Here is a 57,671-nt window from a genome sequence, read left to right on the forward strand (position 1 = left end):
GCGCGCCCGGCGGCAGAATAGTCACGAAGGTTAGGTGAATAAAATGAAAGCAAAGGATTTTGTTGAACAGTTTGCGGTTGACCGTAAAAATACGCATGCCGTTAAGTGGGATGGAATGACAGAAAAGTTCGGGAACAATGATCTCCTGCCGATGTGGGTTGCTGATACCGAATTTAAGGTGCCAACCGCGGCCACATCCGCGCTTGAACAGCGGATTCAGCACGGGGCGTACGGCTATTCCATTCCGGACGACGGTTACTTTAAGGCGTACGCCGACTGGCAACGGGAGCGGTACGGAACGGAGCTGCACCAAGAATGGTTCCGCTTTGGGGGAAGTGTGGTCGAGTCCATCAGTACCCTCGTTCAAACGCTCACGATGCCGGGTGACGCCGTAATGGTGATGGAGCCGGTATATTACCCGTTCATGGACGTGGTTGAAAAGAATAACCGGCAACTGGTAGTGAGTGAACTCCAGCGGAACGGGATGCACTATACGATGGACCCGATTGCGATGCAGCACGAGATGAATATTCGCAACGTTAAGGTCCTCCTACTGTGCAGCCCGCACAACCCCGTTGGCCGGGTGTGGAGTGAAGAAGAGCTCGCCCAGCTCCTTGATATTTGCCGGATGCAAAACGTCATTGTGATTGCTGATGAAATCCACCATGATTTACTGGTCGAAGCGGACAAGTTTACGTCCGTTTTGAGTGTTCAGGACGGGTTTTACCGGGATAACGTCATCATGTTGGACTCGCCATCGAAGACGTTTAACATGGCGGCACTCCAGAATAGCCACGTGATTATTCCAAACCCGCAGCTCCGCGAACGGTATGATGCATACGTTGCCCAGCTTCATGCAAGTAAGGGCAGCCTTCTTGGCCAAGTTGCTGCCCAGGCAGCGTATGAGGACGGCGCTGATTGGCTTGACGGCTTGTTAAACATAATCCGGGAAAACTATGCAACCGTGAAGGATGAGCTTGCGGATTATCGGGTCAAAGTTGGTGAACTTGAGGGAACATACCTTCTATGGATTGATATGCGGCCGACCGTGGATCCCGCAAACCTTGAACGCTTCATGATTCGGCAGGCACAAATTGCCGTTGATTTTGGCAAGTGGTTTGGCGCAAGTGGTGACGGTTTTATTCGGATGAACCTGGCAACTACGCCGGCAAACGTTAAGCAGGCCATGAAGCAGTTGACGGCGGCATTGGATACTTACGAAGAATAATTGAATGATTGACTTGCAAGAACGTTTTTTTTCAGTGTAAAATGAAACCGTAATTTCATTAAGAAAGAGGTCATTATTAATGGCAAAGTTAGTCTTTATCCGTCACGGACAGAGTGAATGGAACTTAAAGAACCTGTTCACCGGCTGGACGGACGTTCAGTTAAGTGACAAGGGTGTTGAAGAGGCCAAGGAAGCCGGCCGGAAGATTAAGAAGGCGGGCATCGAATTTGACCAGGCCTACACGTCAGTTCTGACGCGGGCCATCAAGACGTTGCACTACGCCCTGGAAGAATCAGACCAGCTCTGGGTTCCAGAAATGAAGTCATGGCGCTTAAACGAACGTCATTACGGCGACCTGCAGGGTCAGAACAAGGCGGAAGCTGCTGAAAAGTTTGGTGCTGATCAGGTCCACATTTGGCGGCGGTCATACGATGTTCTGCCACCGCTTTTGGACGAAAACGACGAGCGGTCAGCGGCACAGGATCGGCGGTACGCTAACCTTGATCCGCACATCATTCCTGGTGGGGAAAACTTAAAGGTTACCCTCGAACGGGTTATGCCATTCTGGGAAGACCACATTGCTCCGGACCTGATTGCCGGCAAGAACGTTATCGTTGCCGCACACGGGAACTCACTCCGGGCTTTAACAAAGTACATCGAAGGAATTTCTGACGAAGACATCATTAACCTGGAAATTGCTACGGGTCAGCCGATTGTTTACGAAATGGACAAGAAGCTGAACATCGTTTCCAAGGAAAAGCTTTAATCCATAGATTAAGGAACGGGGAGCCGGCTTGTAAGCCGGCTTCTTTTTTATGGTACGATATGAGTGATTAATTGCGATGGGAGGGGACGACAGTGCGGTTTCTGCATACAGCCGATTGGCATCTTGGGAAGCAACTTCATGGGTACTCGCTTGTTGAGGAGCAGGAAGATGCGTTTAACCAAATTGAACAGCTTGCCCTACAGCACCACGTCGACGCGGTGGTCGTTGCGGGTGATATTTATGACCGCGGCATTGCAAGTGAAAAGAGCGTGCAGCTTGGTAATCAGATGTTTGCCCGGTTAAACCGTGATGACCACCTGCCGTTGTTGGTGGTCAGTGGAAACCATGATTCGGCCCCCCGGCTTGCGACGGGAGCACCGTGGTATGCCGATCAGGGCTTTGTCTTACGCACGACGCTTGATGACTGTCTGACTCCCGTGACTCTGGGGGATACGCAGTTTTTTCTGATCCCGTTCTTTGGCCTGCAGGCGGCCCGCAACTTTTTAGGGCAACCGGTCAAAACAATGGATGAAGCGGTTGGTCAGTTAATCGCGCGGATGCGGGGTAACTTTGATTCAACCATGCACCACGTGTTAGTGGCCCACTTTTTTGCAAGTGGAAGTCTGCGGACCAAATCAGAAACACCCCTGGAAGTGGGTGGTCTGGGACCGGTTAGCTTGCCACAGTTGGGATGCTTTGACTACGTAGCGCTGGGACACCTGCACACGCACACCGCCCTGCGGCATCCCAAGATCAAGTATAGCGGAACGCCGGTTAAGTTTTCGGTGGGTGAAGCCCGCGACCAGAAGGGGTGTTGGCTGGTGGATACCACCGCAGGAACGCGGGAATTTCTCCCGCTGACTCCCCTCCATGACGTGGTGGTGTTACGGGATAAGTTTGCGGCGCTGGTTGGCCCCGGCCACCCGCACCTTGATCCGGAAACGTTTGTGGCGGTCCAGCTGACGGATAAGGGAATTATTCCGGATGCAATGAACCAGTTGCGGCAGTTTTACCCCCGGGTTATCGAAATGACCAGGGTAAACGGGGTAACGCCCGCTCCCCGAAAGATAAAGGAAGTTCAGCGGACAGCACCACTGGATGTTTTGACTGCCTATTATGAAGATGTTGCCGGTGAGCCGTTAAGTTCCGTTCAGCAGGAAATTGCGGCAGCGGTTCTTGGCAAAGTGGAGGCGATGCACGATGCGCCCTGAGCGATTGGTTCTTGATAACTTTGGCCCGTATTCCCACGAAGAGATCGACTTTACGGCGTTTAGCGGGCAGGACCTCTTTTTGATTACCGGAAAGACGGGCAGCGGGAAAACGACCCTCTTCGATGCGCTTGTGTACGCGTTATACGGGGAAGTACCGGGAGAGCGGAAGCCCAAACAAATGATGGCGGCGTTCGCGCCGGATGGCCCGATGAAGGTGCACCTCACCTTTAGTGAAAAGGGGACGCAGTACAATATTTCCCGGGAAATTCACCGCACGAAGTCGGGGAACTGGGGCGGCCACCAGTCGCTTAGTTACCACGATCAAAACGGGGTCAAGCAAGCCCTAGAAAAAATTACCCCGATTAAACAGTTTATTCAGGAGTTACTGCACCTCACTGCGGTCCAGTTTACCCAGATTGTATTGCTTCCACAGGGGGAGTTTCGGCGTTTTTTACTTGCTTCAAGCGATGAAAAGGGCCAGATCCTGCAGTCGTTGTTTCAAACGGAGATGTACGCTCAGTGGAGTACGGCAATCAACGACCAGTACCGGCAGGAGCGGCTTGCTAACCAGCAGCTGCAAGAAGAACGGGAACGGTTATTTGCGGGTGTTCCGTGGCCAAAAGAGGCTCCCGTTACTGGTGAAGCGGAGGCACACCTGGAAGCCCTCGTTGCTGCGGGTGACAAAGAGGTTGCGGCTCTTCAGCAGCAGTATAAGCAGGCTAATGCTCAGGCGACAAAACTGGCGGAACAGCTCGGGCAGGAACAGGAATTGGCTCGCCGGTTTGACCGGTTGGCGAAACTGCAGCAGCAGGTTGTTGCGGATGAAGCCGTTCAACCGGTAATTCAGCGGTGGCAGAAACAGCTTCAAGTATGGGAATGGTTGCTTAGTAAACAGCCGGCGGTCACCCAGTTGAATACCCTAATTACGCAAGAAATCGATACTGGCGAACGGGTTCAGCGTTTAACGACGGAGCAAGCAGCCATTAAGCGCCAGATGGAAGAGGCGATTGCTCAGGCGAAAAAACTAACCGCCCGGCAGGATGAAATGACTGACCGGGCGACCCGGCTTGCCCAGCTAACGCCCCAGCTCGCTTTATACGATCAGGCTGCCCAAGCTGACCGGGAATGGCAAGCGGCTAAGCAGGTGCAGGTTCAGGCTGAAGGGCAATTAGCTGAGCAGAAGACGCACCTGAAACAGTTGACGGTCACCCAGCAGGAAATTGATAACCAACTTCAATCCCTTGGGAACCCCGCAGCCCGGCTGGCAACGGCCGAGCGGGATTATGCGGAAGCCCAGCATTTGAGCAATCAGGTTGCGGATGCGCGCCAACAGGAAAATGACATCGCAGCAATGCAGCGTCAAATTGAGCAGTTAACGGCGCAGGTTAGCGCCCAGCAGGAGGTTGACCAGGCTGCCCAGCAAGCTGCTAAGCAAGCCCACGACCAGTTGATTAGCAATCAAATCGCGGCCCTTGCCCAGCAACTCAGCCCAGGAACGCCGTGTCCGGTGTGCGGGGGAACAACGCACCCACACCCGGCAACGAATGCAGCCCCAGTGGTTACGCAGGATGAAGCTGATCAGCTGCAAGAGCAGGCCCAGCAGGCTGCTCAACAGCTCCGGGGGTTTCAAGAGCAACTGGCTGCCCAACAACAGCAGGTGAATGAAGCCCGGGCAAAGGTTGCCTCCCGGTGGACGGCACTCCAACAAACGGTTGGTCAGCAGACACCGGCAGCGGTTGTTGAGAAGGTTAAGGCTAAGATAACTGCGACCCAAGCCGCAAAGGAGCAAGCCCGCCGTGATCAGGAGAAGAGCCAGCAGCTCGAACAACGCCAGACTGCTCTTGCTGAGCAGGTTGGAATGGCCCAACGCGCCGTTGATAACCAGCGCCAGGCGGTTACGGACGCACACCAGCGGGTTAGTGCGGCTGAGGTGAAGGCGACAACGACCCGGCAGGCTCTTCCCCAACAATACCCGACGAAGCAGGACTTACAGCAGTTCCTAGCGGAAGAAGAGCGGGCGGTGCAAGGGTACCGCCAGGCCGTTTCGGATAACCAGGAGTATCAAAAGGCGCTTGCCCAGCACCAGGCCCAGGTTGTGGCGGATCTTCAGGCGGCGGTGCGGGAACAACACCGGTTAGAGCAGCGGCGGCGGGAGCAAATGGAACAACTTCAGCGGGAAGCAGCTCAGGTTGTGCCGGCGCTTAGCATGGCGGAGGTGTTAGCGCTGCGCGTCAATGCCCCCCGGGTAGCTCAGGTTAAACAGCGGCTCGCAGCGGCGCTTGAAACACACCGGGCCACCCGCGCAAAGCTGCAAGAGTTACAGGAGCAGTTAGCTAACCAGAAACAGCCAGATCTTGTAACAACCCAGCGCCGTTTTGAGGACGAACAGGCCCGGGCAGGACAAATTAATCACGCCCTAAACGATGCGGTTTTTCAGGTAAAGCGGTTGAAGGAGACCTTGTACCAGGTGAAGACCATTGATAAGAAAATGACTGCTGGGGCGGCCCACCTGGGTGAACTGGAAAAACTAGCCCAGGTCATGGCGGGGACGTCTGATAATTCCCGGGTTAGCCTGGAAAAGTACGTGCAACGCCACCTGTTCCAAACCGTGCTCACGAATGCTAATCAGCGGCTGGAAGTTCTCTCACGGGGACGGTATCAGCTAACGCTTGCTGATGCGGAAGGTTCGTACCGGAAGGATAGCGGGCTGGAACTAAACGTCTACGATGATCACCTGGGGCGGGAGCGCAGTGTGCAGACCCTTTCTGGCGGGGAAAGCTTCATCACCGCGTTAGCCCTTGCCCTTGGGCTAGGAGAAACCGTTCAGGAACAGAGCGGTGGGGTGACGATGGAAACCCTGTTCATTGATGAAGGCTTTGGCTCGCTCGACCAGGATGCCCTCGCAACCGCAATTGCGACCCTCCGGCAGGTCGAGGGGCAGCACCGGATGATTGGGATTATTAGTCACGTAACCGAATTACGGGCGACGATTCCAGCCCAGCTCCGGGTGGTAAGCCAGGCCGGCAGGAGTCACGTTGAAGTCCGCCAAGTTCTTTAGGAGGTGAACCATATGCAGTACCGGACGCACCTAGTAACAACTGCGGCGCTTGGGGTGCCGTTAATGGCAGTTGATCACCAATTGACCCTCATTAATCTGGGGGCCTTAGCGGTGGGGACATTACTTCCCGATATTGACCAGCCCACTTCACATCTTGGCCGCCGGCACCGGGTAGTGAGTAAGGTGACGCACGGTGCGTTTGGTCACCGGGGGATGACCCATTCGCTGGTTGCACTGATTGGGGTTTACCTGATTGCTGTCCTGTTGCAGCGCCACTACCTAACGGCTGCCGCGGGGGTGTTGCCGTTTTGGTTGGCGTTTGGCTACCTGGCGCACCTGGTTGAGGACGCCGGTTCAAAGGACGGGGTGCCGTGGTTATGGCCGCTTGGTCACCGGGGAATGCGTCTTTTTGGCGGGTTAGTCTATTATTCAACCGGGAAGATTAGCGAGTACCTGATTTTAGGCTTTATGGGGTGCTTGCTCCTGATTGAACTGCGATTGATATGGCTGGGGACCCTGACACACTTGATTCCTGGAGGGTGGTTAGTAACGGTTGGTCACTGGATTCGGGAATGTCAGAGTTTTTTGCCCCGATGAAGGTGGTTTTCAGTATAATGAAAGTAGAAAAAGGAAGCGGGGAGTGAATGAAAATGATGCATGATCAGGAAGTGATGGTGCGCGCCGCTCACATTCTTAAGGAGCATGGGATTAAGAGTACGCCTCAGCGGCAGGCGATTTTAAGCTGTTTGCTCACGTCCACGGCGCACCCCACGATCGATATGATTTACGATTACGTGAAGAAAAACGGGCTCGGAGTGAGTTTAGCAACGGTCTATAACACCCTGGAGTTGCTGTTAAAGACGGGAATCGTAATTGAAGTTGAAAATGATAATAACGGCCACGTACGGTATGACTACTACGGTAAACCGCACTACCACGTTATTTGTACGCGGTGTAACCGCATTGTCGATGTTTTTGATGATTCGTTCCGGCAGTTTGAGAGTGCGGCCAAGCAGGCGACGGGCTTTAAGGTTGAGAGTAGTCAGTACGAGGTGTACGGCCTGTGTCCGGACTGTCAACGCACGTTAGGGGCGGATAATTAGTGGCGTTGCAAGCACAGGCCCCATTGTCAGCGTACACCGCGGCATTGGCGCGAGCACGCGTGACTGCGCGGATGGTTCCAGCGGCGTGTCAGCAAATTGACCAGGTGCAAGCGGCCATTCAGGCAGTGGCCCAAAAGCAATTACCGCACCGCCTTCCCCGGTTGGGGTTCAGTGATGAGTTAATCTGGCAACACCTTGATGACTGCCCCCAATTGAGTGAGGTGGGGGATTTATTAGCTGATTTTCGGCAAGTGATGGTGACCTCCTTTGGGTTGTGGCACCTTTTTACGATGCGGTGGGTTCGCGACTTGGATAAATATCTCGGGCCGGGGAACCGGTTGGAATTGATGGCCGGAAATGCTGCGCTTGCCCGGTATTTACCCCGGACGATTGCGACCGATAACCTTGACTGGCACGGGCAGGATAATGAACACCCCACACCGTGGACGCCGGTTGAACCCCTGGATGCGGTTGCTGCCGTGGAGCGGTATGCGCCGGAGGTGAACGCAATTATTATGGCATGGGCGCCGGACCAAGCCGCCCGTGATGTTGCGGTGGTTCAGCGCCTAGCGACCCTTGGGTGGCGCGGACGGTTGATTGTGGTTGGTGAAAAGAACGGTGCAACCAATAGTGCCCAGTTCTGGCACCGGGTTCCCGTGCGGTTGGTTTACGCACTTAACCGCCACCATCAGCCCTTTGATTTTATCCGTGATCGTGTTTATCAGGTTGGTTATTTTAGCAATCGTTAATCGTTGGGAGAACAGGCTGGTATGTTATAATCGCCTTGTGAGGGCAAAAAAGCATTACTTGGAGGTTTTTTTGTGGAAAAAAGGGAACCACGGTGGCTTGAGGTCCTGAAGGTCTCACTGCCACTCTGCTTGAGCTACATTGCGATTGGGTTGGCGTGCGGAATCCTGCTAAATAAGGCGGGGTTTGTGCCACTCCTAGCTTTGTTAGTGTCGTTGACGGTTTTTTCAGGTGGGGCGCAGTTTTTGATTGCTTCAATGGTGTTGGCGCATTCACCGTTGCACACGATTTTGATCATGCTGTTTTTCCTGGAATTACGGTATGCGTTGCTTGGTTCAAGTTTGTCACAGTATGTTCGTGGAAAGAGCAAGCGGTTCGTTTGGGCTTTCGCGATTTCCATGAACGACGAAAACTATGCGGTTAATTACCTGAAGTTCATGACCGATAAGAAGTGGACCCCAAGTGATGCGCTGATGGTTGAGCATTATTCGCTTCTGTTTTGGTCGGTTTCTAACCTCGTTGGGTGTATCATCGGTGGGGTAATCCACATTAACCTGGCAATCGTTGATTTTGCGTTGACATCACTGTTTATCTACATGATTGTGATGCAGATGCGGAGTCGGCTAACCATTGTGATTAGCGTGTTATCAGGAGTGATTGCGGCCATTGCGATGGTTGCCCTTAAGAGTACGATGGGGTTAGTCGTTGCGACGATTATCGCTTCACTGACAGGCTTCTTTATTGAAGACCGGCTCCGGAAGGCCGGCAAGGCAAAGGGTTTCTGGTTGAAGCATATTATTAGTCCTGGAAGTGATCAGGAAGAGATTGCGAAGGAAGAGTAAGTGAGAGGAGCGCGTGATGACATCAACGGATCACCTGATTTTAATTTTGTTGGCGGCGGTCGTGACGTTTTGTCCCCGCTTTTTCCCGCTTCGGATTTTTACCCAACACCACATCCCACAGTGGTTTAATGAGTGGATGAAGTACGTGCCGGTGTCGTTGTTTACGGCACTTGTGGTAAAGGATCTATTTTTAGATTCAAGCTATGCCTTTATCGGGCTTCACAGCGGTGCGAAGTTGATTGCAGCACTGTTGGTTGTCCTTGTAGCGTACCGAAGCCGGTCCATGGGGTTATCAGTTGTTTGTGGACTGGTAGCGGTGGCGCTATTAACCTGGGCATTTGGAATGGCGTAGGTTATTTAGAGAAAAGCAATATTCAGTTTAAAGAATCCACGGTAAGGTTGCCGTGGATTTTTATTTTGTTTAAGAAGGGTAAATGTACCAGTATGATTTTAAGAAGCGGTATAATAAACGGGAACGTTAAGTAAAGGGGAGATAATGATGCAAATTATTACACAGACACTAACAACGCCGCTCACCAAAACGGCGAAGTTGACGGGTTACGTTTTGGATAACACTGCAGAAATTGATGAAAACCGGGTCCGGCCGGCCGTTGTAATTTGTCCGGGGGGCGGGTACGCCTTTGTTTCTCAGCGGGAAGGACAGGCGATTGCTAACCAGATGAACGCGATTGGGTTACAGGCATTTGTCCTTGATTACAGCTGCACCCCAACCCATTTTCCGGCCCAGCTGGCTGAATTAGCAACGGCCGTTAAGGTGATTCGGGAGCACGCTAACGAATGGCACGTTGACCCTAATAAGATTATTGCAATGGGCTTCTCCGCTGGTGGTCACCTGGCAGGATCATTGGCGACGATGTGGAACCAGCCGGTGCTCAAGGACCTTGGGTTTAATCCGGAGGAGATTCGGCCAAACGCTTTGGCAATCGGGTATCCGGTAATTACGAGTGGTGAAAAGGCCCACCGGGGGTCATTCGACCACTTGCTCGGTGAGAACCCATCCGCTGAGTTATTGGAACAGGTTTCACTTGAAAAGCAGGTTTCAGCGGACACCCCGCAAACATTTATGTGGCAGACATACGAGGATCAGGCGGTTCCAGTTGATAACACCATTATGTTTGCCCAAGCACTGCGGGACCACGGGGTTAACTGTGAGTACCACATGTTTCCGCATGGTCCCCATGGGTTAGCCTTAGCCAGTGCAGAAACGGCGGCCAATGAAGACCAGATCGTTCCGGCCGTTCAGCAGTGGGTTGGCCTGTTTAAGACGTGGGTAACGACTAACGTGATGGATTAGCTTATCCGGTTAGTTCATAATGAGAATGAAGGTTGGGACATATAGGAGCCCAACTTTTTTGTAAACTGATTTTATCCAAACGAGTTCTACGGAAGTTTAGGGCCGCTAAACCTATGCAGTTTAAGGTGGCGGTTTTTAACGACCGGCGAACTCGTTTTTTTGCTGGTGAATTTTCCAAGTGGACGGGCCAGAAAGATGTTTAATTTAAATGAATGTATGTTAATTCATATATTCGCTTTCTGCTGAAGAGGAAGATAATCGAAAATATTTAATGGCGTAAACGCCGGCCGGGGTGGTTTTGTGAAAGCGAATTATTTTAATTTGAGTAAAACGCTTGCATCCGTATATATATATATATATATATACTTGGAACTGTAGGTACGTAAATACTTTTGGATCCAATTATGTTTGCGGCCGGGAAATAACTATAGGAAGTGTTATTATGGCTAGCAAGTTAAAAATTGCTGTCACGGAAAAATCAGCCAGTTTGTTTAACACTGAGCGTGAAACGGTTTTAGCAGACCACACTGATTTTGTTGATGTTGCCGCGGTAGTAATTACCGATAACGACATGGCAGTTGCTGAAAAGGTAAGCGCAACGGAGTTCGACATTCCTGTCTTTGTTTTTACGACGGATGCTGACAAGGTGATTGATGATGCCAAGGATGTTTACCACATCTTAAACATCAACACACAGTATGACAACGTTCTTTACGACCGGGAAATCGAAACCGCCGCTGCTAAGTACGAAAGGAACGTGTTGCCACCGTTCTTCGGGGAACTGAAGTCGTACGTTGAGCGGGGGAACCTGCAGTTTGACTGCCCAGGACACCAGGGTGGTGGCTACTACCGGAAGCACCCGGCAGGAAACCAGTTCTACAAGTTCTTCGGGGAAAACCTGTTCCGGTCAGACATCTGTAATGCCGATGTTGACTTAGGGGACTTATTGATTCACGAAGGACCAGCGATGGAAGCGGAAAAGCACGCCGCTCAAGTCTTTAACGCTGATAAGACGTATTTCGTGATGAACGGATCAACGACCTCCAATAACATTGCGATTACCGCTGCCGTTGCCCCGGATGATCTGGTCTTGTTCGACCGGAACAACCATAAGTCCGCCTACAACTCAGCACTGGTAATGAACGGTGGTCGGCCGGTTTACATGCAGACATCCCGGGATCCGTACGGCTTTATCGGGGGTATCTACAACGATGACTTTGATGAAGAATTCCTGCGGGCTCAGGCAGCTAAGGTTGACCCGGAAAAGGCTAAGCAGGAGCGGCCGTTCCGGTTAGCTGTTATCCAGCTAGGAACATACGACGGGACGATTGCCAATGCCAAGAAGATCATTGAAAAGATCGGGCACCTGTGTGATTACATTCTCTTTGACTCTGCGTGGGTTGGATACGAGCAATTTATTCCGATGATGAAGAACTCATCACCATTAATTCCTGAATTGGGACCGGATGACCCAGGGATTCTGGTTGTTCAGTCAGTGCACAAGCAGCAGGCTGGCTTCTCACAGGCATCATACATTCATAAGAAGGACTCCCACATTAAGGGGCAGAAGCGTTACATCAACCACAAGCGGTTCAACAATGCTTACATGAAGTACGCATCAACGTCACCGTTCTACCCGCTGTTTGCATCACTTGACGTAAACGCCAAGATGCAGGAAGGGGAAGCTGGGAAGCGGTTATGGCATGACTGCTTAGTAACGTCAATCAACGCCCGGAAGGAACTCCTGAAGCACAATTCCAAGATTCGGCCGTTTGTCCCACCAGTGGTTCACGGTAAGAAGTGGGAAGATGCTGATACGGAAGAAATTGCCAATAACATTGATTACTGGCGGTTTGAACCGAGTGACAAGTGGCACGGCTTTGACGGCTACGGCAAGGACCAGTACTACGTTGATCCAAACAAGTTCATGCTAACGACGCCGGGGATTAACGCGGAAACCGGGGAATACGAAGACTTCGGGATTCCGGCCGTTATTTTAGCCAACTACCTACGGGAGCACGGAATTATCCCAGAAAAGAACGACTTAAACTCCATTCTCTTCTTGATGACGCCGGCTGAAACAAAGACGAAGATGGACAACCTGGTAACGCACATCCTCAAGTTCCAGCAGTACGTTGAGGAAGACGCCCCGTTGAAGGACGTTCTGCCACGGCTGTACGCTGAAAACAAGGAACGGTATGCAGGTTACAGTATCCGGCAGCTATGTCAGGAACTGCACAACTTCTACAAGGAAAACAACGCCAAGTTATACCAGAAGCGGATGTTCTTACGGGACTACTTCCCAGAACAGGCCATGACGGCATACGATGCCAACGTTGAGTTGCTGCACAACAATGCTAAGTTAGTTAAGTTATCAGACATCGTTGGCGAAGTTGCCCTTGAAGGGGCGCTGCCGTATCCTCCGGGAGTCTTCTGTGTTGTGCCGGGTGAAAAGTGGTCCGAAACGGCACAAAAGTACTTCACAATCCTTGAAGAAGGAATCAACAAGTTCCCAGGATTCTCACCAGAAATTCAGGGGGTTTACTTCAAGGAAGAAGACGGGCGGATTAACGCCTACGGTTACGTATGGGATAAGTCAGATAAATAATATTGGAGTGATTTGTTGTGGCTCAGAAAAAGAAAATGAACGTGGTTCAGCTGACGGTGATTACCGCCATCAACATGATGGGTTCTGGGATTATCATGCTGCCAACCAACCTGGCGCAGGTTGGGACCATGTCCATTCTGTCATGGTTAGTAACGGCCGTTGGGGCGATGCTGTTAGCGTACGCCTTTGCTCAGGCCGGAATGTACACCAAGCACGAAGGTGGAATGGGGGGCTATGCCGAGTATTCGTACGGTAAGGCGGGGTCGTTCATGGCCAACTACACGTACGGGGTGTCACTGTTAATTGCGAACGTGGCGATTGCCATTTCAGCGGTTGGGTATGCTGCTGACCTGTTTGGCATTCACCAGTCACCGTTACAGGTGGCAATCTGGACGGCCATTACGATTTGGCTGGCAACCGTCTTGAACTTTGGTGGCCCGGAAAAGACCGGGAAGCTCGGGACGATTACCGTATGGGGGGTTATCATCCCCGTCGTTGCGGTTTGTCTGTTAGGGTGGTTCTTCTTTAGTGGTCACCGGTACGTCACGTCCTGGAACCCGCACCACTACACCTTCTTCAACGGATTGAGTAAGTCAATTTCAATCACGTTGTGGTCGTTCCTGGGATTGGAATCAGCGTCAGCTAACATGGACGCTGTCGAAAACCCGAAGAAGAACGTGCCGATTGCCGTTCTTGGGGGAACGATTGGGGCCGGTGTAATGTACATCGTTTCCACCAACGTTATCCAGGGAATTGTGCCAAACGCTAAGTTAGCAGCATCTAACGCACCGTTTGGGTTAGCATTTGCACACATGTTTAACCCGATGGTCGGCAAGATTGTCATCGCCCTGATGATTATTTCCTGCTTCGGTTCGCTGTTAGCATGGCAGTTCACGATTTCAGAAGTGTTCCGTTCTTCAGCGGTTGAAGGGTACTTCCCGAAGGTCTTTAAGAAGACGATTAGCAACGGGACCCCGCTTGCAGGAATGATTATCATCACCGTTATCCAGACGCTCTTAACGATGATGACGATTAGCCCAACGCTGTCGAAGCAGTTCACCATCCTGGTTAACCTCGCCGTGGTAACGAACGCCATCCCGTACTTGTTATCAATGGGTTCATTGATGACCCTGCAGCGGGCAAACGGGACGATTGCCAAGCGGAAGCGGCTGCTGACAAACATTATTGCGGTACTTGCTGGGTTGTACACGTTATACGCAATCTATGCATGCGGCGCAACCTCCGTATTATACGGAAGTATCGTAACGTTTGCCGGATGGACGATTTACGGGCTGTTATCCCCGAAATTTGACCTGCAGCAGAATAAGCTAGGCTAAACCAAAGAAGTAATAATATTATGTTGCTACCAAGCCGTGGATTGTTTTGGATTGTCCAGAATGATTCACGGTTTTACGTTAAGGAGGATTATCATGAGAACAAAATTAACGGCTGCGTACCACATTGCAATTCCAACTGCATTTAAGCGGGAGACCGAGGAAGTTGATCCTGTCAATACGGTTAAGTACCTTCTTTACCTGAGAAAGTTGGGCGTTCACTCAGCGATGATTTCAGGAACAACGGGGGAACAGCACAGCATGACAGCGGATGAGAAGATTGCCCTTGTTGATGAGGTTGACCGGCATCCTGAACTTGCGGATGAGTTTGAGGTGATTTTTGGGGTGGCTGGTATTCGGGAGCGTGAAGCAGGACGCCTTGCACGTCGGGTAAATGAGAGTCCGGTGATTAAGGGCGCACTAATTGGTTTCCCGCCGTATATTCAACCCACTCAAGCTGAAGGGTATGCGTACGCGCAGCACCTAACGGAACTGTGTAGTGATAAGGACGTAATTATTTACAATAACCCGGAACAAACGGGCTTTGACATTTCCGTTGAGTCGTTTGTACGGTTGGTTGCGGCCGAACCAAATATCATCGGGATTAAGGAAACGGGGGACTGGACCCGCGTTCCCGAAATGTTGCAGCGGTGTTCACGACCGGTTTTCGTGTACGCGGGGGGTGAACACCAGCTTGCAGCCAAGGTGCGGGTTGGGTATATGCGGATTTCATCGATTGGCGGGAATCTTTTCCCGGTTGAGATGCAGGAGTGGTTTGAACAACTGTTAACCGATCCAACCCTTCCGTTCCCCCACCAGCAGGCGGTTGATGAGATTGACAAGCATAGTTTCTATTCCTATTTGAAGGACCAAATTAGTGCTGCGACGGGCATTGATATGGGTGTTGGTCGGGCGCCGATTGGGGACTAATATGGCTCGGATTACTAGGAAACAGGTGACGGTTTTTCTTAGCGTCATCGGGGTCGGGATGGTTGCCTTTGCGGGAACGCTCCTTGAAACAGCTCTCAACGTCACCTTTCCAACGTTAATGACAACGTTTGGGGTGCCGTTAAGGGCAATCCAGTGGGTGACAACGGGTTACCTGTTAACGTCATCCTGGATGATGATGTTAACGGCGCCCCTTGAACGCAGAGTGGCGGTTCGGCGGTTATTCGGTTGGGGCGCAGGGCTGTTCCTCGCTAGCCTCGTGGGGTGCGCCGTTGCCCCAACGTTTGGCGTGCTGCTTATCGGGCGGCTGGCGTGTGGCGTTGCAACCGGAATATGCATTCCGCTGTTGTTTTTGGTGATTGAAACAACCTGTCCGCCCGCCCAACTGGGATTCTTTATGGCGGGTGGAACCGTGATTACCGCGCTTGCCCCTACCTTTGGCCCCATATACGGGGGACTTGTGCTTCAAACAGGAAATTGGCGGTGCGTCTTTTGGCTTCTCATCCCCATAGTAATCCTAGGAATGATCCTGGCATTTCCGTGGTTAAGCCAGCGAATTCAGCAGGGATGCACACCCTTTGATTGGTGGTCATTTGTGTTAGCGATGCTTCTTTGTGGTCTGGGGTTATTACTGGCGAATAATCTTTTCCGGCTGAAGTGGTTCGTCGGAAGCAGTTGTGGTTGTGGCCTGGTAATTATTTTGGGATGGCAGTGGGCCCGGCACCACCGCCTGTTCATCGACAACCAGTTATTTCGGGTAACCCACTTTAGCCGGGAGTTTAGTTTATTTTTTGCGGTTCAAATGGTAAATGTTGCCCTGGGTGGGTTTGTTTTACCCAACTACTTACAGCTGAGTGCCGGCCAGTCGGCGTTTACCGTTGGGTTATTACTTTTGCCGGGATTGCTGTGCCGGGTAAGCTTAATGCCCCTGGCTGGACGGTACTACGATCGGCACAAACCCGCACCAGTTAAGGAGGGACTAGTGATTTTTGCCAGTACCTTGGTCCTATTAGCAGGTTGCATTTATTGGCGGGAACCGCGCGGAATAATTGCAGCGGTATATTGCTGTTACAACGCGGGGCTGGCGTTAGTTCTCGGCAACCTGATGACCCATGCTTACCAGTTGGTTCCAGTGGAGATGGGTCCGGATGTCAATGCCGTGTTAAACACCGCACAGCAGTATTCCGGTGCCGTGGGGATTGCGGCCGTGAGCTCCTGGTTAACCGGCGCGGCCCATTGCGCCGGCCAGTACGGCAACGTCGTCGGGATAATGGCAATTGTTGGCCTATTAATCTGGGCTAACTGGACCAGGCTAGTGTCCCGAAAATGATAATGTGCACCAAAAAACGGGTGGGACTTTAATCCCACCCGTTTGGTATTAATTATGATTTGAAGTACTTCGACGTTCCGACAAACTTGGTGTAGCATAGCAGCGACACTTCCCATAAGCCGCCAGCAAGGAGCGCACTCCCAATTGTGTCGGTGGCGAAGTGGTCCCGCAGGTAAATCCGCGTGAAGGCGATGAAGATCACCCAGCAGATTAGCGCAACCCGCAGCATTTGCCGCCGGTCCTGGTTTTCCATGCGGGGCAAAATAAACGTGAGTACAACCAGCACAAGTAGCATAGTAGTAAAGACGTGTCCGCTTGGGAAGCTGAATCCGTCTGCCGGTGCCAGCTTATTGAGCGGCCGCGGCCGGGCAACAACGTGTTTCATGATGAAGGCAACGCCCATGCATACAATGGTCGTCCCAAAGGCCCATATTCCATCAATGTGATCGTACTTGAAGAAGATCCATGCGCTTGCCCCGATGGTAAGCAGAAAGGCAAATGGGGGACATCCCAAGTACGTGACAAGGTGGATGAGACCGATTAAAGCGGGGAAAGTAATGGGTTGCAGAATTCGCTGGATGGCGAAATCAAACCCGTAAACCAGGCCGTTTCCGGTCTTAACTAAAAATGCTAGAATTAAAAATAAAATGATGAACACCAGCGCGCGTGCTGAGCGGCGGGAATCATCTTGAATATCAATCATGAGAATCCTCCTATGTCGGATAGTAATTCACCGCTAATTCTATCAAGCTTCTATGGAGGGTGCAAACAACCACTAGTTGGTAGGGAGGAATGACCGTGAAGTTTTCGTGGCAAAAAGGAACAACCCAGGGGATTACAATCCGCCGGTTTTTGAGCGACCGGGGATTAAGCCATCGGGTCCTGAGCAGGATTAACCACCACGAGGGTCAGGTGCGGGTTGATGACCGGAAAGTACAGCTGCAGGCGGTGGTTGACGAACCGGCGACGGTAACGGTGATGCTTCCGCCTGAACATCCCGATGAGAACGTGCCTCCAAGTACGGGTCCATTGGCCATTCTTGCTGTCGACGAGAATTGGCTGGTGGTTGACAAGCCCGCAGGGATGACGAGTGTGCCTGGGCCGCGTGACCGGAAGGATACGCTGGTAAACCGGGTGAAGGGATACCTGATGCAGCAGGGCGCGCGCGACCTTGTCCCCCACGTGATTACCCGCCTTGACCGGTTTACGAGTGGCGTAACGCTGGTTGCCCGTCACCGGGTTGCGCAGGGATTGATTAATCCGCAAGTTGAACAGCACACGCTACGGAAGGAATACTTAGCGGTGGTTCGGGGCGCTTTGGCGGAGGACCATGGTTTTTTCACTGGCCCGCTTGAACGGCAGCCGGGGACAAACCGGCAGTGGGTGAGTGCCACCGGGAAACCGGCCCGGACGGAGTACTGGGTAACGGCCCGGTATGCGGCGGCAACGCAGGTGCGTGTGCGGTTGCATACCGGCCGCACCCACCAGATTCGGGCCCACTTTGCGGCAGCGGGCCACCCGCTCTTAGGCGATGAGTTATATGGTGGCCCAACCACCTTAATTGAGCGGCAGGCCCTCCACGCCCGCGCCTTAGGCTTTACTGATCCGTTTACCGACCGGGCGGTGACTTATTGTGCGCCTATTCCGCCGGATCTCCAGCAACTACTTGCTACTTTGCAATAAAAATTATTTTTGGGATGCCCAAAAAAGCGTTTCCCTGAAATGGTAAAGATTGCTATAATGAAGGCGACAGTTAAAGCGGAATACTGGGGGATCGAGCATGACGCCAAAGAAACAGGACTATTTAAAAATTATCTTTGAGCTGGGCGGAACCAAAAAGGAAATCACGAATAAACAAATTGCGATGGGCTTAAACGTTGTTGCGGGTTCCGTGACCGAGATGGTGAATAAACTCGCCGCGGAAGGATTGGTGCACCACATTCCGTATGCGGGGGTGCGCCTGACGGAAACGGGGGAACGGCTTGCGGCGGCGTTAATTCGGCGCCACCGGTTATGGGAGACGTTTTTAGTCGACAAGCTGCATTACAAGCTAGAGGATATTCACGCTGATGCGGAGGTTCTCGAGCATGATATGAGTGAAAACCTGATGAACCACCTTGATGAGTACCTCGGCCACCCCACGCATTGTCCGCACGGCGGCGTAATTCCTGATAAGGATGGCCATTATGCCGAGGAGAGTCACCGGACGCTGGCAAGTGTCGCGGACGGGGTAAGCGTAACGGTGGAACGGTTTACGGACAATCACGAACTCCTAACATACCTGGACGGGAGTGGGCTTGATATTGGTGATCAGCTGACAGTTGAGCAGCATACGCCGTTTGAAGGCCCCATTGTGGTCCGTCTGGATAACGGGAAGCAGTTTGATGTTGGTTATAAGGCAGCAAACTACATCTTCGTGCGGGAATAATGCGTAAATATTAAATAAAAACGGGCTGAATGGAAGCAGTAGGCCGCCAAAACGTAAGTGCGGCGGGGCTTCCGTTCAGCCCGTTTTAAATTAGTGTGAGAGCAGTAAAGAGGGGTGGTCTTATGCCACGCCCTCTTTACCTCGTTAATTATTATTTAATTCTTCCGTGACGGGGACGCCCGCGTTAACGCGGTGCCGTTGCCGGTAACCAGCCAGTGAGTAGAAGCACCAGCCCGCAATCCCAAAGAAGGCTGGCCCAAAGACCGTCCAGAAGGCGGTGTAGAAATCGTGCTGGAGGAGGGGTTGAACAACCGTGAAGACAATCCCCATGAAAATGGTAATCCAGCTAATGAACGAAACCGCTACGGTGAGTGACCGGTTGGTGTAAATTTCAAACGGCCGCTCTAAATCCTGCCGCTTCTTGAAGAACGGGAAGGCCGCAATTAAGAAGAGGTACGGCACGGAGGTTGTAACGTTGTTCATGTCCTGCAGGACCGTGTAGAACGCCTGGGCGGATTTACCCCCAAAGGAAACCCCGAGGATAATTAGCACAACCATGACGGTTTGACACCACATGGCGGTGGCCGGCATCCCGTGCTCGTTCAGCTTGGTCAGTTTGTTTGGCCATAACCGCTGAGGAGTCCCGATAATCATTGTCTTTAACGGCGAGTAAATGAGGATGAAGATGGCTCCAAAAATTGAAAAGATTTCCTCAATCCCGATAATCCGGTCGGCCCAGAGCCCCCAGATCTTGGCAGTGGCAACGGACGTGTGGAGAAGGGTGTGGGCGATTGAATACCCGAGGTTACTCATTAATACCAGGGTGATGTTCCCGAGGTCAACGTTGCTTCCGCTTAAAACCCGGTGCCAGTTGGCGGTTACCCCCCAAGCAAGCACCCCAACACAGTAGATTACGATCATACCGATGGCAGCAATAACAATCCCCCGCGGGAAGTTTTTATCCGGATCCTTGACCTTATCGATGGTGCTTCCCATCGTTTCCATGCCCCCGTACGCAAAAACCGCGTAAACGAAGAACGACATCAAGGCAATGGGGGAACCGAATGCAGGATTCGGGGACTTTACCATGCTTTGGGTGGTCAGGGGCTGAGCGAGGTGGCCGTGGACAACCATCAGGTAGATGGCACTAACAATAAGAAAGAAGATGGCTACCCCGATAATAAACGTCCCACAGAAACTGGCGATTTTTTCAATCTTATCAAACCCGCGGGTTGATACGAACGTTGCAAAGACCAGCAGGGCAATTCCAATTAACCCAAGGGTTTGGTTGGAGGTTAGCCCGAAGAGGTGCCATGCCTGGGTGGTGTCCTTTCCGAAAATGGCCCCGGAAATTGAAACTGAAATGGTTGAGAAGTTTGTTACCAGCCAAATGACCCACGCTGCATACCAGATAAAGGTACCGATAAACGCGGGCTTTTCGCCGATACTAGCTTGAAGCCAGGAGTAAATCCCTCCCTGGCTGTCCTTGAGGGCGGAACCGTATTCCGCGAACATAAGTGAACTAGGGATGAAGAAGAGTAAAGCTCCTAAAACATACCAGAGCATTGCTCCGTATCCCATCTGGTAGAAGCCGACGGTCGTATTACCAAGCCCATAAATGGCGGCAAAAATCATTAAGACCAGACCCCACATTGACATTTTGCGTTGACTGTTTTCCATCAGTAACCGCTCCTTAATTAATTGGATTAAATAATTAATAAAGGTTGGCTAACACTACTGGTGAAGAAAAACCCCTTCCGGGCACCACATGCACCGGGAGGGGTTTATCCGTTCCGTGTGAATAGCGCTCCGCATTGCTGCGACAGTCCGTAGTTTGTTCAACTACGTCCCAGCACCAGCCCGTCCCGGGGACTGACACTTCGGCAACCGCTCCTTTTGCTTTTCATCATCGACTTGGGAAGTCTCCGAAAAGGTACTCTTATTGGTCGCGACCTCTATTACTTTATTTACTAACTTTATACTACGCTTGTGCGGGAGCGTCAAGGGAAATACGAACACTTTTTGCGATTACTTTGATAATTATTAGAATTGTCCCCAGCAACCATGGAGCTAAAATTGCGTCTCCCCGGGACATGGGGTAAGATTAAGGGGATTGAAATTAGCTAGTTTTAATAAAGGATTTGAAAAAGAATGACAGAAAAATATGCGGTAATTTTAGCGGCGGGTCAGGGGACCCGGATGAAGTCAAAGTTATATAAAGTTCTCCACCCGGTTTGCGGGAAGGCAATGGTTGATCATGTCTTGACCCAGCTGGAACGGGTCGGGATTGACCAGATTGTGACGGTTGTCGGCCACGGCGCGGACCAGGTTAAGCAGCTTCTTGGTGACCGGACAATCTATGCTTTGCAGGCGGAGCAGCTCGGAACGGGGCATGCCGTGATGCAAGCGGAGGACGTGTTGGGTCAAAAAGACGGGATTACCCTCGTAACGTGCGGTGACACCCCGCTCTTTACTGCTGAAACGTTTAAGCAACTGTTCGCCTACCACGAGCAACAGGGCGCAGCCGCAACGGTGCTGACGGCCCATACTGACCAGCCGTTTGGCTACGGCCGGATTATTCGGGACGCCGCCGGAACGGTTGCGAAGATTGTTGAACAAAAGGATGCAACGCCAGAAGAAGCAGCTGTCCAGGAAATTAACACGGGCGTGTACTGCTTTAACAATCAGGAATTGTTTGCTGCCCTTCACCAGCTGTCGAACGACAATGCACAAGGAGAGTACTACCTGACAGATGTTATCGGGATCCTCAAGCAGGCCGGTAAGCAGGTTGGTGCCTTTCAGATGGATGATTTCACGGAATCAATGGGGGTAAACGACCGGGTTGCCCTGGCAAACGCAACGCGGGTTATGCAGCAGCGAATTAATACCCGGCACATGCAAAACGGGGTTACCATGATTGATCCGGCTACCACGTACATTGATGCGGATGTTCAGATTGGCAATGACACCGTAATTGAACCGGGAGTTGTGCTTAAGGGTAAGACGTCAATTGGGAGTGACTGTGTGATTGGGGCCCACTCCGAGATTCGGGATAGTGTCATTGAGGACGGTGTCACGGTCACGGCTTCGTTCCTTGAAAATGCGGTAATGCACAAGGACAGTAACATTGGACCGTACAGTCACCTGCGGCCAAAGGCAGAGATTGGTGTGGGCGTCCACATCGGGAACTTCTGTGAGGTTAAGAACGCCCAGATTGGGCAAAACACCAAGGTCGGGCACCTGACCTACGTTGGGGATGCAACCTTAGGGAAGGAAATTAACATTGGCTGCGGGACCGTCTTTGTCAACTACGATGGAATGAATAAACACCACACAAATGTTGGGGACTACTCGTTCATCGGCAGCGGCTCAAACATCATTGCCCCGGTTGAAATTGGGGACCATGCATACGTTGCGGCGGGCTCAACGATCACGGATGACGTTGCACCGCACGACATGGGGATTGCCCGTGGTCGGCAGGTTAACAAAAAAGGTTACTACGACCGCTACCCTGTTGCGGAGGCTGCAAAGAAAAATGCCGAAAAGTACGGCGAAAAGTAGGAATCTGCTTGCCTGAATGGCGGTGCATGAATTAGAATTAACCGTAGAATTAAACATATGGAGGCTACCATGTCGGGACATAATTCAGACTCAAAGATTAAGTTGTTTGCATTGAATTCCAACAAACCGTTAGCACAGAAGATTGCCGACGCGATGGGAATTCCGCTGGGCAAGACGTCGGTTGACCGGTTTAGCGACGGCGAAATTCGGATTAACATTGAGGAAAGTGTTCGGGGGGACGAGATTTTCATCGTCCAGTCAACGTCGGCCCCGGTGAACGATAACCTGATGGAACTGTTGATCATGATTGACGCTTTGCGGCGGGCCAGTGCGGCAACGATTAACGTCGTGATCCCGTACTACGGCTACGCCCGGCAGGACCGGAAAGTGCGCTCCCGGGAACCAATTACCGCCAAGCTGGTAGCCGATATGATTGAAAAGGCGGGAGCCAACCGGGTAATCGCCCTTGACCTCCACGCTGCCCAGATTCAAGGGTTCTTTGATATTCCGGTTGACCACCTGATGGGGGCACCGCTATTAGCCGATTACTTCCTGACGAATAAGCTGGATAAGGATGCGGTGGTTGTTTCCCCTGATCATGGTGGGGTTTCTCGGGCGCGGAAGCTTGCCGAGTTCCTCAAGGCACCGATCGCAATTATTGACAAGCGGCGGCCGCGGGCCAACGTGGCGGAAGTGATGAACATCATTGGTTCCGTTAAGGGCAAGCGGTGCATCCTAATCGATGACATGATCGATACGGCAGGGACCATCACGCTTGCATCGCAGGCACTGATGGATGCGGGGGCTACTGACGTATACGCTTGCGCTACGCATCCGGTCTTATCCGGTCCAGCAATTGAGCGAATTGAAAACTCGCCGATTAAGCAGCTGGTTGTGACGGATTCCATTCAGTTACCAGAAGAAAAGCAGATTGATAAGTTAATTCAGGTTTCGGTTGGCCCGCTCATTGGGGACGCCATTAACCGGATCCACGAAAACGAATCAGTTAGCCCGCTGTTTAACACCCGGTTTGAGAGTGCTAAGCACTAAGGAGGAGCTAACCACAGGAGTAAAGAGGTTGAGACAGCAGGGTCCCAACCTCTTTTTTGGAGGGATGAAGTGAAAACACCGGTCACAATTAGGTTAGTTCACCCCTGCGATGCGGGAAGCTTGTACCGGTTAATTGAACAAAGCCGGGGGCAACTGGAACGGTGGCTTCCTTCGTTGCGAGCAATCACAACGCTTAATGCGACCCGGCAGTTTATTAACCGGTACGTTACCGCATGGCGGTGCGGAAATGGTGCGGGATACGTTATTCAGGTTAACGGGCAAGTTGTGGGGATGCTCACCCTGGAAAACATGACCGCAACGGCGGCGGACGTGGGGTACTGGTTAGAGAATACAGCGTGGGGGAACGGTTACGTTATTGCGGCTCTCCAGCAACTTTTTCCCCGGGTCCGGCAAGCAGGCTTAACCCGGTTACAGTTAATCACAGCGGCCGATAATCTGCGGAGCCAACGCGTTGCCCAGCATACGGGCTTTACCCTGCGTCAGCAATTGGTTGGTGGTGTCCGCGGAAAAACGAAAATGCTGCTTTATGAGCGCCGGTTAAGGTAAAGAAGGAGGTTGGAATTGATGGCCCAACCTCCTTCTATTAGTAATCCGTAATTATTCGCCGTGGTAGGATGCGCTTGAAACCCCATCAACGTCCCCGACAACCGTATCGGTAATTCCGTCGGTATGGCTAAACGTGAACTTGGGGCCGTCGTATTCCGCATCAAGGTCGATGCTGAGGTCAAGCCCGTCGAAGAACCATGCGTCAAAGGCCTCAACGTAGTAGTGAATGCCATCAATGACCTGGTCAAACACCGGATCAACGGGCTCATCGCAGCGTTGGAAGGCCTGTGAGAAGCCCTGATGAACGTTGGTGTTGCCGTAAACCTTACCGAACAGTTTAACGCCACCGCCAGCGGGAACGTGGAGTTCGGTGCGGAACCATTCGCTGGCTGCAGGAGTAATTGTAAGTTTCATCCGTCTTTCCTCCGTGTAGTTAATCATCTAGTCCTACTATATTACGTTTTAGCGCGAACTGCCAAGCGAAAGATGAAACCGGTTTAATTTCGGCGATAAAGTGGTTGCATTTAACCGGATGGCTGGTTATAATTGGACTATACCAAAAAGGACTATACCAATTTGAAAGGAGCGGAACCATGAAGGTTATTCGGGTTGCAAATGAAAACGACGGGGGCAAGGAAGCCCTGAAGGTCTTTGAAGCGGCACTGGCAAACGGTGCGCGGACGTTCGGGTTAGCGACGGGTGGCACCCCTGAGACAACGTACAAGGAACTGGTTGCCAGTGACTTGGACTTTAGCCAGTGCACATCAGTTAACCTGGACGAATACGTGGGGTTGGGACCAGACGACCCGCAAAGCTACAACTACTACATGCGGACGCACTTGTTTGACGCTAAGCCGTTTAAGGCCAACTACCTTCCTGATGGGTTGGCGGCAGATCCAGACGCTGAGGTTGCGCGGTATAACGAAGTGATTGCTGCTCATCCGGTTGATTTACAGTTGTTAGGAATCGGCCGAAACGGCCACATCGGTTTTAACGAACCAGGATCCCCGGTTGACGGGAAGGTCCGGAAGATTAAACTGACGGAATCAACAATCGAAGCGAACGCCCGCTACTTTGATAACGAGGCGGACGTGCCGCAGTACGCTTACTCAATGGGAATCGGACAGATCATGGCAGCAAAGCAGATTCTGCTGGAGGCATTTGGTGATAAGAAGGCAGATGCTATCGCAGCGATGGTTGACGGCCCGGTAACGCCGGAGGTTCCGGCAAGTATTTTGCAGCGGCACCCAAACGTCACGGTAATTGTGGATGAAGCAGCTGCAGCTAAGTTAAGGTAAGTTATTTACAGGAAACGGGGCATTCTCCAAATCCATAACTAACAAAGTTTTCCGTTGACTGTTTAACTAAAAGCAATAGCGGGTAGTTCCCAGGAGGAATTACCCGCTATTAATTATGCTTATTTTTTTGATTATTGTGCCCGCACCTTGGTGACTTCACCCGCGCTAAACGTTTGACCGGTTGTTAGCACTAATTGCCCGGTATCGTTGATGGTTTGGACGGTTCCGGTGGTTTTAGTTGCTCCTTGCTGGATGGTAACGGCTTTCCCGATTAAATCGCACCGCTTGCGGTATTCGTCCATGTACTGGCCGGTGGTGTAACTTTTTAGCATTTCTAACAAGCCGTCAAGGTAGGCGCCAACAAAGGCGTTTCGGGAAATGCCCGCCTTTTTCGCGGCGGGTTCCAGGGTGCCAACGCCCCGAGCAGCTACTTCCGGGGGAAAGGCGGCCGCGGGGGTGAGGTAGTTAATTCCCGTTCCGATAATCACCGCCCCCAGACCGTGGGTTTCAAGGTCAGCGATCCCCTCCGTTAAGATTCCGGCAATTTTTTGCCCGTTAACGTTGACGTCGTTGACCCACTTGATTGTCGGTTCTACGTGAAGAAGCCGACTGATTGTTTGGCTTAGGACGACTGCCGTACTGGTCGTGAGGAGTCCCGGGTTAAGGGGATTTGTTAGATGCGGCAAAAGAAGCGTAACGTAGATTCCCGTTCCTGCGGGGGAAAAGAACGTGCGTCCCTGCCGGCCGTACCCCGCTGTTTGGGTGTCCGCGATAATGGCAATGGGAGTCGTGGGGTGTTGGGTGCTAAGCTCCTTGGCCTTTGCGTTCGTTGACGGAAGGGTGGCGGCAACCTTAATTTCTAAGGGAGTGGTGGAACGCATTGCCCGCTGGATTAGGGGCGCAGCGAGCTTGCCGTTGTCAGCTAGGTGGTACCCGCGTTTGCCGCCACTTTCAATGGTGTACCCTTCATCGCGAAGGGCGTTAATTCCCTTCCATACGGCGGTGCGGGAGCACCCTAACTGGTCAGCGATGGCTTGTCCCGAAATAAACCCGGCCGTGGTTGCTAGCAATTCAAGAATTTGACGATCACTTTTCATCCGAAACCCCTCCCTGTTACGAACATTATAAGAAAGGTAAGAATTAAGTTCAATCCGGTACTAAACCTTTCCAAGTTAACCGGATAATGTTATTTTGTGAGGGTAACGGTGTCGTCGGCAAATGACCGGACGGGCCCGAAAATCTAAGGGAAACCTTCTCAGAGTGTTCGGTGCCCCAGCAAACGCCCGGGAATGACGAACCGGAACACTTTATGAAAGCTGGGATTTGATGAAGTTAAAACGACGGACATTGATTGAAATTGCGGTGATTCTCCTGAGCGGGGTAGCCCTATTTCTTTTTAGTACACACGATGATTTCATGTATCACCAAGCAATTGGGGAAGTCGTTGCGGTAAAGGACGGGAAGGCAGTCCGGCAGACCGATCAGTACAAGAATGTCGATTACCAAACCCGGCAACGGCTCACGGTGGTGCAAACAAACGGCCGTCACCGAGGACGGCGGATTATCATCCATAACACGTTCTCGCGGTCAGGTGCGCTCGACCAGGATTTCCACCGCGGGCAACATATTTTTCTGACAAATATTCGGCGGGTTCACGGAACGTATTACGCGACTGCTTCGCGGTTTAAACGGGATACGACGCTGTTAATGCTAGCGTGGTTGGTCGTCGTTCTTTTGTACCTGGTGATGCACGCGCACGGGTTGCGGACGTTATTAAGTGTGGCAATTAACTTTATTTTGTTCTTGTTCTTTGTTCAGTTGGACGTCACCCTAAACCTCACCCACTTCTTCTGGTTGTTTGCGTTGAGCGCGGTGCTTTTTACGGGATTAACGTTGTGCCTGGTCATTGGGGTGAATCGCCAGTGTCTGGTGACGTTTTTGGCGATTGTGACCGGGACCACGTTGGCGTTTGTAATTGGGATTGGAACACTTCAACTTACGCATAATGCGGGGGTGCATTACGAAGCGTTAGGGTATGCTACCCAGGCGCCACAGGAGCTATTTTTATCGGCGACCGTAATTGGCCTTTTAGGAGCGGTTATGGATGCCGCGACCGACATTGTTTCGACCCTGTTTGAAATGCACCGGGCGGACCCGGATGTTTCCCGGCTGCAGCTGTTTAAGTCGGGACAGGAAGTCGGCCGGTCAATTTTAGGACCGCTGATTAACGTCTTACTCCTGATCTTTTTTGCGGAAACGATTGCGATAGCCGTTCTTTACTTCAGAACGGGGAACCCAATTGGATACACGTTCCAGTGGACGATGGAACTGGGAATTATCCAGGCCCTCATCAGTGGCATTGGAATTGCGCTGGTGATTCCGTCGGCAAGTTGCCTGGCAGCGGTCGTATTAGGAAAGAAGGAACGGTCAAATGGCATCAATTAGTGCGTTAACGATTGTGATGGCGGTACTGATGTGCCTTGTCGGTGGCAAACGGGGGATTGCTGCCTTTGGAAGTGTCGCCCTCAACTTTATTTTGATGTTTATTGCGATTATTTTAATCTCCGCGGGTTTTGCCCCAATCTGGGTGGCCCTGTTTGTTGGAATTGCAATCCTTGCGATTACGATTTATTTGGGAAACGACGACGAGCAAACGGCACGGATTGCCTTTATTGCAACCCTCATTGTGCTGTGCGTGATGATTGTCCTCATTGTTCCGCTGGACCACTTTGCCCAGATTAAGGGCTTCAGTAACGAACAAACGGATGAAATTGAGCAGTTTACTCTCCTTGTGGGAGTCAACTTCGAATCAATCACGATTGCCACGACGCTGCTGAGCACCCTTGGAGCGATTTCGGAGGCCGCAATTGCCATTGCGAGTGGGTTGCGGGAAGTGATTGAGCAGAATCCGGGAATTAGCGTGGCGGCCGTCCGCCGGAGTGGGCGCAACATTGGTTTTCAAATTATGGGAATGACGTTTAACACGTTGTTCTTTGGAATGTTTGGGGGCGACCTGGCCCTATTTGTCCTGCTGTATAAACTAAAGGCGACGTTTGGCTACTACCTGAATTCGAAGATTTTTGTTTCGGAATGTATGATGGTGCTGTATTCGGCCATTGCGGTTATCCTGGTAATCTGGATTACGACGCAGATGATGGCCAGGAAGGTGAAGCGGGCGGCCCATCAGGAAAAACCGGGCGAACAACAGGGGTCAAATGTTCACCCGGACTAGGGCAAAATGTACGGGTTTACCTTGAGTCTGGATGGCAGCAAGGTCGCTGCTGAACTGCAGACGATTGCCAAATTAAATAACCAGGATGGTTCCTTAACCAACGGGAACTTCGAAACGATTGCGTACACGATTACGTACCAGACGAAGTTACCAACGGATAATTCAAAGGTTAATAATTGGACCAACACTGCTAACCAGAAAAACCCGAACGGAACTCAGACTGGCCAGGTTGAAGGAATTGTTGCCAACTCGTGGCACAACGATATCTGGGGGACTCAGCCAAAGGACGGGGTTGTATTTGATAAGCAGGATAACGACGGGAACGCCCTTCCTGGGGCAACCTTCGAGTTAACCGGAAACGGTCAGGACCAGAAGGTAACGTCAAACGCTGCCGGAGAAGTTGAGTTTACCGGGTTAACCAACAACGACACGTACACCGTTAAGGAAATCAAGGCGCCAAACGGCTACAAGATTAACAACGAGTCGATCCAGGTTAAGATCGTCAATGATGAACCGGTTATTCTCATTAACGGGAACCAAACGGATAGTAACGTTATTGTTGATCAGGGAACTGCGACGGCAAGCTCGAGTTCATCGAGTTCTAGCTCGTCAAGCAGCCGTTCATCGAGTTCTAGTTCAAGCTCCAGCAGCTCGTCAAGCTCCAGCTCATCAAAGAGTTTGCCAAGCAGCAGTAGTTCGATGATTACGCCGTCATCATCAAGCAGTGTGCCAGCACTTGTCCCGAGTTCAAGCTCGAGTTCATCAAGCAGCAGCGCATCACAGTCTAGCCACCGGCAGGTTGTTCCGGTAACGAGTTCAACCTCAAGCACGCCGGTTACACCGACAACGACGACGTCAACCAGCACGCCGGCACCGGCAGCGACAACAACGCAGCCGCGCCCGACAACGCCGGTTTCAAGTGTTGTTAACACGCCGGTTACACCATCAACGGTTAACACGACACCGTCAGTGGTAAGCTCATCGAGCAGCGCAAGTTCTCGGAGTAAGGTTGCCGCTCCTCGCGTTCAAAACGGCGGCGGGAAGCAGCAGTTAAACAAGCGGAGCGGAAACAACGGATTACCAGACACGGGTGATATGATCGCCGGTGGACTGGTAGTTGTTGGGGTCGTTGTGCTTGCAGTTGCCGGGGTAATTGCGTTCCGAAAACGGCACGAATAATAGAATAAGCAAGTGGTGGGAAACTACCATTTACTAAGCCCTAAGGAGGGGACTGTGACGGAGGTCGCAGCCTCCTCTTTTTTAGTAGCTAGTTGCTTCTTTTCAACCGCCTGAAAATCATCTATAATTTAGTCAAAGATAGTCAGACAAGGAGGTGGCTTCGGTGCAGAGTAGAAACGTTTCTGACATTATCGAGCGGTACCTAAAGGAAATTTTGGCAGAAAGCCGGCAGGTTGAAATTAAACGCTCGGAAGTCGCTGAACGCTTTGATGTCGTCCCGTCGCAGATTAACTACGTAATTAAAACTCGGTTTACCGTGCAGGACGGTTACCTGGTTGAGAGTAAACGGGGTGGGGGCGGCTACATTCGGATTGAAAAGGTCGACCTGGTAAGCGATGCCCGGATCCTTGACCAACTAATTGATATGGTGGGCGATCAGCTGAGTGCAGCGGACGCCCTCCATATCGTTCAGACGTTGTACGAAAACAAATTGCTGTCCCGGAAGGAAGGAAGCCTTCTGTTAACGGTGATGGGACACGATGCGTTAAATGTTGGTGACCGGATGGTTGAAGCCACGATGCGAGCGCGGATGATGGTGGCCCTGCTTAACCGGTTACGGTGTGCAGATTAACGGTGAGGTGGTAATTGAATGGCAGTTAAGTATACAGAGAGTGCCCGGCACGCCCTGAAAATGGCGGCGGATCAAACCCGGCGGTGTCACCACGATACCGTATCAACGCCCCACCTGTTATTGGGGTTATTAACCGAAGAAGACGGGGTCGCCGGGCTTGTTTTACGCCAGGAGATCATCACCCCCGCTGACGTGATTGATCAGCTTGGCGGAATGATTCGTCCCGGCCAACACTGGCGGCGCACCCAGCACGCAGAATCGCCTCGGGTCCAGGCGATTAGGGACCGGGCGCAAACAATGGCGCGGTTATTGGACCGGGAAGAGGTTGATACTGGCCTGCTCTTGTTAGCATTATTGCAAAACGAACAGACGCTCGGCGTTCAGGTTCTGGTGAACCTGGGAGTTAATGTGCGGCAGTTACGGCAACGGGTTCTCAAACAGCTCGGAATGACGGGCGCGGATTACCGTAAACTGCAAAAAGAACTTCGGCGGGAGGATAAGGCGACGCAGCAATCCGCCACCCCGACACTGGATAAGCTTGCCACCGACATGACGGCCCAGGCCCGGGCGGGGAAGCTAGACCCCGTTTTGGGCCGGGAGACGGAAATTGACCGGTTGATTCAGGTCTTGAGCCGGCGGACAAAGAACAATCCGGTTCTTCTGGGAGATGCCGGCGTTGGAAAGACCGCAGTTGTTGAGGGCCTTGCCCAGCAGATTGTTGCCGGGAAGGTTCCGGCATCCTTGCGCTCAGTGCGGTTAATGGCCCTTGAGATGGGTGCACTTGTTGCGGGAACAAAGTACCGCGGTGAATTTGAGGACCGGTTGAAAGCGGTGCTGGCCGAAGTTCGGCGGGACGGACACGTTATTCTTTTCGTCGACGAGCTCCATACCCTCGTTGGTGCGGGGGGCGCAGAGGGAGCCATTGATGCGGCCAACATCATGAAGCCTGCGCTGGCCCGGGGAACGGTTCAGGTAATTGGGGCTACTACCCAGACGGAGTTTCAAAAGTACGTGGCGGCGGACCCGGCGCTTGAACGCCGGTTTGCCCGGGTGCCGGTAGCAGCACCGACCGCCCAGCAAACCGGGATGATTTTACGGGGATTGCGTTCCCGGTACGAACAGCACCACGGGGTAAGGATTAGCGATGATGCCCTGGATGCGGCGGTGCGCCTTAGCGTGCGCTACCTTCCTGCGCGGCAATTACCGGACAAGGCGATTGATTTGATGGACGAGGCGGCCGCTCACGTTCAGCTGCGGGTTGCCCAGCGAAAGAACCGGGACGCCGTTCGGGATGACACCACCCAGCAGTTCCAGAAAGCCCTTGAACAGGGGGATTTCTCCCGGGCGGTTAAATTAAGAAACACCACTCCCCGGAAGGAACAGCGCCGGGCGCAGGGGACCGTCACGGCAGAGGATGTTGCGGCGGTGGTCGCCGCGTGGACGGGAGTTCCGGTTACGCAGATTACCCGGAGCGAACAGCAGCACCTCGTACACCTTGAACGGGAGCTTCACCGGCAGGTAATTGGTCAGGACGAAGCGGTTAGTGCGGTTGCCCGGGCAATTCGCCGGGCCCGGAGTGGGATTAGTTCCTCCAAGCGGCCCCTTGGCTCGTTTATGTTCCTGGGACCAACCGGCGTGGGGAAAACGGAACTGGCGAAGGCGTTGGCAGCCAGCGTTTTCGGTGATGTAGACAACCTGATCCGGATCGATATGAGTGAATACATGGAACGCTTTAATGCCAGTCGGTTGGTCGGATCTCCGCCCGGATATGTGGGGTTTGACGAGGGCGGTCAGCTGACCGAGCAAGTGCGGCAACACCCGTACTCGGTGGTGCTGTTTGATGAGGTGGAAAAGGCCCACCCGGACGTGTTCAACCTCCTGTTGCAGGTGTTGGATGACGGCTTTTTGACCGATTCGAAGGGCCGGAAGGTTGATTTTCGGAATACGATCATTATCATGACGTCCAACCTCGGGGCAACCACGCTGCGGGACGAGAAGAGTGTTGGGTTTGGCGCGGTGAACGCCGCCGACGATTATGATGCAATGGCGGCGGCAGTGCATGCGGCGGTGAAGCGGCATTTTCGGCCCGAATTCATTAACCGGATTGACGACGTGCTCGTCTTCCGTGCGTTGACCAAACCACAACTACGGCAGATTGTCCGGCTGATGGTGCAACCGTTGGCAGCGCGCCTTGAGCACCGGGGAATCCAGTTGCGGGTTACTCCGGCAGCCGTTGATGCGGTTGTGGCTGCGGGTTACAAGCCGGAGTATGGTGCCCGGCCGCTGCGGCGGGCCTTGCAGCGGCTAGTTGGGGACCGGTTAAGTACCGCAATTTTAGCGGGAACGGTGACTGCGGGAATGACGGTAACCGTTGGTGCCCGGCAAGGACGGATTACGGTGACGCCTAAGTGAGAAGGCCGTTGACTTATTAGTAGGTTCAAGGTAGAATATGTGATTGAAAAAACTGTGAATTTAGCAATCTAGTGTGATCTATTGTCCATACTAGGTTATGAAGAAGCAAAAATAGTGATGGCGGGACAGCCCGTTTGAAACTGTTTTTGGTTTTTTTTTGCTAAAAAAGCCGTGCGAAGGGTGATTTTAGTAATTTGTAACAAAAATGTAACATTGCTGAATTCACAGAATCTTAATGAGGGGTGAACAGCTTGGCAGGACACTTGGTAAAATACGGCAAGCACCGTGTACGGAGAAGTTACTCCCGGATCAAGGAGGTTTTGGATCTCCCGAATCTGATTGAAATTCAGACGAATTCGTACAACTGGTTCCTTGATGAAGGGTTACGCGAAATGTTCGAAGACATTATGCCAATTGAAGATTTCGCTGGCAACCTGTCGCTTGAATTTGTTGATTACCAGTTATTAGAACCAAAGTATACGGTGGAGGAAGCACGGCAGCACGATGCCAACTACTCAGCACCGTTACACGTGACCTTACGTTTAATTAATAAGGAAACCGGTGAAATCAAGTCCCAGGACGTTTTCTTCGGGGACTTCCCGCTGATGACCAAGCAGGGAACGTTTATTATCAACGGGGCTGAACGGGTGATTGTTTCCCAGCTGGTCCGTTCTCCGGGGGTGTACTACAACTCTGAAGTTGATAAGAATGGCCGGACGAGTTACGGAACAACCGTAATCCCGAACCGGGGTGCTTGGCTCGAATATGAAACGGACACCAAGGATATCGGGTACGTACGGATTGACCGGACGCGGAAACTCCCGATTACCGAGCTGATTCGGGCCCTGGGATACGGTTCTGACAGTGAAATCATTGAGATGCTCGGGGAAACTGACAGCCTGATGCTGACACTGGAAAAGGATATCCACAAGAATACGGAAGATTCCCGGGTAGAGGAATCACTGAAAGACATTTACGAACGGTTGCGGCCAGGTGAACCAAAGACGGCTGATTCAGCCCGGAGTTTACTGACAGCCCGGTTCTTTGACCCGAAGCGGTACGACCTGGCAGCTGTTGGCCGCTACAAGATGAACATGAAGCTTGACCTCAAGCGGCGGCTGTTAAACAAGCGGATTGCTGAAACTCTGGCAGACCCGGATACGGGAGAAATCCTTGTTAAGAAGGGTGACCTGCTGGACAAGCGGGTAATGGACAAATTGGCCCCGTACCTGAAGCGGGATGACTTTAAGATGGTGACCTTCCATCCGGCCGAAGATGGGGTTGTTCAGGAGCCAATGAAGCTGCAGATCATCAAGGTTTACTCCGAACAAAACCCGGAGCAGGAACTCAACATGATCGGGAACGGCAACGTCGACTTGAACTACAAGCACATTACGCCAGCCGACATCGTGGCTTCCATTAACTACTTCTTCAACTTACAGGAAGGCATTGGAACAACGGACGACATCGACCACTTAGGGAACCGGCGGATTCGTTCCGTGGGTGAACTGCTGCAAAACCAGTTCCGGATTGGGCTTTCCCGGATGGAGCGGGTTGTGCGTGAGCGGATGTCCATCCAGGATACCGCAACGGTCACTCCGCAACAGTTAATTAACATTCGGCCGGTCGTTGCCTCAATCAAGGAATTCTTCGGTAGTTCCCAGTTATCCCAGTTCATGGACCAGACGAACCCGCTGGGCGAATTGACGCATAAGCGGCGGTTATCAGCCCTTGGACCGGGTGGATTGACGCGTGACCGGGCCGGCTACGAAGTCCGGGACGTGCACTACACGCACTACGGCCGGATGTGCCCGATTGAAACGCCTGAAGGACCGAACATCGGGTTGATTAACAGTCTGTCAACCTACGCCCGGGTTAACAAGTACGGGTTCATTGAAACGCCGTACCGCCGGGTTTCATGGGATACCCACAAGGTAACGGACAAGATTGATTACCTGACGGCTGACGAGGAAGATAACTACGTTGTTGCGCAGGCTAACTCACCGTTAAACGATGACGGATCCTTCAAGGATAAGGTGGTTATGGCCCGGCACAAGGATGACAACATCGAAATCTCCGTGGACAAGGTCGACTACATGGACGTGTCCCCGAAGCAGGTTGTTGCCGTCGCTACGGCATGTATCCCGTTCCTTGAAAACGATGACTCCAACCGGGCCCTGATGGGGGCTAACATGCAGCGGCAGGCTGTGCCGTTGATTGATCCGCACGCTCCGCTTGTCGGAACGGGGATTGAATACAAGGCGGCCCACGACTCAGGGGTTGCTTTGCTATGCAAGAACGCCGGGACGGTTGAGTACGTTGACGCGAAGGAAATCCGCGTTCGGCGGGAGGACGGTTCCCTTGACACGTACAAGTTGATGAAGTTCCGCCGGTCAAACGGGGGAAAGAACTACAACCAGACCCCAATTGTTCGCGTGGGTGACAAGGTTGAGGCTGATGAAGTACTGGCAGACGGGCCGGCAATGGACCAGGGTGAATTAGCGCTGGGACAAAACCCACTGATTGCGTTCATGACTTGGGACGGCTACAACTTCGAAGATGCCATCGCCATCAACGAGCGGTTGGTTAAGGAAGACGTCTACACGTCAATCCACATCGAAGAACACGAAAGCGAAGCCCGGGATACCAAGCTTGGGCCGGAAGAAATCACGCGTGAAATTCCAAACGTTGGGGAAGACGCCTTAAAAGACCTTGACGAATTCGGAATTGTCCGGATTGGGGCCGAAGTCCACGACGGTGATATTCTGGTCGGAAAGGTCACGCCAAAGGGAATGACGGAATTATCCGCGGAAGAGCGGTTGCTGCACGCCATCTTTGGTGAAAAGGTTCGTGAAGTCCGGGATACCTCCCTGCGGGTTCCACACGGTGGTGGCGGAATCGTCCAGGACGTTAAGATCTTCACCCGTGAAAACGGGGATGAACTTTCACCAGGGGTCAACATGATGGTGCGGGTTTACATCGCCCAGAAGCGGAAGCTCCAGGTTGGTGATAAGATGGCCGGCCGGCACGGAAACAAGGGGACGGTTTCAATCGTGATCCCTGAAGAAGACATGCCGTTTATGCCGGACGGAACCCCAATCGACATTATGCTGTCACCAATGGGGGTTCCATCCCGGATGAACATCGGGCAGGTATTGGACCTGCACCTTGGGATGGCCGCAAAGGAACTTGGCGTGCACGTCGCATCACCGGTCTTTGACGGGGCGACCGACGAAGACATGTGGGATGCACTGCGGGAAGCCGGGTTACCGGATGACGGAAAGTCTGTCCTGTACGATGGTCGGACCGGAGAAGCGTTTGATAACCGGATTGCCGTTGGGGTCATGTACTACATGAAACTCGCCCACATGGTTGAAGATAAGATTCACTCCCGGTCAATCGGACCATACTCACTGGTTACCCAGCAGCCACTTGGTGGGAAAGCCCAGTTTGGTGGTCAGCGGTTTGGTGAAATGGAAGTGTGGGCCCTGGAAGCTTACGGGGCTGCATACACCCTGCAAGAAATTCTGACGTACAAGTCAGATGATGTTGTGGGCCGGGTTAAGGCTTACGAAGCAATCGTTAAGGGCGAACCAATTCCGCAGCCAGGAGTCCCAGAATCATTCCGTGTGCTTGTTAAGGAACTGCAAGCATTAGGGTTAGACATGCAGGTTCTGGACGCCGACAAGAAGGAAATCGAACTGCGTGATATGGACGAAGAGGACGATAACATCGTTAACGTCGATGCACTGAGCCGGGTAGCCCGGGAGCAGGCTGCCAAGAAGGCAAAGGAAGAAGCTGCAAAGAAGCGGGAGGCTGAGGAAAACGACGCTTCCAAGGACGACGATGCAGCAACGGATAACGATGCAGAATAATGAATAACACAACGAAAGGGAGGTTGGTTCAGTGATCGATGTTAATAAATTCGATAGCATGCAGATTGGCTTAGCTTCCTCCGATAAGATCCGGAGTTGGTCTTACGGGGAAGTCAAGAAGCCTGAAACAATTAACTACCGGACGTTGAAGCCCGAAAAGGACGGGCTGTTTGACGAGCGGATTTTCGGCCCAACTAAGGACTGGGAATGTGCCTGCGGAAAGTACAAGGGCATCCGGTACAAGGGCGACGTCTGCAACCGGTGTGGGGTTGAAATCACGAACGCCAAGGTGCGGCGTGAGCGGATGGGCCACATTGAGTTGGCCGCACCTGTAACCCACATCTGGTACTTTAAGGGGATTCCAAGCCGGATGGGGCTCGTCTTAGACATGAGCCCGCGGGCATTGGAAGAAATCATCTACTTCGCATCATACGTGGTTACGGACCCAGGGGAAACGCCGCTTGAAAAGAAGCAGCTGTTAACCGAGCAGGAATACCGCGAAAAGCGCGAAGAGTTCGGAAGCGAATTCCAGGCTAGCATGGGGGCCGAAGCAGTCCGGACACTGTTGGCCGACGTTGACCTGGAAAAGGAATGTGCGGAATTAAAGGACGAACTGCGGGAGGCAACGGGGCAGAAACGGACCCGGGCAGTCCGCCGGTTAGACATCCTTGAAGCCTTCCTGAAGTCGGGGAACCGGCCGGAGTGGATGGTAATGGATGCCATCCCGGTTATCCCGCCTGATTTACGACCAATGGTTCAGCTCGAAGGGGGTCGGTTTGCAACGTCCGACCTTAACGACCTGTACCGGCGGGTAATTAACCGGAATAACCGGTTAAAGAAGTTGCTGGACTTAAATGCGCCGGGAATCATCGTGCAAAACGAAAAGCGGATGCTCCAGGAAGCCGTTGACGCCCTGATTGATAACGGACGGCGTGGGCGGCCAGTTACCGGCCCAGGAAACCGGCCACTGAAGTCCCTTTCCCACATGCTGAAGGGGAAGCAGGGACGGTTCCGGCAGAACCTGCTGGGGAAGCGGGTTGACTACTCTGGTCGTTCTGTTATTGACGTTGGCCCAAGCTTGCGGTTAAACCAGATGGGAATTCCGCACGAAATGGCGCTTGAATTATTCAAGCCGTTCTTGATGCACGAATTAGAGAAGCGTGACATGGCTTCCAACATTAAGAACGCTAAGCGGAAGATTGAACGGCAGGATGATGACATTTGGGATGTTCTCGAAGACGTTATCAAGGAACACCCTGTTCTGTTGAACCGGGCACCTACGCTGCACCGGTTAGGGATTCAGGCCTTCGAACCAAAGCTGGTTGACGGAAAGGCCATGCGGCTCCACCCGTTAGTATGTGAAGCCTACAACGCCGACTTCGACGGGGATCAAATGGCGATCCACGTGCCGCTGTCAGCGGAAGCTCAGGCTGAAGCCCGGCTGTTAATGCTTGCTGCCCACCATATTCTGGCACCGAAGGATGGGAAACCAATCATTTCACCATCCCAGGATATGACGATCGGGAACTACTACATCACGACCGAAGAAAAGGGCCGTGAAGGCGAAGGCATGATCTTTAAGGACGTTAACGAAGTCCGGTTAGCCTACCAGAACAACTACGTCCACCTGCACACACGGATTGGGTTGGAAACCGCCTCACTCGCAAAGCAGGGGAAGCCGTTTACCGACTGGCAGAAGGACCGGATTATGGTGACGACGGCCGGAAAGGCAATCTTTAACGAGATTCTGCCAACCGACTTCCCGTACCTGAACGAGCCGACGGATGACAACCTGTACGGGCAGGTTCCGGACAAGTACTTCCTTGAACCAGGCCAGAACATCATGGACTACATGAACAAGACGGACATTGTTCCGCCATTCAAGTCCGGCTTCTTGTCAGACATCATTGCCGCTGTCTACAAGAAGTTTAAGGTGACGGAAACGTCCGAGTTACTGGACCGGATGAAGGATCTCGGGTACTTCGAATCAACGAAGTCCGGGTTAACCGTTGGGTTCATCGACGTAACGGAAGTCCCTGAAAAGCCAGAAATCGTGGCGGAAGCCCGGAAAAAGGTCGCAATGGTGGCCAAGCAGTTCCGGCGCGGACTTATCACGGATGACGAACGCTACAACCAGGTAATTTCAATCTGGAACGATGCGAAGGACCAGATCCAGCAGCGGCTGGTTGAAGACATTGACCCGTCTAACCCAATCCAGATGATGTCGGATTCCGGGGCGCGGGGGAACATCTCCAACTTTACGCAGCTGTCCGGGATGCGTGGTTTGATGGCTGCCCCGAACGGCAAGACCATGGAACTGCCGGTTATCTCAAACTTCCGGGAAGGGTTATCCGTGATGGAAATGTTCATTTCCTCCCACGGGGCCCGGAAAGGGATGACGGATACCGCCCTGAAGACGGCCAACTCTGGGTACCTGACCCGGCGGTTGGTTGACGTGGCTCAGGACGTGATTGTCCGGGAAGAAGACTGTGGCACTGACCGCGGGTTAATTGTCACGGACATCCGGGACGATAACGACGAAATCGTTGAACCACTGTACGACCGGATTCTTGGCCGGTACACGATGAAGTCCATCCATGATCCAGAATCTGGCGAAGTGCTTGTTCCAGCCGACCACTTAATGGACGAGGATGACGCCCAGCGGGTTGTTGATGCTGGAGTCAAGCGGGTTACGATCCGGTCAGCATTTACCTGCAACACCCGGCACGGGGTATGCAAGAAGTGCTACGGCCGGAACATGGCTACTGGTGATGCCGTTGAAGTCGGTGAAGCCGTCGGAACGGTGGCTGCCCAGTCAATTGGTGAACCAGGAACGCAGCTGACGATGCGGAACTTCCACCAAGGTGGGGTTGCCGGTGACGATATTACCCAAGGGTTACCGCGTGTCGAAGAAATCTTTGAAGCCCGGAACCCGAAAGGACGCGCAATCATTACTGAGGTTACGGGGGTTATCGATGCAATCGAGGAGAACCCGGCCGAACGGACGAAGACGATTACCGTTAAGGGTGAGACGGATACGCGGACGTACGATCTGCCATTTACTTCCGTTCTAAAGGTTGCTGAAGGTGATGAGGTTCACCGGGGTGACCCGTTGACGGTTGGTTCAATCGACCCGAAGGAACTGATTCAGGTGCGCGACACCCTTTCAACCGAGAAGTACATTCTGGCTGAAATCCAGAAGGTTTACCGGATGCAAGGGGTGGACATTGCCGACAAGCACGTCGAGGTAATGGCCCGGAAGATGCTCCGCAAGGTCCGTGTCATGGATCCAGGTGAGACCGACATGCTCCCAGGGACGCTGCTTGATATCGGCGACTTCACCGATAACAACGAGCAGGCCCTTTACGTCGGCAAGACGCCAGCAACGGCCCGGCCAGTACTTCTTGGAATTACGAAGGCATCACTGGAAACCAACAGTTTCCTGTCAGCCGCATCATTCCAGGAAACAACCCGGGTTCTGACGGATGCCGCTATTCGGGGCAAGAACGATCCGTTAGTTGGACTGAAGGAAAACGTCATTATCGGGAAGCTGATTCCAGCCGGAACAGGAATGCCGAAGTACCGCAACATCGAGCCGGAAACGCCCGATGCCATTGCGACGGACAGCGTATACTCGATTTCCGACGTCGAAAAGCAGCTTAAGATGAATGAGGATAATCACCCTGACGCCGTTAAATAAGACGGAATAAGGGGATAAGAAAAAGGAACCAGGATTCCAAAATGGAGTCCGGGTTCCTTTTTGCTTACGCTGAGGGGCGTCTTACTTAGTAACGTAGACGTACAATCCGTTCGGCGAGAAGGCGACCTGGTAGTGGACGCCGTGGTTGGTAATCGTCTTGAGGGTTGTTTGTTGTGTTTTTTGGTGGTTAGTGGCCCGCTTAAACGCCCGCAAAACCTGTTTTCCGTTTGCCCCACATGCTTGACTCAGGGCCATAAAGGCGGTTCCGAACTGCCGGGCAGCCTGCTTATCCTTGAGACTGTGAAGCGGAATAATCATGGTAACCCCCATTAGCTGATTATCCTGCATGTTTCCCCGCAGGGTGTACGCCTTCGTCCTAACCAGGGGATGGACGCCCTGGCGGTACGCAGGAAGCTGATAAGCACGTGTTTTTTGGCGGGCCTGGGCGAGGATATTCTGGGCCTGCTGGGCTTGCTGCAAAAGTTGTGGGTTACTTTGTGCCGCCTGGGGGTTTTTCTTTATCGCAGTTGCCGCTTGCAGTTGCCGTTGCTGCTTGGGAGACAGGTGTGCCATGGTAATGATTTGGTTATACCGCTGGGCAAACTGGGAGTAACTTCCTAGGGGCGTGGCCGCCTTAACCGTAACCTGGTGGCGCGGTGCGTGGGAAGAAAGGAGGGTCACGGTTTGTTCGTGCAGGGTTGGCGCGACCGTAACCACAAACGAATGGTTGTGGACGGAAGCCGTGTGCGGTTTGCCGTTCCCAATCCGGTACCTGATAGTCTTGCCAGCAGCGTGGCCCTTAATGGTGGCGACAATGCCCGTTTGCTGGTACGTTTTGGCCGTGGTTGTAATCTGGGACTGGCAGCCGGCAAGCAGGCCACCAAAGCCCAGAACCGTTGCGATGGTGATTAGGCGTTTCTTCATGCTAACCCTCCTTCGTCCATTGTGACGTTGCCTTCAAACTGGGAATTGTACAGATCGGCGTAGAACCCGTTCTGTGCTAAGAGTGTGTTATGAGTTCCGGTTTCCACGATCTGTCCGTGGTTCATTACGATAATCTGGTCCGCACTTTGAATTGTTGATAGCCGGTGCGCAACCACAAAACTAGTCCGGTTCTTCAGGAGCCGGTTCATGGCGTGCTGAATCTGCAGTTCGGTCCGGGTATCGACACTGGAGGTGGCCTCGTCCAGAATCAGGATTTCCGGATCGGCCACAAAGGCGCGGGCAATCGTCAGTAGTTGGCGCTGCCCCTGGGAGATGTTGGTTGACCCCTCCGTCAGGACCGTTTGGTAGCCATCAGGGAGCTGGCGGATAAATTCATCAGCATGGGCGGCCTTCGCGGCAGCGTAAATTTCTTCATCGCTGGCATCTTCCCGGCCGTATTTGAGGTTTTCCCAGATCGTTCCGGTGAAGAGCCATGTATCCTGGAGCACCATTGCGAAGTGGGAGCGCACCTCTTCCCGACTGAGCGTCCGGGTGTCGCGACCGTTTAACCGGATAACCCCGCCGGTAACGTCGTAGAACCGTTCAAGAAGGTTAATAATGGTGGTTTTCCCGGCACCGGTTGGCCCTACAATGGCCGTCATTTCTCCCGGCTTAACTGTCAGGTTGTAATCGGTCATCAGGTTCGCAGCGTGCGGGTAGTGGAAGCGCACGTGCTGAAATTCAATAATCCCAGCAGGGTCCTTTTCTGCGGGGAGGGTGGTCGGTGGTTCCTGCATGTCTGGTTCGTCGAGGACACCAAAGACCCGTTCGGCTGACGCGATTGTCAGCTGAATGGTGTTGGCTAAGTTCGCCAGCTGCATAATCGGTTGCGAGAAGTTGGTCGAGTACTGCAGCATTGCCTGAACGTTCCCCAGTGAAATCTGGCCGTGGGTGACCTCGATGCCCCCAACAATCGCGACGACCACGTAACTCAGGTTGCTGACAAACCGCATTAGCGGCCGCATGATGCCTGAGAAAAGCTGGGCCTTCCATGATGCCTGGTAAACCTGCTCATTTTCCTGTTCAAAGCGGGCAATCACGTCCTCTTCGCGGGCAAACGCCTTGACAACTTCCTGGGCAGCGTAGTTTTCCTCAACCTGGTTGTTTAGTAATCCCAGGTGATTTTGCTGGGCGGTGAAGTTCTTTTGCGACTGCGGGGCGATGACTCCTACCAAAACGGCACTTACCGGAATGGCCAGGACAATCAGGAGGGTCAGTTTCCAACTGATGGTCAGCATTAACCAGAACGTCCCCACCAGCTGAACAATGGCCGTTACCAGCTGGGTAAGGGTTTGTTGGAGGGTCGACGAAATGTTGTCCAGGTCGTTAATGGCGGTACTAATGATGTCCCCGTTGTTGTGGTCATCGTAGTAGTGGACCGGGACGGTCATCATCTTATGCTTCATTTGTTTGCGCATCTGGTAAACAGAGCGCTGGGCAAGTACGTTCATAATCAGGCGTTGCCCGAACGACAGCACCGCTGAGATTACGTATAGCCCAAGGACAATTAGCAGGATATGGCCGACCCGGGCAAAATCAATTGGCCAGTGTTTCATGGGAATGCCCGCCTTTTGCATGGCCGTTCCCTGCATCACGCCCTTAAAGATGGTGGTGGTAGCTTTTCCAAGAATCTTCGGTGTTTGAATCTGACAAACCTGGCCAACCACCGCCAGGATGAGGACGACGGCGATGGCAAACAACCGGTTTTTCATGTAAACCAGGAGCCGCCCCGTTGTTTTCCAGAAGTTTTTGGGCTTTTGAACCTTACCGCGAACTCTTTTCGGCACGGTGATCCTCCTCCTTTCTTAACTGCGAGTGAACAATGTCCTGGTAAACGGCATTGGTTGCCAGGAGTTGTTGGTGGGTCCCCCGGCCGACCATTTTTCCGTGATCCAGTACAATGATCGGGTCGGCATCCGCCACGGTGGCGATTCGTTGCCCAACAATGACAACCACGCGCTCCTTCATGCGCGGATCATTCTTGAGGGCGGCCCGCAAGCGGGCATCGGTCCGAAAATCGAGGGCGGAAAACGAATCATCAAAAACGTAGATGCTGGCGTCCTTTACCAGGGCGCGGGCAATCGCCAACCGTTGTCGTTGGCCGCCAGAGAAGTTGGCTCCTTCCTGGTCAACGGGTGCATCGAGTTGGTCCGGGAGGGCGCGGACAAAGTCGGCGGCCTGCGCAACGGTGAGGGCGTGCCAGATTTCTTCGTCCGTTGCGTCCTTCTTTCCCCACAGCATGTTACTTCTGATGGTGCCACTAAAAAGAGTTGCTTTTTGGGGGACCAGGGCAACCTGACTGCGGAGCTCGTGGAGACTAATCGCTTGGACAGGAACCCCGTTTACCCGGATCGTCCCAGTAGACGGGTCGTAGAAGCGCGGAATAAGGTTGACCAGGGAGGTTTTCCCTGAACCAGTGCTTCCGATTACGGCTACCGTGTCCCCAGCGTGGGCCGAGAAGGTCACGGCGTCAAGGGCCGGCGCCCCGCCGCCCGGATAGGTGAACTGCACGGCGTCAAATTCCAGGGCAGCTGGTTGGGCGTTAATTGGGGTGGGATGCTGCGGCTCAGTAATTGCGCTGGTTGTATCTAAAACCGCGTTTAACCGCTTAGCGGAGGCCTGCGCCCGCGGAACGAGCACAAACACCATTGCAAGCCACATGAAACTAATCAAAATCTGGGTAGCGTAGGCGATAAACGCCATCATGTTTCCGACTGCCGTGGCCTGAACCGCAATCAGGTGGCTTCCCCAGTACGTAATTAGCACGTTGGTCGAACTCATGATAAGGGTTGCAATGGGGAGCATCAATGCGGTAATGCTGTATACTTTCACGGCGTTTTGCGTGTAGTCCCGGTTGACACGATCAAACCGGTCCTGTTCAAATTGGTCCTGACGGAATGCCCGGATAACCCGCACCCCCGTCAAACCTTCCCGGAAGACCCGGTTGACGGCATCAAGCTTTTTTTGCATGGCCGCAAAGAGCGGACCGGCAAAGTAGACAATGATGCCGACCAACAGAGCGAGGGCGGGGAGAACAATGATGAAGACCAGCGTGAGGGTTGGACTCTTGGCGTAGGCTAAGACGCTGGCACAGATTAACATTAACGGTGCCATCATCATTAACCGCAAAAACATTAAGACAACGTTTTGAATCTGCATGATGTCGTTGGTTGTCCGGGTGATGAGGGACGACGTACCAAAGTGTTCCCGTTCAGCGTGGGAGGCGGTGATGACCTTCCGGAAAACGGCGCTCCGTAAGCGCTGCCCGAGCTTTTGGGAACCCTGGGCGGAGAAGAAGGCGTTGGCCGCCGCTGCCCCCATACTGATTAGGGAGAAGAACAGCATGATTATCCCAATGCGGACAATGGCGTGCAGATTGCCCTTCGCAATTCCGTCGTTAACGATGTTGGCCGTTAACGTTGGCAAATACAATAAGGTAATGACCTGAATCAACATGAAAACAAATGATCCAAGCACGGCCTTTTTAGGAAGACGCTTACGAATGAGTCTAATCATCTGAATCCCCCCGTTTCACAACACCGTTTTCCAGCCAGGAAATTAGCGTATCGAACTGGTCAAGCGCCTGCTGGCGAGGATCCTCTTCCCCGCGGTAACTCGCCATGATATAGAGACGAATCCCGAAGAAAATGGTGGCAAACAACTCCTGTTGCAGTAGGGGAAGTTGGTCAGCGGTAAGCGTCAGGCGGTCAAGGGCCACGTTTTGGGTGGTAAGCACGGGCTTTTTAGCCGGACGCTTCTTTTTCTTCCGCGGTTGCATTTGGTGGTCACGAAAGGCAATAAAGGTGTTTTGCCAGAAGCGGTAGTACTGGGGTGATGTAATATCATCGAGAATAACGGGGAAAAGTTGCCGAATAGCGGCAAACGGGTTTCCCTGACTCTCAGTTTGAAATTTGTGCCACTGGTTGATCCACGATGTCCGAAATTGGTTGATAATGTAGTGGTGAAGATCAAACTTGTCTTCGAAGTACTGGTAAAAACTCCCCCGGGGGATTCCCGCTTGTTTAATAATGTGACTGATGGTTGCATCGCTAACGGGGACACGGGAAAATTCTTGAATGGCCGCATCAACTAAACGGTGCCGTTTTTCCTGGGGAAGGTTTAGGAATGTTTGGGTTGGCATGGGTTCCTCCTTTAAAACGTGTAATTCTCCATGACAATTTGTCATGTGACATAATGTCATACTAACGCCTCCTTTAGGAGCATGTCAATTATGATCGTTGCGTTTTTTCTTAAAATGGACTAGGATGAATTTGATGCGATGAGTCGAGGTGGTCAGCGCTGCGGCGCACCGACCACACGCACTTGCAGGCTTCCATACCACCGGATTGTGGGGAAGGGAATGACCGTTGTGGAGCGGGCATTCCGCTATCGTTTGGGATGGTTCTGCACGGGGGAGCTTAATGGCTCCCTTTTTGTTATTTCTTATTTGGATTTCAGGGTAAATATGCTATGATTGGCCTACATTCGGTTCACAGCTAACTTTAAGGAGGAAACTACAATGAAATGGTTACTCATCATTATTGTTGTGTTGGCCGTAATTTTAATCGGCGGCTACATTGTTTTGTATAACGGGCTTCAACGGGCCAAGGTATACACCGAAGAGGCGTGGAGCCAAATTGACGTGCAGCTTCAGCGGCGGAACGACTTGATTCCGAACCTGGTTAACACGGTAAAGGGGTATGCCGAACACGAAAAGAGCACCTTTGAACAGGTCGTGCAGCTGCGGAACCAGTTGGTTAACGTTCCGGCGGATGATCACCAGCAAAAGATGGAACTTTCTAATCAGATTACTGATAGCTTAAAGTCGATTTTTGCGTTATCAGAAAATTACCCTGATTTGAAGGCCAGCACAGAGTTTTCTCAGTTACAGGAGGAGCTAAGTAACACCGAAAACAAGATTGCGTACTCGCGGCAGCTTTTTAATAACCAGGCGGCCAACTTTAACCAGAAATTAGTGACGTTCCCGACGAACATCATTGCCCGGTTAAGCGGCTTAACTAAGGTAGGTTACCTGCAGGCTCCAGATGAGGCCCAGCAGGTCCCAGAAGTAAAGTTCTAGGTGGTGATGCACCGTGTTGTTTCAACAAATTGCACAGAATAAACGCCGCACGGTTTACGTCCTGACGGCATTTATTTTGCTGGTTGCGGTCGTGGGCGCCGCTGTGGGCGACCTGTTTTTCGGAAGTATCAGTGCGGGACTGGTTGCTGCGGTGGTTTTGGGGATTATTTACTTCATTGTGACTTGGAGTCAGTCGACTGAAATCGTCATGAACATGAACCATGCCCGGGAGATTCACACGGCCGCCGAGTACCCGGAGCTCTGGCACGTGGTGGAGGACATGGCTTTAGCGGCAAATGTTCCCATGCCCCGGGTGTTTATCATTGATGACCCTAGTCCGAACGCGTTTGCAACGGGCAACCGGCCAGAGGAAGCAGCGGTTGCGGTCACGCAGGGGTTGTTGGACCGGCTAAACCGGGAAGAACTAGAGGGGGTAATTGCCCACGAGGTTTCCCACATTCGCAATTACGACATTCGGCTCCAGACCATTTCGCTTGCCCTCGTTTCGGTTGTGTCCGTCCTGGTAAGCATGGGGATGCGCTTCTTTTGGTGGGGCGGTGGCCGGGGCAACCGGGATGATGAGGATAATGGAAACAGCGTACTAACAATTGTGTTTGCCGTTGGGTCGGTGTTAGTGCTGCTGCTCGGACCGCTGGCGGCCACCCTTGCTCAGATGGCGCTCTCCCGTAACCGGGAATACCTGGCCGATGCTTCGGGGGTGGAGCTCACCCGGAATCCGCATGGGTTAATCAGTGCGTTGCAGAAAATCACTGATAGTGAACCAATGAAGGCCGCCGATGCTAGTAGCGCCGGGTTATACATTGCTAACCCGTTTAAAAAACGGTCGTGGACCCACCTCTTTGATACTCACCCGCCGGTGGCCGACCGGATTAAGCGGTTGGAAGCGATGTAGTTCGATTGATTAAATGACAGGATAATTATTATTCCAGCAAGGAGGTTGCGTTAAAATGCGTAACCTCCTTGTTGCTACCTTATGCCAGGTTTCTGTTGTTAGGTACGACCGTTTTTAATTGACTTTTATCTGGGAAGGGAATATAGTTAGGGTTCACTTTACCGGAAATACAGTATGGTACAATAACGGGGAGAACGGGCGGAAGACCGCCCTTAAGAAACGGAAGGAAAGCATAATATGAACATGCAGTTAAGTGAGGTTGCCCAAGCGCTTGCCGCGCCTGAACCGGTTGATGTTGGTCAGGTGACGGTTACAAGTGTGGGGTTTGATAGTCGCCAGTTAACCGCAGGAGCACTGTTTATCCCGCTGATTGGCGAGCATGATGGGCACGCGTACGTCGCAGCGGCCAAGCGGGCTGGTGCGGTAGCAACGCTATGGCAGGCTGACCATGGCTCGGTGCCAGCGGACTTACCCGCAATTGTTGTGCCGGATACCTTAGCGGCACTGCAACGCCTTGCCCGGTACTACCTTGAACGGGTTAATCCACGGGTGGTTGCCGTAACGGGAAGTAACGGCAAAACGACCACGAAGGATATGATTGCCGCGGTTCTGGGAACGACCTTTACCGTTCACAAGACGAACGCCAACTTCAATAATGAAATTGGTGTGCCAGTTACCGTGCTGGGAATGGATGAACGGACGGAAGTGTTGGTCGTTGAGATGGGCATGGATCGCAGCGGCCAACTTGATGCACTAAGCAAGCTGGTGTCGCCAGACGTTGCGGTGATTACCATGATTGGGGAAGCCCACATCGAATTCTTTGGAACCCGGGAACGCATTGCGGATGCGAAGATGGAAATTACCCACGGGCTGAAGGCGGACGGGACCCTGGTATACAACGGTGATGAGCCGCTGTTACGGGCGCGGACCGCTGACTTAGCGCAGGATGTCCGCACGTTTGGGACGCAAAAGGGTGATGACCTTGTCGCCCGGAAAATCACGGGGGATGCGACGACCACGACGTTTACGGCTAGTGCGTGGCCGGATGAGCCAATGACCGTCAACATGATTGGGACGTATAACGTGATGAACGCTTTGGCAGCGTTAAGTGTAGGACAGTTATTTAAGGTGCCCGCCGCTGATATGCGGGAGGCGTTAGGGACGTTTGCACTCACCGCGAACCGGACGGAATGGCGGGTTGCACCGAGTGGAATGCGGATTTTGAGCGACGTGTATAACTCCAACCCAACGGCGGCGCGGGAAGTGTTAGCGGCATTTACTAAAGCCCCAACAGACGGCCGGCGGATCGTTGTTTTGGGTGACATGTTGGAGCTTGGAGAGCAGGGAGCGGCGATGCACGCAGCGTTAGCGGATGCCCTCGATCACCGGAAGATTCAGCAGGTTTACCTGTGTGGTGACCTGATGAAGAACCTCGCGGCTGCGTTGGCTGACCGCTACGGGAAAGACCAGGTTCACTGGTACCCGTTGGCCCAACAACCCGTTTTAATTAATGATTTATTGTCGACCGTGCAAGCTGATGACATTGTTCTCTTGAAGGGAAGTCACGGCATGCACCTTGAGAAGGTCTTGGCGGCGCTGACAACACCGTCAGTTGGTTAGGAGAAAAACGTGGAACAGTTTGCAGATTTAGGTTTAGATCAGGAACTACTTGCTGCGGTTGCCCGGTGCGGGTACACCACGCCCACCCCGATTCAGGCAAAAACCATTCCGCTGGAATTAGCCGGGACAGACGTTGTGGGGCAGGCTCAAACGGGAACCGGGAAGACGGCTGCTTTTGGGTTAGGGCTTCTTCAGCGGATTAATCCGGGAAGAAACGTTATTCAGGCGCTGGTCATTGCCCCAACGCGGGAGTTGGCCGGCCAGACCCAGGAAGAGTTGTTTAAGCTGGGAAAGGAAAAACACGCTCACGTGCAGGTTGTTTATGGGGGGGCGGATATCCGCCGCCAGATTCGGAGCTTACGGCGTCCCCCGCAGATTTTAGTGGGGACCCCGGGACGACTCCTTGATCACCTTAACCGCCACACCATTGATTTAAGTAACGTGCAGACGGTGGTGCTGGACGAAGCCGATGAAATGCTTGATATGGGCTTTTTGGATGATATCCGGCATATTCTTAAACAGACCCCTACGAAACGGCAGACGTTACTGTTTTCCGCAACGATGCCCCCGGCAATTATGCAGGTCAGCCAGCAGTTCATGACGCACCCGGCAATCGTGAAGGTGCAGACGCAGGAACTGACTACCGACCTTGTTGACCAGTACTTTGTGCGGGTGCAGGAGCGGGAGAAGTTTGATACCCTTACCCGCCTCTTAGACGTCCAACACCCGCGGTATGCGATTATTTTTGGCCGGACTAAGCGCCGGGTGGATGAGCTGACCCGGGGATTGCAAACCAGAGGATTTAATGCTGGGGGAATCCACGGTGATTTGACCCAGCAGCAACGCACACTTATCATGCGCCAGTTTCGTGCGGGGCGGTTGGCCGTCCTGGTCGCAACGGATGTCGCCGCGCGGGGACTGGATATTTCTGCGGTGACCCACGTATATAACTACGACATTCCCCAGGACCCAGAGAGCTACGTTCACCGGATTGGGCGGACTGGCCGGGCCGGAAAACACGGGGTGGCGGTCACCTTTGTTACTGGAAACGAACGCCCGTACCTTCGGGCGATTGAGCAGCTGACTAATAAACGAATGATGCCGCTCAAGCCCCCAACCCAGGACGAGGCGTTTGCGGGCCAGCTTGCCCAGGCGCAACGGCGAATTCAAGAGTTAGTGGCACAAACCGACCATACGAAGTACGAGGATGTTGCCCGGCAATTGTTAGCACATAATGATGCGGTTGATTTGGTCACGGCGTTTGTCGATGAACTAACCAAGGATCAACAACGGACGCTTCCCGTGCGCATTACGGCGGAACGCCCGCTTCCCCGGCGGCACCACGAGAATAACCGGGGACACCGGCCGAATGGTAAACAGCGGGAGAAAACGCAGCAAGGTTCTTCCCGCAAAACCACTAAGCGCCGGACAAGAACGCGGCAGGATGGCCGCAAGCGGGCAGGCGGATACACGATTCGCAAGAAGAAGTAGTTTAGTTAAGGAGGGAACCGGATGATTTACGGGATTGGGATTGATGTTGCTCCGCTAGCCCAGATAAAGCGAGCGGCAGCCAAGCAGCACTTTATTGACTACGTCCTAACTCCCCGCGAGCGGGAACAGTACGATGCGTTACCATCGCCAAAACGCCAGGTTGAATACTTAGCGGGCCGGTTCTCGGCAAAGGAATCGTACAGTAAGGCACTGGGAACGGGAATTGGCAAAAGCGTGGGGTTCCACGATCTCACGGTTTTAAATGATAGGGCGGGGAAACCATACTTCGCCGCCCATCCCCGGGAAGGGGTGTTAACCGCCCATGTTAGTATCACTCATACGGATGAGCTGGCGGGGACGGAAGTGATTCTGGAACAGAACGGAGGGGAAGACGAGTGATTATTGGAAAGCACCGGAACTCCAAGGCAATCATTGATTTAGGAGCAATTAAGGAAAATATTCGGCGGGAACGGGCCCGGATGGCCGCCGACCAGTCATTGTTTGCGGTCGTTAAGGCCAACGCCTACGGTTATGGGCTGTTACCAGTCGCTCAGGCGGCCGTAGAAGCAGGCGTCGACGGTTTTTGTGTTGCGGTTATTGACGAAGGGGTTGCCCTCCGGAACGCGGGAATCACGAAAACGATTCTGGTTCTGGGGGTAACGTCGGCCAATACGGCGGTATACAGTGCAATGCACGACCTCTCCGTAACGGTGGCCGATACCGCCTTTTTAACCGCCGCCCAGCCGCTTTTAGCGCAGGAACACCGGCGGTTAAAGGTCCACCTGGCACTTGATTCAGGAATGGGCCGGATTGGCTTTACCAGTTCAGATGAACTGCAAAGGGCTCTGCAGTTTATTACGGCTCATCCCCAGGAGTTTGACCTGGAGGGGATCTTTACCCACTTTGCGACGGCCGATGATCCGGATCCAGCCTACTACGAGCAGCAAATGGCCCGGTTTAAGGAACTAATGGCACCTGTGACTGCCAAACCGCGGTTTGTACACGTTGCTAACTCTGCCGCTGCGTTGTGGCACAAGGAGTGTGGCGGAAACGCCATCCGGTTAGGAGTAGCAATGTACGGGATGAATCCGGCGGGAACGGCCCAGGCGATGCCGGCGGGGTTCCATTCAGCTTTGACCCTTGAAAGTGAGCTCGTGTTTGTTAAGCAGATTAACCCGGGTGACTCGGTGGGATACGGCAAGACCTACACGGCGCAAAAGCCCGAATGGATTGGGACCGTGCCGATGGGCTATGCCGATGGGTGGCTCCGGCGAATGCAGGGTTCCCAGGTTCTGGTTGATGGTCATTTTTGTGAGATTGTTGGGCGTGTATGCATGGACCAGTTCATGATTCGGCTCCCGCACGCCTATCCTCAAGGGACGCGGGTCACGTTAATTGGCGAAAATAACGGTAGTGTGATTACCCCGCAGGACGTTGCTGATTATGCGCACACGATTAACTACGAAATTACGTGTTGCTTATCAGGCCGAATTAAACGCGAATACCGTAAATAAAAGAACCTTGACTGGTGTGGCGTTCCGTGGTTTATTATGGAACTGGAGAACTTAATAAGGGATAGAGGCGCCATGACTAAATACGGAAATAACGAGCAAGCAGATATTACAGGTTACAAGCACCTAGCAGAGTATTGTGCTTTTTACGAGGTTACACGGGAAGATTTAGTGACGCATCCGGAGTATGCGGCGCACATTTTAAAGTACCAGCCGTACCTGGAACAGTTAATCACGGGATACGGTGTAATGGGAACAATTAACCGGCCAATTGCGGAGGGTGTTCAGCAGGAGGAGACTGCGGATTCCCGCCGTAATTAAGGCGACAGTAATGGGGGATTTTAATTGACAGAGAATAGCGTGGTGAAGCGGGGCGATGTCTTCTTCGCAAACCTTTCACCGGTTGTTGGCTCAGAGCAGGGAGGAAGCCGGCCGGTACTGGTAATCCAGAATAATATTGGTAATAAGTACAGTCCAACGGTGATTGTGGCGGCAATTACTTCCCGGATTACAAAGCCGCGGATGGTGACGCACGTGGCCCTGGAAGCTAAGAAAACAGGGCTTGAGCGGGATTCCGTTGTGTTGCTTGAGCAAATTCGGACGATTGATAAGCAGCGGTTGACGGACCGGGTAACCCACCTTGATTCACAAATGATGCACGACGTTGATGAGGCGTTAAAGGTGAGCGTGGGGTTAGTGCGGTTACATACCGGAAAATCGCGGGAACACTAGGTGGTTGGCCGCGCTTTTTTACCAGTGAAGTAAAGTTGAGTTTAATAATAGTAAGGATGATGAAAGATGTGGCGAGTACAAATCAATGCGGATCAACCACTTCAGGGAAATTCAGGAACGGTAACGGTTGAATTAGGAATTCTTCCGCTTCCTGGAGACACGTTAATGGTGGGCGATAACAATGCCCAGTGGCGCGTGGTGGAGCGGACAATTATCGTTCACGATGCAACCCACCCGAAAAAGGAGTACGTGGATGCGGTTCTTCAGGTCACGCGGATTTAGGAAAACTATTCCCGGAGGTTTTCAATTTCAGGAACGTCAAAGTGTTTGCGCTTAAGGTTAGCCACAATTTTGTTAAGCTTTGTGGGGGTTACGTCAGCTGGCAGGGTGAACATTGTCCGCCGGGGTTCCCCATCCGTCCGGATATCAAGCGTCATGCAGCTGGCAATGGCGGTGTACTTCGTGATAATTTTGGCGATGCTAACAAGATCCCCCCGTTCGTCTGGTGAGGTGACCGTCAAAACGTAGCTCCCAATATCGACGTTCCACGATTGTGAGAGCATTTTAAGGAGCCGGTTATGGGTCAAAATCCCATAAAACCGGTTGTTTTCGTCTAAAACGGTAATGTACGGCAGGTCCCGGATGGCGAAGAAGACCGTGAAGAACTGGGAGTTTAGCGTGACAAACTTGGTTGCGTTTTTCAGCAGGTGGGTCACGGGCAGCTGCATGTCACCACCACGGGATTTATGCCGGTAGATGTGCATCTTATAGATGTTTCCGCGGTAGATGTTACCCGTCGCGTCAAGGATTGGGACGCACCGGAACCCGGATGTTTCTAAAACGGTGAGTGCTTCTTCTAGGGTAGCGTCCTCACGTACAGTTGTAAGTTCAGCTTTGGGCTTAATGAGGTCCTTCATTAGCATGATCTATCCCTCCCGGTACCTTAACTCCCGTCTACCATACCATAAAATCTTCCCCATGAAACGGGGAATTTAAAAAGCGCCCCGCAAGTCCGGTAATTGCCGGATAAGCAGGGCGCTATTTGTTTCTTAGTTAAAAGGGATTAGTCGGGAATGCCGGCTTCCTTAAGCGCGTCATCCAGAACCCCGCGAAGGACCGTTGCGGAATGTTGGAGCTGGGCGCGCTCTTCGGTGCTGAGGTCCATTTCAATAATTTCCTTCAGCCCGTCACCACCAACAACGCTCGGAACCCCCGTGAAGACGTTATGAATGCCATACTGGCCGTCCAGGTAAGCAGACGTAATAATTACGCTCTGTTCATCGTTCAGGATGGCCTTGCACAGCCGGGCTGTGGCCGCCCCGATGCCGTAGAAGGTGGCCCCCTTCTTAGCAATAATTGTGCCACCCTTGTGCTTAACGTCTTCTTCGATTTCATGCAGGCGGTTGGTTGAAACGCCCTTTGCTGAAGCATATGTTAACAACGGCGTGCCCCCAACGGTTGCGGCGGAGTAAGCGGCTACCTGGGAATCGCCGTGTTCACCGAGGACGTACGCGTGAACTGACCGGGCGTCCGCAATTCCTAATTCCTTTGCAAGGGCCACCCGAATCCGGGAACTGTCGAGGGCGGTGCCGGCGCCAATGACCCGGTCCTTCGGGAATCCGGACAGCTTCCACGTTGCGTACGTAAGAACGTCAACGGGGTTGGCAACAACGACGAAAATACCGTTGAACCCGGATTGGACAACGGGATCAACAATTGATTTTAAAATTGTGAGGTTTTTCCCAACTAGCTGTAACCGGGTTTCACCGGGTTTCCGCGGAACGCCGGCTGTGATAACCACCAAATCAGCGTCCTTACAATCGGCATAGTCAGCAGCGTAGATGTTTTTAGGGGCGCTAATGGCCGTGGCGTCTTCCAGGTCAATGGCGTCACCGTAACTGTGATCCTTCTTGATGTCGATGATTCCGAGTTCGGCCCCGATTCCTTCGAGGGTGAGGGCGTAAGCAATCGTGGAGCCGACCGCGCCGTCCCCAACGAGCATAATTTTTGAATGGTGCTTGTTCATAGTGCGTCCTTCCTTCTGTTAAGTAAGTATTTGTGACTGTTATCACTAATCACAATGTACCATGCTTTAATTTCTGGGACAAGCAAAAAGAAAGCGATTTCGAAATTGATCAATGATTCATGGTCTTGTGCGCCGTTGTATAATAAACATACATAATAGTGAAGCGCCCGCGGCACCCCTGTGTCTGGGCTTTTTGTGTAACGGTAAAAATGGAGGGGTTACGGATGAAAATGATTGTCGGCCTGGGGAATATCGGCCAGGAGTACGCGGGAACACGGCATAACGTCGGTTTCATGGTGATTGATGAATTGGCGGCGCAAAATAACGTCACAATTAACCACGTGCAGGGCGACGCGTTGACGGCCACCGCCCACATTGATGGTGAACGGGTGCTGCTGGTAAAGCCGACGACGTACATGAACGAATCGGGCCGCGCCGTCCGCCAGTTGATGGACTACTACAAGGTAAGCCGGGATGAATTGATGATTATTCAGGACGACATGGATATGGAACTCGGCCGGTTGCGTTTCCGGGCGAAGGGTTCAGCTGGTGGGCATAACGGCATTAAAAGCGTCATTGCCCACGTTGGCGGGCAGGATTTTAAACGCTTAAAATTAGGAATTGGGCATCCCACAAAGATGACCGTGGTTAACTGGGTGCTCTCCCAGTTTAGTGCGCCCGAACGGATTACGTTTGACGAAACGGTTACGAAAGCCGTCAAAGGATTGCAGGAATGGGTTTTAACGGATGATTTTAATCAGGTAATGAACCGGTATAACGGATAGGGGGCTGAACTTTGAAGGTCACAACGCTGTTAGAACAGAATAAGGATGTCCGGCACTGGGTGGCAAACCTTAATAAGGGCCGCCGCCACATGATGACCGGCCTGACGGGGTCCGCCAAAACACTTCTTCTAGCAGCGGTTTTTCGGCAAGTACAGCAGCCCATGGTGGTTGTGTGTGACCAGCTTTTCCGGGCCCAACAGCTTGTTGATGACCTGCAAAACGTCGTGGCGCCTGATTCCGTGCTGCTCTTTCCGTTTGAAGAGGTCCTGGCGGCTGAGATGGCAACCAGTTCGCCGGAGTTCCGGGCGCAGCGTATTCAGGCGTTAAACGCACTGATGACCGGCGAACCGCGGATCATTGTGACCGCGGTCGCTGGGGTGCGGCACTTTCTCCCGGCGCCAGCAACCTGGCAGGCGGCCCACATCACCATTACCGTTGGCGCCGACCTTGACCTCGAAGCAACGGTTGCGCAGTTAACCAGAATGGGCTACCAGCGGGAGCAAATGGTTGGCCGGCCGGGGGACTTTGCGGTGCGGGGTTCCATTCTGGATATCTATCCGTTAAATTTACCCCATCCAGTGCGGGTGGACCTGTTTGATACTGAAGTGGACTCCCTCCGGACGTTTGACGAGGCAAACCAGCGGAGTATCGCTAATACCACGACGGTGACCATTTCACCAGCGACAACGTTACTGGCTGCTGATGAGGTGATGGACCAGGTGGCCGCAAAATTGCAAAAACAGCAGCAAGAAACGGGAGATGAGGCGGTTGCCCAGCAGGTCGCCCAGTTACTTCCGGGGTTGCAGGCGCATGCCCTGATTCCGGCACATTTAGTTCTTGGACCCCGGCTTTTTCCCGCTCACAACACGTTAGTGGATTATCTGCCCGATGACGGGCTGGTTGTGTTTGATGATTATGCCCGGATTACTGATTACGAGCAGGAACTCGTCGCTGATGAGGAGGAGTGGGTTGAAAGCCACCCGCTACTCGCTCAGGGTGAGCAGTTCGGCAAGGCAATCCGGGATATTGAACAAACTAACGGGCACCGGGAACTCTTTGTTACTGGCCTAGACAGGAGCGTTGGCCACTTACGGTTTAGCCAGTTGGCAAATGCCCAAACCCGACCGGTTCAACGGTTTTACGGGCAGATGCCGGCGTTAAAGGCCGAACTAGACCGGTGGCGTCATGAGCACCAAACCGTAATCCTGCTTGTTCCTGAGCGGGACCGGCGGGATAAGGTGATGGCAACCCTTGCTGATTTCGAAGTCGCCGCCCTTGAAACCACGCCGGATAACCTCCAACCAGGCAAGGTTCAGGTGGTCGCAGGGGGATTAGTAACGGGGTTTGAAATGTTTTCTGCGGGGGTGGTCGTGCTCACGGCTAGTGAGCTGTTTGCGAAGGTCACCCATCACCGCGCAAAACGGACAACGATGGCTAACACGGAGCGGCTAAAGTCGTATACCGACCTGAAAAAGGGCGATTACGTCGTCCACGTAAATCACGGAATTGGGCGGTACATGGGCATGAAGACGATGACCGTTGACGGGAAACATCAGGATTACATGACGATCATGTACCGGGGCGATGACCAACTCTTCATTCCCGTTACCCAGCTTGACCGGATTCAGAAATACGTGGCGGCCGATGCGAAGCCCCCGCACGTGAATAAACTCGGGGGAACCGAGTGGCAGAAGACGAAAAAACGGGTTGCGGCGAAGATTGAGGATATCGCTGATGATCTGATTGACCTGTACGCTGAACGGGCGGCCAAGCGGGGCTTCGCCTTTTCCCCGGATGATGCCGACCAGCGCGAGTTTGACGATGCCTTTCCGTACGCTGAAACGGCTGACCAGCTCCGGAGTATCAAGGAAGTCAAGCATGATATGGAACGGGAACGGCCGATGGACCGGCTGTTGATTGGGGACGTTGGCTACGGAAAAACCGAGGTAGCGCTCCGGGCAGCGTACAAGGCAGTGTTGGACGGCAAGCAGGTTGCGTTTCTCGTGCCGACCACCGTTTTGGCCCAGCAACACTACGAAACGATGAAGCAGCGGTTTAAGAACTTTGCCGTTACGGTTGGCGTGCTGTCCCGGTTTACAACTGCCA

At 52.8% G+C, this 57,671-nt stretch carries 49 protein-coding genes and 1 riboswitch (2 of these 50 running past the window's edge); of the genes, 39 read left to right on the plus strand and 10 right to left on the minus strand.

Annotated features, from left to right (window positions below; all coding sequences use genetic code 11):
- The 15 genes from QOR60_RS06085 to QOR60_RS06155 all read left to right on the plus strand — a co-directional run.
- Positions 1–34, plus strand: partial view of an AI-2E family transporter gene (locus QOR60_RS06085; RefSeq protein WP_283582482.1) — the 3' portion only. Its footprint begins 1,031 nt before the window's first position; 34 of the gene's 1,065 nt are visible here — the last part of the coding sequence; the start codon falls outside the window, past its left edge; the stop codon is at positions 32–34.
- A 9-nt stretch (positions 35–43) separates the two neighbouring features.
- Positions 44–1,228 (plus strand): MalY/PatB family protein, encoded by a 1,185-nt coding sequence (locus QOR60_RS06090; RefSeq protein ID WP_283582483.1) that lies wholly within the window; start codon positions 44–46, stop codon positions 1,226–1,228.
- A 79-nt stretch (positions 1,229–1,307) separates the two neighbouring features.
- Complete coding sequence (locus QOR60_RS06095) at positions 1,308–1,994, plus strand: 2,3-diphosphoglycerate-dependent phosphoglycerate mutase (RefSeq protein ID WP_283582484.1); 687 nt, start codon at positions 1,308–1,310, stop codon at positions 1,992–1,994.
- Positions 1,995–2,086: 92 nt separating this feature from the next.
- Positions 2,087–3,205, plus strand: coding sequence for an exonuclease SbcCD subunit D (locus tag QOR60_RS06100; RefSeq protein ID WP_283582485.1), 1,119 nt, complete (start codon positions 2,087–2,089; stop codon positions 3,203–3,205).
- Positions 3,195–6,263: an AAA family ATPase gene (locus tag QOR60_RS06105; RefSeq protein WP_283582486.1), complete on the plus strand. Its 3,069-nt coding sequence runs from the start codon at positions 3,195–3,197 to the stop codon at positions 6,261–6,263. The genes QOR60_RS06100 and QOR60_RS06105 overlap by 11 nt, the downstream gene beginning before the upstream one ends.
- A 12-nt stretch (positions 6,264–6,275) precedes the next feature.
- On the plus strand, positions 6,276–6,860 hold the full coding sequence (locus QOR60_RS06110; protein WP_283582487.1) for a metal-dependent hydrolase: 585 nt from the start codon (positions 6,276–6,278) through the stop codon (positions 6,858–6,860).
- A 56-nt stretch (positions 6,861–6,916) separates the two neighbouring features.
- Entirely contained in the window at positions 6,917–7,366 is a 450-nt protein-coding gene (locus QOR60_RS06115) for a Fur family transcriptional regulator (protein WP_283582542.1), read from the plus strand.
- Positions 7,366–8,115: an SAM-dependent methyltransferase gene (locus QOR60_RS06120; RefSeq protein ID WP_283582488.1), complete on the plus strand. Its 750-nt coding sequence runs from the start codon at positions 7,366–7,368 to the stop codon at positions 8,113–8,115. Before QOR60_RS06115 ends, QOR60_RS06120 begins: the two co-directional genes overlap by 1 nt.
- A gap of 72 nt (positions 8,116–8,187) precedes the next feature.
- A complete protein-coding gene (locus QOR60_RS06125) occupies positions 8,188–8,955 on the plus strand; it encodes an AzlC family ABC transporter permease (RefSeq protein WP_283582489.1) in 768 nt (255 codons plus the stop codon).
- A gap of 16 nt (positions 8,956–8,971) precedes the next feature.
- Complete coding sequence (locus QOR60_RS06130) at positions 8,972–9,307, plus strand: AzlD domain-containing protein (RefSeq protein WP_283582490.1); 336 nt, start codon at positions 8,972–8,974, stop codon at positions 9,305–9,307.
- 147 nt (positions 9,308–9,454) lie between these two features.
- A complete protein-coding gene (locus tag QOR60_RS06135) occupies positions 9,455–10,270 on the plus strand; it encodes an alpha/beta hydrolase (RefSeq protein ID WP_283582491.1) in 816 nt (271 codons plus the stop codon).
- A 442-nt stretch (positions 10,271–10,712) separates the two neighbouring features.
- On the plus strand, positions 10,713–12,878 hold the full coding sequence (speC, locus tag QOR60_RS06140) for an ornithine decarboxylase (RefSeq protein WP_283582492.1): 2,166 nt from the start codon (positions 10,713–10,715) through the stop codon (positions 12,876–12,878).
- Positions 12,879–12,895: 17 nt separating this feature from the next.
- Positions 12,896–14,215 (plus strand): putrescine-ornithine antiporter, encoded by a 1,320-nt coding sequence (gene potE, locus QOR60_RS06145; protein WP_283582493.1) that lies wholly within the window; start codon positions 12,896–12,898, stop codon positions 14,213–14,215.
- 93 nt (positions 14,216–14,308) lie between these two features.
- Positions 14,309–15,142, plus strand: coding sequence for a dihydrodipicolinate synthase family protein (locus tag QOR60_RS06150; protein ID WP_283582494.1), 834 nt, complete (start codon positions 14,309–14,311; stop codon positions 15,140–15,142).
- Entirely contained in the window at positions 15,090–16,490 is a 1,401-nt protein-coding gene (locus QOR60_RS06155) for an MFS transporter (RefSeq protein WP_283582495.1), read from the plus strand. Before QOR60_RS06150 ends, QOR60_RS06155 begins: the two co-directional genes overlap by 53 nt.
- A gap of 52 nt (positions 16,491–16,542) precedes the next feature.
- Here QOR60_RS06155 and QOR60_RS06160 read toward each other — a convergent pair whose 3' ends face one another.
- Complete coding sequence (locus QOR60_RS06160) at positions 16,543–17,193, minus strand: phosphatase PAP2 family protein (RefSeq protein ID WP_283582496.1); 651 nt, start codon at positions 17,191–17,193, stop codon at positions 16,543–16,545.
- A 95-nt stretch (positions 17,194–17,288) separates the two neighbouring features.
- Between QOR60_RS06160 and QOR60_RS06165 the strand changes: the two genes are divergently transcribed.
- Positions 17,289–18,173 (plus strand): RluA family pseudouridine synthase, encoded by an 885-nt coding sequence (locus QOR60_RS06165; protein ID WP_283582497.1) that lies wholly within the window; start codon positions 17,289–17,291, stop codon positions 18,171–18,173.
- 97 nt (positions 18,174–18,270) lie between these two features.
- Positions 18,271–18,918, plus strand: a complete 648-nt coding sequence (locus QOR60_RS06170; protein ID WP_283582498.1) for a metal-dependent transcriptional regulator — start codon at positions 18,271–18,273, stop codon at positions 18,916–18,918.
- 144 nt (positions 18,919–19,062) lie between these two features.
- Here QOR60_RS06170 and yjeM read toward each other — a convergent pair whose 3' ends face one another.
- Complete coding sequence (gene yjeM / locus QOR60_RS06175) at positions 19,063–20,598, minus strand: glutamate/gamma-aminobutyrate family transporter YjeM (protein ID WP_283582499.1); 1,536 nt, start codon at positions 20,596–20,598, stop codon at positions 19,063–19,065.
- A 114-nt stretch (positions 20,599–20,712) separates the two neighbouring features.
- A riboswitch (Lysine riboswitch) is annotated at positions 20,713–20,884 on the minus strand.
- A 185-nt stretch (positions 20,885–21,069) separates the two neighbouring features.
- On the opposite strand from yjeM, the gene glmU reads away from it, so the two are divergent.
- The 3 genes from glmU (at position 21,070) to QOR60_RS06190 (ending at position 24,096) form a co-directional block, all read left to right on the plus strand.
- Positions 21,070–22,479 carry a bifunctional UDP-N-acetylglucosamine diphosphorylase/glucosamine-1-phosphate N-acetyltransferase GlmU gene (gene glmU / locus QOR60_RS06180; RefSeq protein ID WP_283582500.1) on the plus strand — a complete coding sequence of 470 codons (1,410 nt, stop codon included), beginning with the start codon at positions 21,070–21,072 and terminating at the stop codon, positions 22,477–22,479.
- A gap of 69 nt (positions 22,480–22,548) precedes the next feature.
- The gene (locus tag QOR60_RS06185) at positions 22,549–23,529 is read left to right on the plus strand and encodes a ribose-phosphate diphosphokinase (RefSeq protein WP_283582501.1); all 981 of its coding nucleotides are present in this window, start codon (positions 22,549–22,551) and stop codon (positions 23,527–23,529) included.
- A 69-nt stretch (positions 23,530–23,598) separates the two neighbouring features.
- Complete coding sequence (locus QOR60_RS06190; RefSeq protein ID WP_283582502.1) at positions 23,599–24,096, plus strand: GNAT family N-acetyltransferase; 498 nt, start codon at positions 23,599–23,601, stop codon at positions 24,094–24,096.
- A 51-nt stretch (positions 24,097–24,147) separates the two neighbouring features.
- Here QOR60_RS06190 and QOR60_RS06195 read toward each other — a convergent pair whose 3' ends face one another.
- A complete protein-coding gene (locus QOR60_RS06195; protein ID WP_283582503.1) occupies positions 24,148–24,510 on the minus strand; it encodes a HesB/YadR/YfhF family protein in 363 nt (120 codons plus the stop codon).
- 179 nt (positions 24,511–24,689) lie between these two features.
- Between QOR60_RS06195 and QOR60_RS06200 the strand changes: the two genes are divergently transcribed.
- A complete protein-coding gene (locus QOR60_RS06200) occupies positions 24,690–25,394 on the plus strand; it encodes a glucosamine-6-phosphate deaminase (RefSeq protein ID WP_283582504.1) in 705 nt (234 codons plus the stop codon).
- A 131-nt stretch (positions 25,395–25,525) separates the two neighbouring features.
- Here the strand turns inward: QOR60_RS06200 and QOR60_RS06205 are convergent, their stop codons facing one another.
- Complete coding sequence (locus QOR60_RS06205) at positions 25,526–26,491, minus strand: biotin--[acetyl-CoA-carboxylase] ligase (RefSeq protein ID WP_283582505.1); 966 nt, start codon at positions 26,489–26,491, stop codon at positions 25,526–25,528.
- Positions 26,492–26,720: 229 nt separating this feature from the next.
- Between QOR60_RS06205 and QOR60_RS06210 the strand changes: the two genes are divergently transcribed.
- From QOR60_RS06210 to rpoC, 7 genes are all read left to right on the plus strand, one after another.
- Positions 26,721–27,839, plus strand: a complete 1,119-nt coding sequence (locus QOR60_RS06210) for a YibE/F family protein (RefSeq protein WP_283582506.1) — start codon at positions 26,721–26,723, stop codon at positions 27,837–27,839.
- The gene (locus QOR60_RS06215; protein ID WP_283582507.1) at positions 27,826–28,626 is read left to right on the plus strand and encodes a YibE/F family protein; all 801 of its coding nucleotides are present in this window, start codon (positions 27,826–27,828) and stop codon (positions 28,624–28,626) included. The genes QOR60_RS06210 and QOR60_RS06215 overlap by 14 nt, the downstream gene beginning before the upstream one ends.
- A gap of 6 nt (positions 28,627–28,632) precedes the next feature.
- Positions 28,633–29,805 carry a prealbumin-like fold domain-containing protein gene (locus QOR60_RS06220; RefSeq protein ID WP_283582508.1) on the plus strand — a complete coding sequence of 391 codons (1,173 nt, stop codon included), beginning with the start codon at positions 28,633–28,635 and terminating at the stop codon, positions 29,803–29,805.
- A gap of 163 nt (positions 29,806–29,968) precedes the next feature.
- Positions 29,969–30,436 carry a CtsR family transcriptional regulator gene (locus tag QOR60_RS06225; protein WP_283582509.1) on the plus strand — a complete coding sequence of 156 codons (468 nt, stop codon included), beginning with the start codon at positions 29,969–29,971 and terminating at the stop codon, positions 30,434–30,436.
- An 18-nt stretch (positions 30,437–30,454) separates the two neighbouring features.
- Positions 30,455–32,848: an ATP-dependent Clp protease ATP-binding subunit gene (locus QOR60_RS06230; protein ID WP_283582510.1), complete on the plus strand. Its 2,394-nt coding sequence runs from the start codon at positions 30,455–30,457 to the stop codon at positions 32,846–32,848.
- Positions 32,849–33,090: 242 nt separating this feature from the next.
- Positions 33,091–36,723: a DNA-directed RNA polymerase subunit beta gene (gene rpoB / locus QOR60_RS06235; protein WP_283582511.1), complete on the plus strand. Its 3,633-nt coding sequence runs from the start codon at positions 33,091–33,093 to the stop codon at positions 36,721–36,723.
- A gap of 31 nt (positions 36,724–36,754) precedes the next feature.
- Positions 36,755–40,423 carry a DNA-directed RNA polymerase subunit beta' gene (gene rpoC, locus QOR60_RS06240; protein ID WP_283582512.1) on the plus strand — a complete coding sequence of 1,223 codons (3,669 nt, stop codon included), beginning with the start codon at positions 36,755–36,757 and terminating at the stop codon, positions 40,421–40,423.
- An 81-nt stretch (positions 40,424–40,504) separates the two neighbouring features.
- Here rpoC and QOR60_RS06245 read toward each other — a convergent pair whose 3' ends face one another.
- From QOR60_RS06245 to QOR60_RS06260, 4 genes are read right to left on the minus strand one after another with little or no spacing between them, the layout of a single operon-like run.
- Complete coding sequence (locus QOR60_RS06245) at positions 40,505–41,347, minus strand: hypothetical protein (protein WP_283582513.1); 843 nt, start codon at positions 41,345–41,347, stop codon at positions 40,505–40,507.
- A complete protein-coding gene (locus tag QOR60_RS06250) occupies positions 41,344–43,194 on the minus strand; it encodes an ABC transporter ATP-binding protein (protein WP_283582514.1) in 1,851 nt (616 codons plus the stop codon). The genes QOR60_RS06245 and QOR60_RS06250 overlap by 4 nt, the downstream gene beginning before the upstream one ends.
- On the minus strand, positions 43,172–44,923 hold the full coding sequence (locus tag QOR60_RS06255; RefSeq protein WP_283582515.1) for an ABC transporter ATP-binding protein: 1,752 nt from the start codon (positions 44,921–44,923) through the stop codon (positions 43,172–43,174). Before QOR60_RS06255 ends, QOR60_RS06250 begins: the two co-directional genes overlap by 23 nt.
- Positions 44,916–45,548 carry a TetR/AcrR family transcriptional regulator gene (locus tag QOR60_RS06260; protein WP_283582516.1) on the minus strand — a complete coding sequence of 211 codons (633 nt, stop codon included), beginning with the start codon at positions 45,546–45,548 and terminating at the stop codon, positions 44,916–44,918. Before QOR60_RS06260 ends, QOR60_RS06255 begins: the two co-directional genes overlap by 8 nt.
- A 378-nt stretch (positions 45,549–45,926) precedes the next feature.
- Here QOR60_RS06260 and QOR60_RS06265 point away from each other — a divergent pair, with 378 nt between their 5' ends.
- The 9 genes from QOR60_RS06265 (at position 45,927) to QOR60_RS06305 (ending at position 53,036) form a co-directional block, all read left to right on the plus strand.
- Positions 45,927–46,487 carry a LemA family protein gene (locus QOR60_RS06265; RefSeq protein WP_283582517.1) on the plus strand — a complete coding sequence of 187 codons (561 nt, stop codon included), beginning with the start codon at positions 45,927–45,929 and terminating at the stop codon, positions 46,485–46,487.
- Between the two features lie 13 nt (positions 46,488–46,500).
- On the plus strand, positions 46,501–47,400 hold the full coding sequence (gene htpX, locus QOR60_RS06270) for a zinc metalloprotease HtpX (RefSeq protein WP_283582518.1): 900 nt from the start codon (positions 46,501–46,503) through the stop codon (positions 47,398–47,400).
- Positions 47,401–47,637: 237 nt separating this feature from the next.
- Positions 47,638–49,020, plus strand: coding sequence for a UDP-N-acetylmuramoyl-tripeptide--D-alanyl-D-alanine ligase (locus tag QOR60_RS06275; RefSeq protein ID WP_283582519.1), 1,383 nt, complete (start codon positions 47,638–47,640; stop codon positions 49,018–49,020).
- Between the two features lie 9 nt (positions 49,021–49,029).
- On the plus strand, positions 49,030–50,511 hold the full coding sequence (locus QOR60_RS06280; RefSeq protein ID WP_283582520.1) for a DEAD/DEAH box helicase: 1,482 nt from the start codon (positions 49,030–49,032) through the stop codon (positions 50,509–50,511).
- Between the two features lie 21 nt (positions 50,512–50,532).
- Positions 50,533–50,910: a holo-ACP synthase gene (gene acpS / locus QOR60_RS06285; protein WP_283582521.1), complete on the plus strand. Its 378-nt coding sequence runs from the start codon at positions 50,533–50,535 to the stop codon at positions 50,908–50,910.
- Complete coding sequence (gene alr, locus QOR60_RS06290; RefSeq protein WP_283582522.1) at positions 50,907–52,025, plus strand: alanine racemase; 1,119 nt, start codon at positions 50,907–50,909, stop codon at positions 52,023–52,025. Before acpS ends, alr begins: the two co-directional genes overlap by 4 nt.
- 72 nt (positions 52,026–52,097) lie before the next feature.
- The gene (locus tag QOR60_RS06295) at positions 52,098–52,343 is read left to right on the plus strand and encodes a hypothetical protein (RefSeq protein ID WP_283582523.1); all 246 of its coding nucleotides are present in this window, start codon (positions 52,098–52,100) and stop codon (positions 52,341–52,343) included.
- A 24-nt stretch (positions 52,344–52,367) separates the two neighbouring features.
- Positions 52,368–52,754: a type II toxin-antitoxin system PemK/MazF family toxin gene (locus tag QOR60_RS06300; RefSeq protein WP_283582524.1), complete on the plus strand. Its 387-nt coding sequence runs from the start codon at positions 52,368–52,370 to the stop codon at positions 52,752–52,754.
- 66 nt (positions 52,755–52,820) lie between these two features.
- Positions 52,821–53,036, plus strand: a complete 216-nt coding sequence (locus QOR60_RS06305; protein ID WP_283582525.1) for a hypothetical protein — start codon at positions 52,821–52,823, stop codon at positions 53,034–53,036.
- Positions 53,037–53,041: 5 nt separating this feature from the next.
- Here QOR60_RS06305 and cbpA read toward each other — a convergent pair whose 3' ends face one another.
- Together cbpA and QOR60_RS06315 are read right to left on the minus strand one after the other, a co-directional pair.
- Positions 53,042–53,677 carry a cyclic di-AMP binding protein CbpA gene (gene cbpA, locus QOR60_RS06310; protein ID WP_283582526.1) on the minus strand — a complete coding sequence of 212 codons (636 nt, stop codon included), beginning with the start codon at positions 53,675–53,677 and terminating at the stop codon, positions 53,042–53,044.
- 140 nt (positions 53,678–53,817) lie between these two features.
- Positions 53,818–54,780 (minus strand): L-lactate dehydrogenase, encoded by a 963-nt coding sequence (locus QOR60_RS06315; RefSeq protein WP_283582527.1) that lies wholly within the window; start codon positions 54,778–54,780, stop codon positions 53,818–53,820.
- A gap of 224 nt (positions 54,781–55,004) precedes the next feature.
- On the opposite strand from QOR60_RS06315, the gene pth reads away from it, so the two are divergent.
- Positions 55,005–55,565: an aminoacyl-tRNA hydrolase gene (pth, locus tag QOR60_RS06320; RefSeq protein WP_283582528.1), complete on the plus strand. Its 561-nt coding sequence runs from the start codon at positions 55,005–55,007 to the stop codon at positions 55,563–55,565.
- Between the two features lie 11 nt (positions 55,566–55,576).
- Positions 55,577–57,671: the 5' portion of a transcription-repair coupling factor gene (mfd, locus tag QOR60_RS06325; protein WP_283582529.1), read on the plus strand. Its footprint extends 1,418 nt past the window's final position; the window shows 2,095 of its 3,513 coding nt (coding positions 1–2,095); its start codon is at positions 55,577–55,579; its stop codon lies beyond the right edge, outside the window.

The organism is Ligilactobacillus hohenheimensis (assembly GCF_947381805.1).
GTDB lineage: Bacteria > Bacillota > Bacilli > Lactobacillales > Lactobacillaceae > Ligilactobacillus > Ligilactobacillus hohenheimensis.

Bases quoted from the DNA above. Each gene is read 5' to 3' on its own strand.
- acpS (WP_283582521.1), top strand. From the start codon at position 50,533: ATGATTTACGGGATTGGGATTGATGTTGCTCCGCTAGCCCAGATAAAG.
- QOR60_RS06245 (WP_283582513.1), bottom strand. From the start codon at position 41,347: ATGAAGAAACGCCTAATCACCATCGCAACGGTTCTGGGCTTTGGTGGC.
- QOR60_RS06090 (WP_283582483.1), top strand. From the start codon at position 44: ATGAAAGCAAAGGATTTTGTTGAACAGTTTGCGGTTGACCGTAAAAAT.
- QOR60_RS06130 (WP_283582490.1), top strand. From the start codon at position 8,972: ATGACATCAACGGATCACCTGATTTTAATTTTGTTGGCGGCGGTCGTG.
- QOR60_RS06150 (WP_283582494.1), top strand. From the start codon at position 14,309: ATGAGAACAAAATTAACGGCTGCGTACCACATTGCAATTCCAACTGCA.
- QOR60_RS06095 (WP_283582484.1), top strand. From the start codon at position 1,308: ATGGCAAAGTTAGTCTTTATCCGTCACGGACAGAGTGAATGGAACTTA.
- QOR60_RS06265 (WP_283582517.1), top strand. From the start codon at position 45,927: ATGAAATGGTTACTCATCATTATTGTTGTGTTGGCCGTAATTTTAATC.
- QOR60_RS06230 (WP_283582510.1), top strand. From the start codon at position 30,455: ATGGCAGTTAAGTATACAGAGAGTGCCCGGCACGCCCTGAAAATGGCG.
- QOR60_RS06275 (WP_283582519.1), top strand. From the start codon at position 47,638: ATGAACATGCAGTTAAGTGAGGTTGCCCAAGCGCTTGCCGCGCCTGAA.
- QOR60_RS06170 (WP_283582498.1), top strand. From the start codon at position 18,271: ATGACGCCAAAGAAACAGGACTATTTAAAAATTATCTTTGAGCTGGGC.
- QOR60_RS06215 (WP_283582507.1), top strand. From the start codon at position 27,826: ATGGCATCAATTAGTGCGTTAACGATTGTGATGGCGGTACTGATGTGC.
- QOR60_RS06220 (WP_283582508.1), top strand. From the start codon at position 28,633: ATGTACGGGTTTACCTTGAGTCTGGATGGCAGCAAGGTCGCTGCTGAA.
- QOR60_RS06315 (WP_283582527.1), bottom strand. From the start codon at position 54,780: ATGAACAAGCACCATTCAAAAATTATGCTCGTTGGGGACGGCGCGGTC.
- yjeM (WP_283582499.1), bottom strand. From the start codon at position 20,598: ATGGAAAACAGTCAACGCAAAATGTCAATGTGGGGTCTGGTCTTAATG.
- QOR60_RS06210 (WP_283582506.1), top strand. From the start codon at position 26,721: ATGAAGTTAAAACGACGGACATTGATTGAAATTGCGGTGATTCTCCTG.
- QOR60_RS06115 (WP_283582542.1), top strand. From the start codon at position 6,917: ATGCATGATCAGGAAGTGATGGTGCGCGCCGCTCACATTCTTAAGGAG.
- QOR60_RS06160 (WP_283582496.1), bottom strand. From the start codon at position 17,193: ATGATTGATATTCAAGATGATTCCCGCCGCTCAGCACGCGCGCTGGTG.
- QOR60_RS06110 (WP_283582487.1), top strand. From the start codon at position 6,276: ATGCAGTACCGGACGCACCTAGTAACAACTGCGGCGCTTGGGGTGCCG.
- QOR60_RS06255 (WP_283582515.1), bottom strand. From the start codon at position 44,923: ATGATTAGACTCATTCGTAAGCGTCTTCCTAAAAAGGCCGTGCTTGGA.
- QOR60_RS06205 (WP_283582505.1), bottom strand. From the start codon at position 26,491: ATGAAAAGTGATCGTCAAATTCTTGAATTGCTAGCAACCACGGCCGGG.
- QOR60_RS06260 (WP_283582516.1), bottom strand. From the start codon at position 45,548: ATGCCAACCCAAACATTCCTAAACCTTCCCCAGGAAAAACGGCACCGT.
- QOR60_RS06305 (WP_283582525.1), top strand. From the start codon at position 52,821: ATGTGGCGAGTACAAATCAATGCGGATCAACCACTTCAGGGAAATTCA.
- pth (WP_283582528.1), top strand. From the start codon at position 55,005: ATGAAAATGATTGTCGGCCTGGGGAATATCGGCCAGGAGTACGCGGGA.
- QOR60_RS06200 (WP_283582504.1), top strand. From the start codon at position 24,690: ATGAAGGTTATTCGGGTTGCAAATGAAAACGACGGGGGCAAGGAAGCC.
- QOR60_RS06195 (WP_283582503.1), bottom strand. From the start codon at position 24,510: ATGAAACTTACAATTACTCCTGCAGCCAGCGAATGGTTCCGCACCGAA.
- cbpA (WP_283582526.1), bottom strand. From the start codon at position 53,677: ATGCTAATGAAGGACCTCATTAAGCCCAAAGCTGAACTTACAACTGTA.
- glmU (WP_283582500.1), top strand. From the start codon at position 21,070: ATGACAGAAAAATATGCGGTAATTTTAGCGGCGGGTCAGGGGACCCGG.
- QOR60_RS06135 (WP_283582491.1), top strand. From the start codon at position 9,455: ATGCAAATTATTACACAGACACTAACAACGCCGCTCACCAAAACGGCG.
- QOR60_RS06105 (WP_283582486.1), top strand. From the start codon at position 3,195: ATGCGCCCTGAGCGATTGGTTCTTGATAACTTTGGCCCGTATTCCCAC.
- QOR60_RS06185 (WP_283582501.1), top strand. From the start codon at position 22,549: ATGTCGGGACATAATTCAGACTCAAAGATTAAGTTGTTTGCATTGAAT.
- QOR60_RS06295 (WP_283582523.1), top strand. From the start codon at position 52,098: ATGACTAAATACGGAAATAACGAGCAAGCAGATATTACAGGTTACAAG.
- speC (WP_283582492.1), top strand. From the start codon at position 10,713: ATGGCTAGCAAGTTAAAAATTGCTGTCACGGAAAAATCAGCCAGTTTG.